Source organism: Nocardioides soli (genome assembly GCF_014191495.1).
In the GTDB taxonomy this organism is placed as follows: Bacteria; Actinomycetota; Actinomycetes; order Propionibacteriales; family Nocardioidaceae; genus Nocardioides; species Nocardioides soli.
Window position 1 is genome coordinate 632,254 of record NZ_JACHWR010000003.1, and the last position, 56,640, is coordinate 688,893.

Genomic DNA, 56,640 nt, shown 5'->3' on the forward strand with positions numbered 1-56,640 from the left:
CCCGGGCGGCTCTTCGTCAACGATGCCGGGGAGATCGTGCTCGCCACCATCCAGGCGGGCAACGTGGTGCTGCTGATCCAGCCGCCGCGCGGGTTCGGCGAGAACCCGGTCGCGATCTACCACGACCCGGATCTGGCACCCTCGCACCACTACCTCGCGGCGTACAAGTGGGTCGAGCACGGCTTCCGCGCGCACGCCGTCGTGCACCTCGGCAAGCACGGCTCCATGGAGTGGCTGCCGGGCAAGAACGCCGCCCTGTCGGCCTCCTGCGCGACCGACGCGGCGATCGGCAACCTGCCGCTCGTCTACCCGTTCCTCGTCAACGATCCGGGCGAGGGCGCACAGGCCAAGCGCCGAGCCCACGCGACGATCGTCGACCACCTGGTGCCGCCGATGGCTCGGGCGGAGACGTACGGCGACATCGCGCGCCTGGAGCAGCTGCTCGACGAGCACGCCAACATCGCCGCGATGGATCCGGCCAAGCTGCCGGCGGTGCGCGGCGAGATCTGGCAGCTCATGCACGCCGCCGAGATGCACCGCGACCTCGGGCTCGACGAACGTCCCGAGGACGACGACTTCGACGACTTCCTGCTCCACGTCGACGGCTGGCTGTGCGAGATCAAGGACGCCCAGATCCGCGACGGGCTGCACATCCTCGGGCAGGCGCCGTCCGGCGAGGCTCGCGTCAACCTCGTGCTCGCGATCCTGCGGGCCGCGCAGGTCTGGGGCGGTGAGGCCAACGCCGTACCCGGGCTGCGGATGGCGCTCGGCCTCAAGGAGGGCGAGTCGGTGACCGCGGTCGACGCCATCGAGCAGCAGGCGCGCGAGCTGGTGCAGCGGATGGAGGAGGCCGACTGGTCACCGGCCGCCGCGACCGGGCTGCACGACGACCCCGAAGTGCAGCGGGTGCTGCGCTTCGCGGCCGACCAGGTCGTGCCCCGGCTGCGGCGTACGACCGACGAGCTGGACGCCGTGCTGCACGCGCTCGACGGCGGCTTCGTGCCCGCCGGACCGTCGGGCTCGCCGCTGCGCGGCCTGGTCAACGTGCTGCCGACCGGCCGCAACTTCTACACGGTCGACCCGCGGGCGGTGCCGTCGCGACTGGCCTGGCAGACCGGGCAGGCGATGGCCGACTCGCTGCTCCAGCGCTACGTGGACGAGACCGGCGACTACCCGTCGTCGGTGGGCCTCTCGGTGTGGGGCACATCCGCGATGCGCACCTCGGGCGACGATGTGGCGGAGGTGCTCGCGCTGCTCGGCGTACGCCCGGAGTGGGATGAGATGTCGCGGCGGGTCAGCGACCTGCGCGTCGTGCCCCTCGACGAGCTCGGCCGGCCGCGCATCGACGTGACCGTGCGGATCTCGGGCTTCTTCCGCGACGCCTTCCCGCACGTGGTTGCGATGCTCGACGACGCCGTGCGGCTGGTGGCCGGGCTCGACGAGCCCGACGACCGCAACTTCGTGCGCGCCCACGCCCGCGCCGACCTCGCCGCCCACGGCGACGAGCGGCGGGCCACGACCCGCATCTTCGGCAGCAAGCCGGGGTCGTACGGCGCGGGCATCCTGCAGGTCATCGAGTCCGGGTCGTGGCGCTCCGACGAGGACCTCGCCGAGGTCTACACGGCGTGGGGCGGCTTCGCCTACGGGCGCGACCTCGACGGCGCACCGGCCGCCGACGACATGCGCACGGCGTACCGCCGGATCAAGGTGGCCGCCAAGAACGTCGACACCCGTGAGCACGACATCGCCGACAGCGACGACTACTTCCAGTACCACGGCGGCATGGTCGCGACGGTGCGCGCGCTCACGGGCGCGGATCCGAAGGCGTACGTCGGCGACTCGACCTCGCCCGATGCGGTCCGGACTCGCACGCTCCAGGAGGAGACCAACCGGGTCTTCCGGGCGCGGGTGGTCAACCCGCGCTGGATCTCGGCGATGCAGCGGCACGGCTACAAGGGCGCGTTCGAGCTCGCGGCGACCGTCGACTACCTCTTCGGCTTCGACGCGACGGCCGGGGTGGTCCACGACTGGATGTACGAGTCGCTGGCCCGGGAGTACGTGCTCGACGAGACCAATCGCGAGTTCATGGGCCGCTCCAACCCGTGGGCGCTGCGCGGGATCGTGGAGCGGTTGCACGAGGCGGCCGACCGTGGCTTGTGGGAGTCGCCCGACCCGGACACCCTTGCTGCCATGCAGCAGGTGTACCTCGAGCTCGAGGGCGATCTGGAGGACCGCGGGTGAGCGCGTCGGTGCGGAGCGGCGGTGAGCCAGCAACCTTCTCGTCGTCCAGATCGGTTGCCTGCTCACCGCCGCGCGGTGCGACGACCGGGCAGCGGTGCGTGAGCAACCTCTTCGTCGTCCAGAACGGTTGCCTGCTCACCGCCGGGCGCACGGCCGGACGGACGCCGTGAAGCGGGTCCGCGTGATCGGCGTCGGCCCGGGCGACCCCGACCTGGTCACGCTGGAGGCGGTGCGCGCGCTGCGCGAGGTCGACTACTTCGTGGTGACCGACAAGTCCGGTCGGGGCGGCATGCCCGACCCGCTGGTTCACGCCCGCGAGCGGCTGCTCGACCGGCACCTGGGCCGCGAGCCGGTCGTCGTGCGCGTCGATGACCCCGAGCGGGAGCGGCGGCCCGACCGGACCGCCACCCAGGAGCAGTACGACGCGGCCGTCGCGCAGTGGCACGAGGCGCGGCAGGAGGCGTTCGCGCAGGCGCTGGAGTCGCGAGCGGGGGAGGCCGGCTTCCTGGTGTGGGGCGACCCGGCGTTCTACGACTCGACGATCCGGATCCTCCAGTCGCTGCAGGAGCGGGGCCGCCTCGACCTGGTCCTCGACGTGATCCCGGGCATCTCCAGCATCCAGCTGCTGGCCGCGCGGCACCGCATCGTGCTGCACGAGGTCGGCCACGCACTGCACGTGACCAGCGGCCGACGGCTTCAGGAGGCGGTCGAGCAGGGGCAGGACAACGTCGTCGTCATGCTCAACCGGGTCATCGAGCTGCCCGGGCTGGACGACTGGTCGATCTGGTGGGGCGGCAACCTCGGCACCCCGGTCGAGGAGCTGGTCGTCGGCCGCGTCGGCGACGTGCTGCCCGAGATCGATGCCGCTCGTGAGCGGCTGCGGACGGCGGCCGGCTGGGTGATGGACATCTTCCTGCTGAGGCGGGACGCCTGATGGTCCGCCCGCCCGCGCACACCGTGCTCGTCGTACCGGTGCCGGAGCTGGAGCGCTTCGTGCGCGAGCGCACCGAGCACTACGACGCGTCGTTCCTCTCGGCCGACCCGGCGTTCGTGCACGCGCACATCACGGTGCTCGGCCCGTTCCTGCCCGCGCCGTCCGCCGCCGACCTCGACCTGGTCGCGGCGATCGCGGCCGGTGTGCCGGCGTTCGACTTCCGCCTGGAGCGGCTGGGCGAGTTCCCCGACGGGATCATCCACCTGTTGCCCGACCCCGACACGTCCTTCCGCGAGCTGACCCGGCGGCTCGTCGCGGCGTTCCCGCAGTGCCCGCCGTACGGCGGCGCCTTCCCGGAGCCGATCCCGCACCTGACGCTCGACCAGCGCGCCGCAGGCATCGACCCGGAGTCCGTGCGCGCCGCACTCGGCGCCGAGCTCCCCGCGCGCTGTCGGGCCGACCGGATCGCGCTGCACCGCTACGCCAACCACGACTGCCGCGTCCTGGCTGACTGGAAGCTCGCATGAAGGCCGTCGTCGACACGGCGCACCGTTCGCCTCACGTGTCACAGTGCTCAGGGACAGCCCTCGGTTCACCGGGTATTCCCGCGCGCCCTGACCCCGCCCGCCTCCGACCGGTCGAGCTCCCATGACCGGGCTCCTCGTCGCCGGCACCACCTCCGACGCCGGCAAGAGCATCGTCACCTCGGGGCTGTGCCGGGCGTTGGTCAGGCGCGGCGTCAAGGTCGCGCCGTTCAAGGCGCAGAACATGTCCAACAACTCGATGGTCGTCGTCGGCCCCGGCGGCAGCACCGGCGAGATCGGCCGTGCCCAGTGGGTGCAGGCGCTCGCGGCCGGCGTCGAGCCCGAGGTCGCGATGAACCCGGTGCTGCTCAAGCCCGGCAGCGACCGTCGCAGCCACGTGGTGGTGCTCGGGCGGCCGGCGGGCGAGGTGTCCGCGCACGACTTCGTCGCCGGGCGGGCGCATCTGGCGCGTGCGGCGTACGACGCCTTCGACGACCTCTCGTCGCGCTTCGAGATCGTCGTCGCGGAGGGTGCGGGGAGCCCGACGGAGATCAACCTGCGGTCGAGCGACTACGTGAACCTCGGCCTGGCCCAGCACGGCGGGCTCGCCACGGTGCTGGTCGGCGACATCGACCGCGGCGGGGTCTTCGCGTCGCTCTTCGGCAGCGTCGCGCTGCTCGCACCGGAGGACCAGCGGCTGGTGGCGGGCTTCGTCGTCAACCGGTTCCGGGGCGACGAGACCCTGCTCGCACCCGGCCTGCGCGAGCTGGAGTCGCTGACCGGGCGGCGGGTGTACGGCGTACTCCCGTTCAACAGCGACGTGTGGCTCGACAGCGAGGACACCCTCGACGTCGGCGACCGGCGCGTCCTCGACGGTCCCGCGCCGTTGCGTGTCGTCGTGGTGCGGTCGCCGCGGATCAGCAACTTCACCGACATCGACGCGCTCGGGCTCGAGCCCGGAGTCGACGTCGTCTACGCCTCCGACGGCCGCTCGGTCGCCGACGCCGACCTCGTCGTACTGCCCGGCTCGCGGGCGACGCTGGCCGACCTCGCCTGGCTGCGTGGTCGTGGCATCGATCGGGCCGTGGCCGCGCACACCGCCGCGGGCCGGCCGGTCCTCGGTATCTGCGGCGGCTTCCAGATGCTCGGCCGGACGATCTCCGACCCCGACGGTGTCGAGGGCCCTCCCGGCGCGGCGACCGACGGCCTCGGGCTGCTCGACGTCTCGACGACGTTCGCCGCGGAGAAGGCGCTGCGGCTCCCGCGGGGCAGCGCGCTCGGGACCCAGGTCGGGGGCTACGAGATCCACCACGGGCGGGTGACGGCGGGATCGGGCGAGGAGTTCCTGGGCGGCGTCCGCGACGGCCACGTCTTCGGCACGATGTGGCACGGCTGCCTGGAGCACGACGACTTCCGTGCGGCCTTCCTCGGCGAGGTCGCCCGGCTCACCGGGCACGTGTGGACGCCGTCGGGGGTCAGCTTCCTGGCCGCGCGGGAGCGCCGCCTCGACCTGCTCGGCGACCTCGTCGAGCACCACCTCGACGTCGACGCGCTGCTCGACCTGGCCAGGTCCGGCCTGCCCGCCGGCCTGCCGGTGCTGCCGCCGGGGGACCGGCGATGAAGGTGCTGGTGCTCGGCGGTACGGCGGAGGCGCGGTCGCTCGCCGCCGCACTGGTCGACGACGGCGTCGACGTGACGACCTCGCTGGCCGGCCGGGTCGCCGAGCCGCGACTGCCGGTCGGAGCCGTGCGTGTCGGCGGGTTCGGCGGCGTGGCCGGGCTCGCGGCGTACGCGCGGGACTTCGACGCGGTCGTCGACGCCACCCACCCCTTCGCCGCGCAGATCTCGGCCCACGCCGCGGCGGCCTGCGACGACGTACCTCTGCTGCGGCTGCAGCGGCCCGGCTGGGCCGACCGGTCGGCGCCGGCATGGGTGTGGGTCGACGACCACGACGCGGCGGCGGCTGCGGCCGCTGAGCTGGGGGAGCGGCCGTTCCTGACAGTCGGGCGACAGGCGCTCGGTCGCTTCACGGGACCGCTGGCGGGCGCGTCGGTGCTGGTGCGGGTGGTCGACGAGCCGGAGGTCGCCCTGCCGGACACGTGGGAGGTGCTGCGCGATCGGGGCCCGTACGCGCTCGAGGACGAGACGGCGCTGATGCAGGGGCACGACGCCGACGTGCTGGTGACCAAGGACTCCGGCGGCGACCACACCTGGCCGAAGATGCAGGCCGCGGCCGGCCTCCGGATCCCGGTGGTGGTGGTGCGGCGGCCGCCGGCGCCGGACGGCGTGACGACCGTCAGCGGCGTCGACGACGCAGTGCGATGGGTGCGATCGCGGCCAACGCCCCGACCCCGACCCGCCGCGCCAACCGGCGGGCCCGGGTGATGTCGTGACGGTCGGGAGCGCGTCCGTCGCCGAGCACCTGCCGGTCCTCGGTCCGGCCGCCGTACGCGTTGACGCCCCCGAGCCGCAGGCCGAGCGCTCCGGCGAACGCCGCCTCGACCGGCCCGGCGTTCGGGCTGGGGTGGCCGCCGGCGTCGCGTCGCCACGTCCGCCAGGCGGCGCGCCGGTCGTCGCCGAGCACGACCGTCAGCGCGGCGGTGAGCCGCGCGCCCGGCAGGTTGAGCAGGTCGTCGAGCCGGGCCGCCGCCCAGCCGTAGCGCTCGTAGCGCTCGTTGCGGTGGCCGATCATCGCGTCGAGGGTGTTGGTGGCCCGGTGGGCCAGCAGCCCGGGCACGCCCGCGACGGCGCCCCAGACCAGGGGCGCGACCACGGCGTCGGAGGTGTTCTCGGCGAGCGACTCGATGACGGCGCGCGCCACACCGGCCTCGTCGAGCTCGCTCGTGTCGCGGCCGACCAGGTGGGTGAGTCGCTGCCGCGCTGCGGGCAGGTCTCCCGCGGCGAGATGGGCCTGCACGGCCGCGGCCTCGCGGTCGAGGGAGCGGCCGCCGAGGACCACCCAGGTCGCGATGGCCGTCGCGACCGGACCGGCGCGGTGTACGCCCACCGCGGTCGTCGCGCCGACGAGGATGGCCACGTGCACCGCGCCGGCGCCGCGGCGGTCGGCGTAGGTCAGTCGCTCCAGGGCCGCCGCCGCGCGCCCGAACCCGGCCACCGCGTGCCAGCGTGCCGGGTCGCCGAGCACGCGGTCGGCGGCGAAGCCCGCCGTGAGTCCGAGCAGCCGTCCCGAGAGTGGAGTCATCGATGAGGGTCCTGGTCACCGGCGGCGTCCGATCCGGCAAGTCGCGGCACGCAGAGGGCCTGCTCGCCTCGGCCACGGCGGTGCGGTACGTCGCGCCCGGGCCGGTGCGCGACGACGCCGACTGGCAGGAGCGGATCGCGGCCCATCGCGCGCGCCGCCCGACGCACTGGTCGACGCTCGAGACCGGCGACCTGGCGACCGCGCTGACCACCTCGGACGCCGTCCTCGTCGACTGCCTCGGCACCTGGCTGACCCGGCTCGTCGACGACGCCGGCCTGTGGGACGCCTCGATGCCCGACCTGTCGGCCTACGTCGACGAGCAGGTCGATCGGGCCCTGGAGGCACTGTCGGCGGCCGGTGGCACCGTGGTCCTGGTCAGCAACGAGGTCGGATGGGGGGTGGTGCCGGAGCACCGGTCGGGCCGGGTCTTCCGTGACCTGCTCGGGTCGGTCAACCAGGGGTTCGGGGCGGTCTGCGACGAGGTGCACCTGGTGGTGGCGGGGAAGGTGCTGCGCCTCTGACCTCACAGCCATGCCCAGGTGAGCAGCATGGTGGCGAGGGCGAGTTCGATCGCGGCACCGAAGACGTCGCCGGTGACGCCCCCGAAGCGAGTGGTCGCCCGGCGTACGAGCACGAGCACGGCCAGGCCGCCGGTGACCGACAGCAGCACGCCGCCGAGCACCGCGACGGGCAGTGGCACAGTGCGGGTGTAGGTGACGCCCAGGCCGTCGGCGCGCGCCGCCGGTACCCGCGTGCAGCAGACGACCCAGAGCGCACAGCGCGACAGGCAGACGAGCGCGCCCGCGAGCGCGGCGAGCGCGATCGAGTGGCTGTAGGCCGTCAGCGCGGCCGCCTGCGTGCCGGCCACCACGACGGTCGCGGTGACGCCGGCCGGGCCGCTGGTCCCGGTCTTCATGACGGCGAGCGAGCGCTCGCGGTCGTACGACGCCGTCAGCCCGTCGGCCACGTCGGACAGGCCGTCCCAGTGCAGGGCCCGCGAGCCGACGGCCAGCGCGCCGACGGCGACGAAGGCGACCGCCAGCGGAGGAAGGGAGGTGAGGCCGCCGAGCCACAACAGCATCGCCACGAGCACGCCGAGGGGGAGCACGGCCAGCGGCGCCAGCAGCATCGCGGTGCGCGCGGTGCGGCGATCGACGCGCGTCGGTGGACGGACCGGCAGCGCCGTCAGGGTGCCGGTCGCCAGGCGCCAGGCGTCACGCATGGTCGTCACGCATGGTCGTCACGCATGGGCGTCGGGCGGCAGCAGCTCGGAGAGCAGCGCGACGTCGCGCAGGAGGGCGACCGCACTGCGCAGCACCGGCACGGCGGCCACCGCGCCGCTGCCCTCGCCGAGCCGCATGCCGAGGTCCAGCACCGGTTCGAGCCCTAGCTTGGCCAGCGCCAGCGACTGGGCGGGCTCGGTCGAGCGGTGGCCGGCCGCGAACCACGCGGCCGCCCCCGGCTCGATCCGGTCCGCGGTGAGGCCGCAGGCCACGGCCATCAGGCCGTCCAGCAGCACCGGGACGCCCTGCCGGGCCGCCTCGAGCAGGTAGCCCGTGCTGGCGGCGAGGTCGGCGCTGGCCAACGCGGTGAGGCAGTCGACCGGGTCGCCGAGGCGTCCGCCGGCCCGGTCGAGCGCCCGCTGGACCACGGCCTGCTTGTGCGCGAGCGCGTCGTCGGCCACGCCGGTGCCCCGGCCGGTCACCTCCGGTGCCGGCAGGCCGAGCCCGGCGGCGACCAGGGCCGCGGCGGGCGTGGTGTTGCCGATGCCCATGTCGCCGCTGAGCAGCAGCTGGGCGCCGCCGGCGATCTCCTCGCGGGCCACGGCGGCTCCGACCGCGAGGGCCCGGTCGGTCTCGTCGGGCGTCAGGGCGTCCTCGAGGTGGATGGCGCCCGATCCGCGGCGCACCTTGTGTCGGCGGACGTCGTCGGGCACGCCGTCGAGGTCGTCGTCGACGCCCAGGTCGAGGACCCGCACGGAGACGTCGTGCGCCGCCGCGAGCGCCGAGACGCCCGCGCGGCCGGAGACGAAGGTGCGCACCATGGCGGCCGTGATCTCGGGCGGATACGCCGACACGCCGTGCCTCGCGACGCCGTGGTCGCCGGCGAAGATCACCAGCCGGACGTTGTCGAGGGCGGGTGGCGGCACCGTGCCCTGGGTCGCGGCGAGCCAGACCGCGAGGTCGCCGAGCCGCCCCAGCGCCCCGGGAGGGGTAGCCAGGGCGGCCAGGCGCTCGGCCGCCGCGGCGGCGACCGAGGACGACGGCGGCGCGATCACAGGCTGGCTGCCAGCTCGCGTCGGTCGGCGAGGCCACGCTCGTGGCGATGGAGCCGACCGATCAGGCCGGTGAGTCCGATGCCGATCACCGCCCACAGCGTGGCCAGGGTCAGCAGCGAGGCGCGCCGGAAGTACCAGAGCACGTCGGCGGGGAAGTCGCCGATCTCGTTGACGGTCGGCATCATCCGGCCCGCGACGACGACGGCCACGACGTACACACCGGCGCTGGCGAGGACGGCGCCGTACGTGCCGATCTCGTCGAGCAGCCGGATGGCGAGCAGCGACGAGAACGCCGCGAACGCGACCGAGATCAACACGAAGCCGAAGTAGTAGCTCGTGCGGTCGCCGATCGTGTCACCGGACCCGACGGCGGGCGGGGTGGCGGGGTACTTCAGGAACGGCACCAGCGCCACCGAGACGAAGCCGATCAGGCTCACCAACGCGGTCGACTGGCCCGGGGAGAGCCGGCCGATGCGGCCGACGACCGAGGCGGCGACCAGGGCGACGAGGCCGCCGACGGCCACGCCCACCGCGAGGCTGCCGGTCAGCAGGCCCCAGGTCCGCTGGTGCTGGCGGGACACGGTGGTGCCCTCGTCATCGTGGGAGTGTGCGGTCTCCGTCGCGGTGGGATCGTCGGCGGAGGCCGCCTCCTCCAGCGCGATCGCGGTCTCGACGTGCGGCTCGCCGACCTGGTGGGCGACGAGGAACGTCGCGAAGCCGGAGAGGAGGCCGATCAGCAGCCCCCGAACCAGGAATGCTCGTGCGGTCATCGTCCCGGCCCTCTCAGTGGCAGGGGTAGCCGAGCAGGTGCCGGCCGTCGTGGACCCATTCGTGGATCGCGTTGCCCGACGGGATCGAGATCGCGCCCTGGTCGGCGCTGATGAAGAACAGGATGAGCAGCCCGAGCAGGCCGAAGAAGAGCGCCCAGGGGGCGATCTCGCGGAGCGGGATCGAGGGAACCTCGGCGGTGGGTGCAACGGGGGCAGCAGACGTCTGCGACATGTGTCCTCCTCAGGGATACGTGCGTCCCTGGTCGTTGGGGATTGGACGGACACTCGGGTCTGACTCCAGCTCCCACCTCGCCTCTCGGCGCGGCGGAGGGCTGTCACAGTAGCGCGACTGTGCCGGATTCCCACCGGCTTCCTCGTGCCCGCGAGCGTCAGCCTAGGGCATCGGAGCGCAGTGCGGACAGGGCATCGAGGAGTGATCTGCTTCGCGCCGGCGGGCGGACCGCGATGCGTACCCAGGCCGGTCCGAGTCCGGGGAACGTGTCGGCGCGCCGTACGGCGATGCCGGCGTCGCGCAGCGCTGCGTGGCCGCCCGCTCCCACCTCGGCGAGCACGAAGCTCGCGCGCGATGGGACGTGCCGAACACCCATGGTTGACAGGGATTCCTCCAGGTCGCGACGCCATGCGTCGATCTCCAGGGCCCGCCGCTCGGCCTCGGTCAGCGCCTCGGCGGTCGAGCACGCGACCATCGCGGCCGCGGCGGCGCTGGACACCGACCACGGCACCTGCCCGTCGCGCAGGTCGCGCACCACGTCGGGCTCGGCGACGACGTAGCCGGCGCGGACGCCCGGGATGCCCCAGTGCTTGGTCAGGCTGCGGATCACCAGCAGTCCGGGGAGCCGCTCGCCCGCGAGCGTCTCGGGCTCGCCGGGCACGGCGTCCATGAAGGCCTCGTCGACCACGACGAGCCGGTCCTCGCGCAGCAGCTCGCGGATCGTCGTGCGCGGGTGCAGCACGCCGGTCGGGTTCGTCGGGTTGCCGATCATGACCAGGTCCGCGTCGTCGGGAACCACGGCCGGGTCGAGTCGGAACGGCTCGGCCAGCACGAGCTCGGTGACGACGTGACCGGCCTGGCGGAGCGCGGCGTGGGGCTCGGTGAACTGCGGGTGCACCACTGCCGGACGCCGCCACGGCCGCAGCCGCGCCACCAGCGAGAACGCCTCGGCGGCGCCGGCGGTCGCCAGTGCCTCGGCCGGGTCCCGGCCGTGGCGGGCGGCGACGGCGCGCTCGGCCTCGGTCGCGGACGGGTAGCGCGCGGCGTCGTCGAGGCTGGCGTGCAGGGCCAGGTCGAGCCAAGCCGGGCGCGGCCCGTCGTAGACGTTGACGGCGAAGTCGAGCAGTCCGCCGCGGGCCTCGAGGTCGCCGTGATGGCGCAGTGGGTCAGGCACGCGTGGCCGCCCGGGCATGGACCGCCGCCGCGAACCGCCCGGCCAGCTGTGGGTGGCCGGCCCAGTGGGTGTGCAGGTACGACGCGTGCAGGCTGTCGGACGCGAAGCCGACGTCGACCCCGTCGACAGTCCAGGCTGCCCGGCCGGCGGTCATGGGGAGCACCTGGGTGCGGTGGAACTCGTGCCCGGTCAGGGTCTCGCCGGCCCGGGTGAGCAGGCTGTCGGTGGTCGCCGTCATCGTGGGATACCGCAACGTCAGGCGTTCGGTCATCACCGCCTCGGCCGGGATCGCGCCGACCATCGGAGAGGAGTCCAGTGACCGGCAGAGATAGAGCAACCCCGCGCACTCGGCCACGGTCGGGACGCCGTCCGCGAGCGCCGCCGCGAGCTCGCGCCGGAGCACCACGTTGTCGGCGAGCTCGCGGGCGTGCACCTCGGGGAACCCGCCCCCGAGGTAGATGCCCGCGGTGCCGTCGGGCAAGCGCGGATCGACCAGCGGGTCGAAGCTCACCACCGCGCACCCGGCCGCCCGGAGCAGCTCCTCCGTCTCGGCGTACCGGAACGTGAACGCCCGCCCACTCGCCACCGCCACCACGGGCCCGCCGGCGGTCGAGGTACCAACGGTGGTTGAGGAAGGCGCGCTGGCGCCTGTCTCGAAACCACCCCGCGCCGGGGGTCCTCCCGCGGTTGAGGCGCGAGACGCGCCAGCGCCGCCAACGGTGGTTGAGGAAGGCGCGCTGGCGCCTGTCTCGAAACCACCCCGCGCCGGGGCTCCTCCCGCGGTTGAGGCGCGAGACGCGCCAGCGCCGCCAACGGTGGTTGAGGAAGGCGCGCTGGCGCCTGTCTCGAAACCACCCCACGCCGGGCGTCCTCCCGCGGTTGAGGCGCGAGACGCGCCAGCGCCGCCAACGGTGGTTGAGGAAGGCGCGCTGGCGCCTGTCTCGAAACCACCCCACGCCGGGCGTCCTCCCGCAGTTGAGGCGCGAGACGCGCCAGCGCCGCCAGCGGTGGTTGAGGAAGGCGCGCTGGCGCCTGTCTCGAAACCACCCCACGCCGGGCGTCCTCCCGCGGCTGAGGCGCGAGACGCGCCAGCGCTGGTACTGAGGTGCGAGCTCGCGAGCCTCGAAAACCCGGAGTCCCGCAGCGCCACCGCCGGATCCCACGGCTCCGCATCGAGCTCGGGAGCGGATCGCGCGAGGTCGAGGACGGCGTCGAGGTCGACCAGCTCCGCGATCCGGTCGGCGATCCGGTCGATCGCGTGGCCGGCCTCGTCCCGCTCGGCCGCGGGGACCAGCCCGAGATGCCGCGACGGCACGCCGAGCTCGGGGTCACGCCCGATGGTGCCGAGCACGGGCAGGTCGACGGCGTCCGCGACCTCGCGTGCGTGCCGGGGCGAGCCAGCCCGGTTGAGGATGACGCCGGCCACCCGCACCCGGGGGTCCCAGGTCGCCATGCCGTGCACGACCGCGCCGACCGATCGCGACGAGCGCGAGATGTCGACGACCAGGACGACGGGCGAGCGGGTCAGCGTCGCGACGTGTGCGGTCGAGGCGAATCCGGTTCCGCCGACGCGGCCGTCGAAGAGGCCCATCACGCCCTCGATGACCGCGACGTGGGCACCGCGGGCACCGTGCAGCAGCAGCGGCACGATCCGCTCCTCGCCGACGAGGTGTGGGTCGAGGTTGCGGCCGGGTCGCCCGCAGGCCAGGGCGTGGTAGCCCGGGTCGATGTAGTCGGGACCGACCTTGTGGCCGGACACGACGTGGCCGGCGCGGGACAGGGCGGCCATCAGCCCGATCGAGACGGTCGTCTTGCCCTGCCCGGTGGCCGGCGCGGCGACGACGACCCGCGGGAGGCTCACCACTCGATGCCTCGCTGGCCCTTCTGGCCGGCGTCCATCGGGTGCTTGAGCTTGGTCATCTCGGTGACCAGGTCTGCGGCCTCGATCAGCCGAGGGTCGGCGCGGCGCCCGGTGACGACGACGTGCTGGCGGCCGGGGCGGGTGGCGAGCGTCTCGACGACGTCGTCGACGTCGACCCAGCCCCACTGCATGGGGTAGGTGAACTCGTCGAGGACGTACAGGTCGTGCGCCTCCGCGGCGAGCCGGCGCTTGACCTCGGCCCAGCCCTCGGCGGCGTCGGCGGCGTGGTCCTCCTCGGTCCCGCCACGGCGCGACCACGACCAACCCGAGCCCATCTTGTGCCACTCGACCGGGCCGCCCTCGCCGGTCTGCTGGTGCAGCTCGCCGAGACGTTCGAGCACGGTCTGCTCGCCGATGCGCCACTTGGCGGACTTCACGAACTGGAACACCCCGATCCGCCAGCCCTGGTTCCAGCCGCGGAGTGCGAGTCCGAAGGCGGCGGTCGACTTGCCCTTGCCGTCGCCGGTGTGCACCGCGAGCAGCGGGCGGTTGCGGCGCTGGCGGGTGGTCAGCCCGTCGTCGGGGACGACCGACGGCCGGCCCTGCGGGGCCATCAGGCGGCCCGCCCGTCGCGCACCGCGCCGGTGAGGGCGTCGGCGCTCACCTCGGCGACCGGCAGGTGCTCGGCCCGCAGGTGTTCGGCCAGCACGGCGGCGAGCCCCAGGCGGAGCGGGCCACTTTCGCAGTCGACCACGACGGCGCTGGCCCCGGTGGCGGCGACGGTCTCGGCGGCCCGGCGGGAGCGCGGCACGGCGTCTCGTCCGGAGGTCGCGCGGCCGTCGGTCACCACGACCAGCAGCGGACGGCGCCGCGGGTCGCGGATCCGCTCGACCTCGATCACCCGGGCCGCTTCCAGGAGGCCCTCGGCGAGCGGGGTGCGGCCGCCGGCCGGCAGCGCGTCGAGGCGGGTGGCGGCGATGTCGACCGAGTGGGTGGGCGGCAGCGCCAGCTCGGCCGCGCCGTCGCGGAACGTCACCAGCCCGACCTTGTCGCGGCGCTGGTAGGCGTCGAGCAGCAGCGAGAGGATCGCGGTCTTCACCTGCTCCATCCGCCGGCGCGCGGCCATCGAGCCGGAGGCGTCGACGCAGAACAGCACGAGGTTCGACTCCCGTCCCTCGCGGGCGGCACGGCGCAGGTCGCCCGGCAGCAGGCGCAGGGCACCGCCGGCGCGTCCCCGCGCGACCTGGTGGGGTGCGGCGGCGCGGATCGTCTCGGGCAGGTGCAGCGGGCCGCGGCCGTCGGTCGACGTACCGATCCGGCGGCCGTTGTCGGTCCGGGCCCGGCTGCGGCGGCCGGCCTCGCCGGCGCCGGTGCCACGGGCGGTGAGCAGCCGGGCGCGGTACGGCGTGCCGCCGCTCACGGTGGTCGCCGAGGAGGCTGCGCCAGCGGCGGTCGGGGTGCGATCGGGGCGAGGCTCGTCAGCGCCGTTCCCCGGGACGTCATGCGCCTCGTGGGAGGGGTTGCTCTCTTCGTATGACGTCCCGCCGTCCGGCCGGGGGTCAGTCGGGCCGTCCGGCGTGGGATCGGGGTCGGGATCGGGGTCCGGCTCCGGCCCGAGCACCTCGTCGAGCAGGTCCTCGTCGAGACCGGGGGCGTCGAAGGGGTTGCGTCGGCGTCGGTGCGGGAGGGCGAGGCGAGCGGCGGCCCGGACGTCCTCGGTGGTGACCTCGGCGCGGCCGTGCCAGGCGGCGTGCGCCACTGCGGTGCGGGCGGTCACGATGTCGGCGCGCATCCCGTCGACCTCGAACGCCGCGCACAGCTCGGCGATCTGCAGCAGCGCCGCGTCGGACAGCGCGACGTCGGCCACCCGGGCCTGGGCGGCGCCGATGCGCTCGGTGAGGTCGCGCTCGGCGTCGGCGTACGCCGCGGCGAACCCGTCCGGGTCGGCGTCGTAGGCCATCCGGCGCCGCACGACCTCCATCCGCGCCCCGGGGTCGCGTGGCGCGCGCACCTCGACGGTCAGGCCGAACCGGTCGAGGAGCTGCGGTCGGAGCTCGCCCTCCTCGGGGTTCATGGTGCCCACCAGCACGAAGCGGGCCGCGTGCGAGACGGAGACGCCGTCGCGCTCCACGGTCGAGCGACCCATCGCGGCGGCGTCGAGCAGCAGGTCGACGAGGTGGTCGTGGAGGAGGTTGACCTCGTCGACGTAGAGGATGCCGCGGTGCGCCCGGGCGAGCAGGCCGGGCTCGTACTCGGTGCGGCCCTCGGAGAGCGCGCGTTCGAGGTGCAGCGAGCCGAGCACGCGGTCCTCGGTCGCGCCCACCGGCAGCTCGACCAGGCGCACCGGGCGGGTCTCGACGGGCGCGTCGTGGGCGAAGGGGCCGTCGGGGGAGAGCGGCGCCGGATCGCGCGGGTCGCTGGAGAAGCGGTCGCCCGCGACGACGTCGATCCGGGGCAGCACCGCCGCGAGCGCGCGGACGATGGTCGACTTCGCGGTGCCCTTCTCGCCGCGCACGAGGACGCCGCCGATCTCGGGTGACACCGTGGTGAGGATCAGCGCGAGCGCCATGTCGGTGCGGCTGCCGGGCTCGTCGGAGTCGACGACGGCACTGAAGGGGTAGTGCTGTGGCATGAGAGGCTCCCGCTCGCTAGCCAACGGACATCGGAGTGATGCGTGGCGCGAGGCCGGTCTTCGGACTTTCCAGGTCTGTGCCTGGATCACCGCAGCGGGCCTGTGCCGGACTCTCACCGGCTTCCCAGATTCTCCCCACAGAGGGGCACCTCGTGCCGAGGTCAGGCTAGCGCCTCGGCCTCGGCGTACAGCCGGCGGCCCGTCTCGGTGCCGCTCAGGCGGGCGCGGAGCGGCGGCTGCCGTGCCTTAGGGTCGGGCGCGTGCCCGAGCCGGACCAGCCCCGTGTCGCCGTCCTCGGCATCGGCGCCGACGGCTGGAGCGGACTGACCGACGAGGCGCGCTCGCGGGTGCGGGACGCCGAGGTGCTGCTGGGCGGCGACCGCCACCTGCGGCTGGTCCCGGACCTGCCGGGTCAGGTACGGCGGCCCTGGCCGCGTCCGCTCGCCGACGGACTGGGCCCGCTGCTGGCCGAGCACGAGGGGCGGCGGGTCGTGGCGCTGGCGTCGGGCGATCCCTTCGTCTCGGGCATCGGTACGACGCTGGTCCGACTGCTCGGCGCCGACCGGCTCGACGTGCTGCCGACGGTCTCGTCGGTCGCGCTGGCGCGCGCCCGGATGGGCTGGTCGGCCGAGTCGTGCGCGGTCGTCACCACCGTCGGTCGCGATCCGCACGCGGTGCTGCGTGAGCTCGCGCCGGACCGGCGGGTGCTGGTGCTGTCCTCCGACGCGGACACCCCGGCGACGCTGGCGGCGCTGCTCGTCGACCGGGGGTACGGCGCGACCGGGATGACCGTGCTCGGCGACCTCGGCGCCGACGACGAGTCGAGGGTGGCGGCGACCGCCGAGAGCTGGAGCGGCACCGTGCCGGCCCTGAACGTCGTGGCCCTGGAGCTGTGCGGGCCGCTCGTCGGCTCGTGGGTCGCCGGACTGCCCGACGACGCGTTCGAGCACGACGGCCAGCTCACCAAGCGGGACCTGCGGGCGAGCGCCCTGGCCCGGCTCGCGCCCCAGCCCGGCCAGCTCCTGTGGGACGTCGGCGCCGGCGCCGGGTCCGTCGGCATCGAGTGGCTGCGCGCGCACCCGACGTGTGCGGCGGTCGCGGTCGAGGCTGACCCCGACCGGCTGGCGCGGGCCGCCCGCAACGCCGCGCGGCTCGGCGTTCCTCGGCTGCAGACGGCGGGCGGGCGGGCGCCCCGGGCGCTGGCCGACCTGCCGGCCCCGCACGCGGTGTTCGTCGGCGGCGGCGCCACCGCCCCCGGCCTGCTCGACCTGTGCCGCGCCCGGCTGCGCCCCGGAGGGCGGCTGGTCGTGCACGGGGTCACCCTCGAGACCGAGGCGCTGCTCGCCGCGGCGTACGCCGAGCACGGCGGCGAGCTGACCCGGCTGGCGGTCGAGCACGCGGCACCGATCGGGTCGTTCACCGGCTGGACCCCGGCCCGGACCGTCACCCAATGGAGCTGGAGCAAGCCATGACCGTGCACTTCGTCGGCGCCGGACCCGGTGCGGCGGACCTGATCACCCTGCGTGCTGCCGCGCGGCTGGCCTCCGCCGACGTGGTGCTCTACCCGGGCACCTACCTCGACGACGCGGTGCTCGCGCACTGCCGTGAGGGCGCGCGGCTCGTCGACACCCAGGACCTCGACCTCGACGGGATCGTCGCCGAGCTGGTCGGCGCCCACGGGGCCGGACTCGATGTCGTGCGTCTGACCTCCGGTGACCCGTCGGTCTACTCCGCCGTCGCGGAGCAGACCCGCCGCCTCGATGACGCCGGCGTGCCCTGGGACGTCACCCCCGGGGTGCCGGCGTACGCCGCGGCCGCCGCACTGGTCGGCCGCGAGCTGACGGTGCCGCTGGTCTCGCAGTCGGTCGTGCTGACCCGCACCCAGGCCCGCTCGACGGCGATGCCCGAGACCGAGTCGCTGGCGGCGTTCGCGGCCACGCGGGCCACCCTGGTGCTGCATCTCGCGATCACCCGGACCCGGGAGCTGATGGCCGAGCTCGAGGGCGAGTACGGCGCGGACTGTCCCGTCGTGGTCGTGCACCGGGCCTCGCAGCCCGGCGAGCAGGTGCTCGTCGGCACGGTCGCCGACATCGCAGACCAGGTCGAGGCGGCCGGGCTGCGGCAGGCCGCCGTGATCCTCGTCGGCCGAGCGCTCGCCCGCGACGGCGGGGAGTCCTGGCTGTACGCCGGCTCGCGCCGGCGTGAGATTCGCCCTGTCTAGACAGGGATTACGGACGGGCAGGGCTGGAAAGGACTGGGGGCAGCCGCCGCGAGACGGAGCGGACGGCACCCGAATCCCGGAAAGGGACCCCATGACCAAGCGCCTTCTCCCGGCGGCGGCTGCTGCCGCCCTCGTCCTCGCCCTCGCCACCGGCTGCGGCGGTGACGGTGACGGCGGCGGCCGCCCGTCGGTGGACGAGCTCTCGCAGGGCATCCAGGACAACCTGGGTGACCAGCTCGGCGACGCGATGACCGACGACGTCGCCGACTGCATGGCCGAGGCGTTCCACGACTCCGACCTCTCCGACGAGGCGCTGCAGGCGATCGCGGACGGCGACGAGGACTACGACCCGAGCGACGAGGACAAGGACGCTCTGGGCTCGCTCACCAGCGAATCGGTGGCCACGTGCGCGGCGGAGCTCGCCGGCCAGTGAGCCGCCCGGCCTGACGTCAGCCGACCGAGCGCGGTGTCCACACCGCGCCGGTCGGGCTGACGATCGTCCGTGACGCCCCGACGATCAGCAGGCACTTCATGTCGATCGTCGCGGCGTCCAGTTCGGCGAGCGTGGTCACGGTCAGCGACTCCCCGGCCCGGCCGACATCGCGGCCGACGACGACCACGGTGTCGGGGGAGCGGTGCTCGAGCAGCACCTTCCGGGCCTCCGCGACCTGATGGGTGCGCGATCGCGACGCCGGGTTGTAGATCGCCAGCACCAGGTCGGCCGCCGCGACGGCGACCAGCCGACGCTCGATCACCGGCCACGGCTTGAGCCGGTCCGACAGGCTGAGCACCGCGAAGTCGCCGCCGATCGGCGCGCCGGCCCGGGCGGCCACGGCCTGCACCGCGCTCACCCCCGGCAGCACCCGCACGGGCACGTCGGCGTACGCCGGGTCGGTCGCGGCCTCGTAGACGGCCGCGGCCATCCCGAACACGCCCGCGTCCCCGCCCGACACCACCGCCACCCGCTCGCCGGCCCGCGCGAGATCGAGCGCCAAGCGGGCCCGGTCGATCTCGACCGTGTTGCCCGAGGCGTGCCGGGTCAGGCCCGCGCGCTGCGGCACCCGGTCGACGTACGGCGCGTAGCCGACGACGTGGTCGACCTGCGCCAGCGCGGTCGTCGCCTCGGGGGTGAGCCACCGGTCGGGGCCCGGCCCCAGCCCCACGACGAGCAGCTCGGCGGCGCGGGACGCCTCGACGTGCTCGGTGCCGGCTGTGCGGCGACCGGTGCCGTGGCGCGAGTCGCCCGCGACGATGATCAGCGAGAAGTACGGCACCGAGTCGGGGTCGACCTCGGCGACCGGCAGCCAGCGTTCGGCGGGCATCGAGGCCCGTTCGACGTACACCGCCTGGTCGAGCCGGCCCGCCGCCTCCAGGGCGCGGCGCACGGCGGGAAACGTGCGGCCGAGCTTCATGATGATCGCGCCGTCGGTGTCGGCCAGGCGTCGGGCGAGCTCGGGCTCGGGGAGGGTGCCGGGCAGCACGGTGAGCACGTCGGTCTGCCGCACCAGCGGGGCGGCGGCGGTGGCCGCCGCGGCGGCGAACGCGGGCACGCCCGGCACGATCTCGGTCTCGTACGTCGGGGCGAGCCGGTCGTGCATGTACATGAACGACCCGTAGAAGAGCGGGTCCCCCTCGGCCAGCAGCACGACGTCGCGGCCGGCGTCGAGGTGCGCCGCCAGCCGGGCCGACGACTGCTCGTAGAACGCCGCCATCGCGCCGGCGTACCCGCCCGGGTGCGCGGTGGCGCCGGTCGTCACCGGGTAGCGGAGCTCCTCCTCGATCACGCCGTCGGGGATCAGCGCCGCGGCGATCCGGCGCGCGTTCGAGCTCTTGCCGACGCCGGCGTGGTAGGCGACGACGTCGGCGGTGCCGATCAGGCGAGCGGCCCGGAGCGTGATCAGCTCGGGGTCGCCGGGCCCGACGCCCACGCCCCGGAAGCGACCCGGGGTCGTCACTCCTCCTCCTGCGCCAGCGCGTTGACCGCGGACGACGCCATCGCCGAGCCGCCGCGCCGGCCGCGCACGGTCACGAACGGGACGTCGACGCCGTGCTCCGTCGCGAAGGACGCCAGCGCCTCCTTCGACTCCGCGGCCCCGATGAAGCCGACCGGGCAGCCGACGATCGCGGCCGGGCGGGGCGCGCCGTCGAGCAGCATCTCGAGCAGGTGGAAGAGCGCCGTCGGGGCGTTGCCGATCGCGACGACGGCGCCGTCGAGCAGCGGCTCCCACAGCGACACCGCGGCGGCGGTGCGGGTCGTGCCCCAGGCGCCGGCCAGGGTCGGCACCCGCTCGTCGGTCAGGAAACAGTGCACCTCGTTGCCCGCGGGCAACCGCCCGGCCGTGATCCCCATCGCGACCATTCGGGCGTCGGTGAGGATCGGCGCGCCCAGCATCAGCGCGGTGCGCGCGGCGGCGACCAGCCGCGGGTGGACCACGAGGTCGGCGACGAGGTCGGTCTGGCCGCTGCCGTGGATCATCCGGACGGCCAGCTTCTCGGCGTCCGCCGGTAGGCCGCCCAGGTCCGCCTCGCGCCGGATCGTCGCGAAGGAGTCGACGTAGATCGCCGGCCCGTCGTCGACGTACTCGTACCGCTGGGGCGGCCGGCGCAGCGCGCTCGTGTCGGTGCTCATGCCACCGCCTCCGGCACGAGTACGCCGCGCCACGGCGTCACCACCAGGTCTCGATCGCCGGCGCCGAGTGCCGGGTCGAGGAGACCGCCCACCGCCGGCACGTGCCGACCGCCGGGCACCGCGCCGTACGCCAGTGGTGGCGCGGGTGCGGGCAGCCGGGGATCGGGCGGCCTCGGGCCCGCCAGGGGCGAGCCGAGCTCGGAGATGTGCCACTCGCTCGTGCGGACGCTCACGAACGCCGCGGCCAGCGCGACGAGCCGCGGCGGGGCCTCCTCGAGCGGGACGACCTCACCCCAGGCCCCGGCCACCCGCAGCTGCGCCACCCGGGCGTCGAGGGCGACCAGCCCGAGGTCGGTGGGGCGGTCGAGCAGGTCGCCGCGGCCGTCGTCGAGCACGAAGAGGAACCGGCCGGACAGGTGGGCGAGCGCCGGCTCGGCGCACAGCAGCCGGTCGAGGTCGGCCACCACCGGGCGCAGATCGGCGCGGCCGCCGGCGAGTCCGGTCTGCGGCGAGCTCATGATGTTGCGGGCGAGCTCGTGGCTGCGCGAGGGCAGCAGCCCGGTCGCCTCGAACGCCGCGACCACCTCCGCGGTGACCCGGGGGATCCCACGCACCTGCAGGTTCGCGCGGCGAGTGACGTGCACGTCGCCGTCGCCGTACGCCGCGGCCACCTCGGTCAGGGACCGGAGGCCGGCCACCGGTAGCCGCCCGCCGGCCAGGCGGAGCCGCACCAGGTCTCCGTCGGCGGCGGGCCAGGGGCGGAGCACGCCGGGGCAGCGGTCGGGTCGGGTACGGGTAGCGGTCACGGTTCCTCCGCGGTCAGGGGCTCGTGCGCGGAGCCCGCGGGGTTCCTCGCGGCTGGTGCCGGGAGGGCCAGCAGGTCTTCGGACTCGGGATCGACCGGCACGGGACGCCTTCCCAGGACGCCTGTCTCGACAGGGAGGTCCCAGTGGCTTGCATGTCCCGCCCGTCACCCTCACCGCTGCGCGTCAGTCCCGGAGTTGCACCGGGTTCCCTGACCACCGAGGTGGCACGACTGGCAGGGGCGACGTTAGCAACTGCCGATCCGGGGTGGGCGCTCGCGGCCGTGTTCGGGGCCCAGGCTCCTGGCCGAGGTGGGATATCTCGCACCGCGTCGAGGCGCCGGGTGGGTGGCCAGAACTGCTACGTTGCGGGTGCCGTGGTGCACGGGAAGCCGGTCTGATGCCGGCGCGGCCCTCGCCACTGTAGCCGTCGAGCGAGACGGCCCTTGCGGAGCAGTTCGGGCTGCTTCGGACCACTGGGCGCGAGCCCGGGAAGGTCGGCCGTCGAGCGTTGACACGGAAGCCAGGAGACCGGCCACGGCGCATTGATTCCACGAGGGTTTGGAGAAAACAGATGCGCAGTCGACCCCTGCCTACCGTCCTGTCCACCATCGCGGCCGCAGCGGCGGCGCTCGTCCTGGCCGGCTGCGCCGGTGCGCCGGATCGGGAGGCGGCCGCGGAGCCGGCCGACGACCCGGACTTCCCGGTCGACGTGGCCTCCTGTGGCCACACCGCCACGCTCGAAGCCGCGCCCGAGCGCGCCGTCACCCTGAACCAGGGCGCCACGGAGGTGATGCTGGCGCTCGGCCTCGAGGAGCGGATGGCGGGTACGGCGTACCTCGACGACCCCGAGCCGTCGGCCCGCTGGGCGCGGGCCTACGCGTCGGTGCCGGTGATCGCGACGGAGTACCCGACCCGCGAGGAGTTGCTGGCGGCCGAGCCCGACTTCGTGTACGCCTCCTATGTGAGCGCCTTCGACCCGAAGGTCGCGGGCAGCCCCGAGGAACTCGACGAGCTCGGCATCGGCTCCTACCTCTCGCCCTTCGGGTGCGGCGACGGCGCCGAGCGTCCGGAGCCGTCGTTCGAGGCGGTCTGGACGGAGCTCGGGGCGATCGGCACGGCCTTCGGCGTCGCCGACGCGGCCGAGGCCGTCGTCGAGGAGCAGCAGGAGAGGCTCGCCCAGCTCGGCGAGCGCGCGGCCGGCGACGGCACCACCGTGTTCTGGTACGACTCCGGGGAGAAGACCGCGCTCGCCGGGGTCGGCGGAGGTGGTCCGCACGTGCTGATCGATGCGGTCGGTGCCACGAACATCTTCGCGGACGTCGACGGCGGCTGGAAGGAGGTCAGCTGGGAGAGGGTGATCGCCGCCGATCCGGACGTGATCGCGCTCGCCGACGCCAGCTGGTCCACGGCCGAGGACAAGATCGCCTACCTCGAGGGCGACCCGGTCCTCTCCCGGCTGCGGGCGGTTCAGGAGGAGTCCTACGCCGTGGTGCCCTACTCGCAGTCCACGCCCGGCGTGACGCTCATCGACGGGGCGACCTCGCTCGGCGAGCAGCTGGTCGAGCTGTCCGCGCAGGGGTGAGCTCTCGCGCCCTGGTGGCGCCCGGCGCTGCCGCCGTCACGGCCCTCGTGCTCCTCGTGAGCGTGGCCGTGGCACTCGGCCTGGGTGCCGTCTCGATCCCGGTGAGCGACGTCGTCGCGGTCGTCGCCCGGCGGCTCAACCTCGGGACCTACGACGTGTCGCCGCTCGACGACCAGATCGTGTGGCAGCTGCGGCTGCCGCGCGTGCTCGGCGCGGCCGCGGTCGGTGCGGGTCTGTCGGTCTGCGGCGCGGTGCTCCAGTCGCTGACGCGCAACGACCTGGCCGACCCCTACCTGCTCGGCATCTCCAGCGGCGCGGCGGTCGGCGCGGTGACGGTGATCGTCCTGGGCACCTCGGCGGTCGGCGTCCTGGGCGTCGCCTCGGTCACCGGCGCGGGTCTGCTCGGCGCGCTCGGTGCGCTCGCCGTCGTACTGTTGCTGGCGGCGGGCCCGCGGGGAGAGCTCTCACCCGCGCGCACGGTGCTCGCCGGTGTGCTGGTCGCCCAGGCGTGCGGAGCCTACGTGGCCGCGCTCATCCTGATGAGCGGCGACAGCGACGCCGCCCGCCGCGTGCTGACCTGGACGCTCGGGTCGGTCGCCGGACTGCGCTGGGACTCCGCGCTCCTGCTCGTCGTCGTCGCGGTCCTCGGCACGGTCGCCTTCACGGCGCTGGCCGGCCAGCTCGACGCGTTCGCCTTCGGCGACGTGTCCGCACGGTCGCTCGGCGTCCACGTCGATCGGCTGCGGTGGCTGCTGATGGTGGGCACGGCCCTGGTCACGGCCAGCCTGGTCGCCTACGCCGGGACGATCGGCTTCGTCGGCCTCGTCGTACCCCACCTGGTGCGTGCCGTCACCGGCGCGCTGCATCGGGCGTTGCTGCCGCTCTCGGCGCTGGTCGGCGCGGTGCTGCTCGTGTGGGCCGACACCCTCGCGCGCACGGTCGTCGACGGGCAGGAGATCCCCGTCGGCGTGGTGACGGCGATGGTCGGGACGCCGTTCTTCGCCTGGCTCCTGCGACGCCGGAGGGAGGCCCGATGAGGCTGTCGGTGGACGGGCTGGGCTGGTCGGCCGGCGGGCGACCGGTCCTGGAGGACGTGTCGCTCACGTGCCGGTCGGGCCGGGTCACCGGGCTGCTCGGTCCGAACGGCTCCGGCAAGACGTCCCTGCTCCGGCTGGTCGCCGGGCTCGTGCGCCCCGAGTCCGGAATCGTCCGGCTGGGTGACCGCGACGTGCACCGGATGCGCGTGCGCGAGCGTGGCCGGGTGCTCGCGCTGGTCGAGCAGGAGGCGACCACCGCGCTCGACCTGAGCGTGCGCCAGGTGGTCGAGCTGGGGCGGACGCCGTACCGCTCGCGTCTGGTGGTCGGGGACCCTGAGGGCGCCGAGGCCGTGACCGTCGCGCTGCGGACGGCGCAGGTCGAGGAGCTGGCCGGGCGGGCCTGGCGCACGCTCTCAGGTGGAGAGCGGCAGCGCACGCACCTGGCCCGGGCGCTCGCCCAACAGCCCGAGGTCCTGCTCCTCGACGAGCCGACCAACCACCTCGACCTGCGTCATCAGCTGGACTTCCTGGGGCGGGTCCGGGGACTCGGGCTGACCGTCGTGGCAGCCCTGCACGACCTCGAGCTGGCCGCGGCGTACTGCGACGACCTCGCCGTGCTCGACGACGGCCGACTGGTCGCGCAGGGCCCGGTCGGGGACGTGCTGACCCCCGGACTCGTCGAGCGGGTGTACGGCGTCGACGTGGCCGTCGAGCGGCACCCGGTGCACGATCGGCTGCACGTGCGGTGGAACGGCGTGGCCTCATGACCGGCGCCGACCCGCTGGTCGTGGTCTGGATGGGCGTCGCCGATCCGGGGCCGGGACTCTCCGTGCTCGCGACGCGGTGCGGCGCGTCCGTCGCGCACCTCCAGCTCGGCGAGCCGTCGTTGCGTCGGGAGCTGGATCGGCTCGCGGATGCGGGGGAGCGGCGAGTCGTGCTGGTGGGTGTGTCCTTCGGGGCCGCGCCCGGGAACTCCTGGCTGCGCCGGGTCGCCGCGCACTGGTGGCGAGAGCGGACCGACCCACCCGAGGTGGTGGTCGCGACCGGCCTCCTCGACCACGAGCACGACGAGGTCGCGCCGTTGCTGGCGCGGGCCCGCCCGATCGTCGGCACCGAGGCGGGTCTGGCGTCGTCCGCCTGGGAGGACGTGCCGAGGCATCGCCAGCAGGTCTTCGTGTGTCGCGGCCCGCGCTGCACGGCGCGCGGCGCTGACGAGAGCGCCGCGGTGCTCGGGCGGGCGCTCGCCGCGGCGGGTCTGGGTGACGACGACGTGCTGGTCACCCAGACCGGCTGCCAGTTCCCGTGCAACCACGCGCCGGTGGCCACCGTGCAGCCCGACGACGTCTGGTACGGCGGGGTCGACGCGGCCGCCGCCCGGGCCATCGTGCACGAGCACGTCGTCGGCGGCTCGCCGGTCGCCGGCCATCGGCTCGTCCGCGACCCGGGAGGTGCGGGGCGATGACCGGGCGGCTGCGCCAGGACGTCGGGGCCCTGCGTGGGTTCCTCGAGGCCCGCCTGATGGAGGACCTGGCTCGCATCTGGGCCCGCGACGCGGTCGCCGTCGACCCGGAGCGCCGGCCGGGGATGGCCGCGCAGGTCGAGGTGGTCGACGACCTCCTCCGGGTCGTCCGGTCCGGCGGGCTCCCGGAGCGTCGCGAGCTGCGGATCCTGCTCCACGGCTACGGCGGGCACCCCGACTTCGACCCGGCCTGGCAGGCCCTGCTCCGGGACTGGCTCTAGGAGCCTCCTGAACAATCCGCGCGGCTACGCGACGGCCGGTGGAGCGTTGGCTGCGTTCGCCTCGGTCGAAGTGACCCGCCACGCCTTCCCGCGGCCGCCTTGCCACCGCACGCACCGGCCGCCGCTCGCGCTCGCCCGTCTTGTTCAGCAGACTCCTAGGGGCGCCGGCCGGTGACGACGTACTGGAGCTGCACGTCGTGGCCCGGTGCGACGCCGTGGGCGCGGTCGAGCTCCAGCACCTCCTGCAGCGGGGAGACGGTGACGTCAAGGAGGCCGCCGCGGCGCATCGCCTCGGCCGTCTCCTCGATGCTCGTGGCGTCGGCCAGCGGCAGCGCGGCGTCCGGCCGGTCGCCGTACAGGCTGCCCAGGCCGTCGGTGAACCAGGTGCTGTCGACCATCGCCACCACGCCGCCGGGGCGGAGCAGGCGGACCCAGTTCGCGACCGCCGCGTCCGGGTCGCGCAGCGTCCACATCACGTAGCGGCCGACCACGGCGTCGAAGCTGCCGGCCGGGAAGTCCGGTGCGACGGCGTCGCCGGCGAGGATCCGCGGTGGGTTGTCGAGCCCGGCCGCGTGGGTGCGCGCCAGGTCGAGCATGCCGCCGGCCAGGTCGATGCCGGTGACCCGGTGTCCGAGCCCGGCGAGCAGGCACGCGACGTGGCCGCTGCCGGTGCCGACGTCGAGGACCTCCGCCGGCGCCGCCGGGAGGGCCGAGGCCCAGACCCGGCCCCAGGCCTCGCGGTCGAGGTCGCGCCGCTCGGGGCGCTGCTGGTAGGCGTCGTACGACGGCGCCCGGTCGGTCCAGTAGTCGTTGATGGTGTCCTGGAGTCGCTGATCGGTGGGCTGGCTCATGCGGTGGCGTCCTCCTCGACGCGGGTGAACGGGTGGAAGAGCAGGTGGAGCTGGTCGTCGGCCTCGACGCGCTCGATGCCGATGCCGTAGACGGGCTCGAGCATCTCGGGCACGAGCACGTCGTTCGCCGGGCCGGCGGCGGCGATCCCGCCCCGGCCGAGCAGCACGAGGTCGTCGCAGTAGCGGGCGGCGAGGTTGAGGTCGTGCAGCACGACGACGACCGTGCGGTGCAGGTCGTGGGCGAGGCCGGCGACCAGGCCCAGCACCTCGTGCTGGTAGCGGATGTCGAGATGGTTGGTCGGCTCGTCGAGCAGGAGGTGGGTGGCCTGCTGGGTGAGCGCCCGCGCGATCAGCACCCGCTGGCGCTCCCCGCCGGAGAGCCCGCTGAAGGGCCGCGCGGCGAGGTGGGAGGCACCGACCCGGGCCAGCGCCTGCGTGGCGGCGGCGTGGTCGTCCGGCCCGCTGCGCTGGAACGCCGAGAGGTGCGGGCCCCGGCCGAGCAGCACGGTCTCGGCGACGGTCATGGAGCTCTCGCCGCCGGCCTCCTGGACCACCACGGCGAGCCGCCGCGCGGCCTCGCGCGGCGGCAGTGCGTGCAGCTCGTCACCGTCGACGCTCACCGAGCCGGTCGGGCTGCGCAGCGCGCCGTACAGGATGCGGAGCAGCGTGGTCTTGCCGCTGCCGTTGGGCCCGATCAACCCCAGCACCCGGCCGTGCGGCGCGGCCAGCGACACCGCGCGCAGCACCTCGGACCGGCCGTAGGACCACGACAGCCGCTCGGCGCCGATCACGTGCCCGACCCGAACCGCTCCACGATCCGCTCGAGCCCCTCGACCGAGAGCGGGGTGGGCGGCTCGGTGAAGTTGAAGAGCTGGGCCATCACGTCGCCGTTGCGGACCGCGGTCAGCTGCCCGGCGCCGGGCAGACCCGCGATCGAGTCCTCCACCTTGGCCGGGTCACCCTCGCTGTGCAGCAGGATCAGCACGTCGGGGTCGCGGCCGAGCAGCTCCTCGAGCGTGACCTCGAAGACGCGCTGGTCGACGTCGCCGAAGGCGTTCTCGAAGCCCGCGGCCTCGAGCTGCGGGTGCGCCATGCTCTTCGTGCCGTAGGCGTAGGTCGTGCCGCCGCCGACGGTCGGGTAGAGCACCGCCGCCGTCCGCCCGTCGGCGGCGCCGACCTCGGCCTCGACCTCGGCGAGGTCCTCCTCCAGGTCGGCGATGGCCGCGCGCGCCTCGGTCTCGCGGCCGAACACCTTCCCGTAGACCTCGAGCTGGGCGTAGACGTCGTCGAAGCCAGGCTCGTCGACGCCCTGCTCGCAGAGCGCCGGCTCCTCGATCAGGGGAATGCCGACCGCGTCGAGCGTCGCCCGGGAGAGGTTGTCGACCTCGCCCAGCACCAGGTCGGGCTCCTCGCTGATCACGATCTCCTTGGAGATCTGCAGGTGGCCGCTGCTGTCCAGCTCGTCGGTCAGCAGGGGGATCCGGTCGAGCTCGGCGAGGGTCTCCTCGTCGTAGTACGCCGAGGGGTACTGGCCCGCCCGGGCGGTCACGCGGTCGAGCACGCCGAGCTCGTGGAGGAACGGCACCGACGAGCTCTTCAGGAGCACGACGCGCTCGGGCGCCTTGTCGAAGGTCACCTCGGCGCCGCAGTTCTCGATCGTCACCGGGTAGGAGCCGGTGGCTGCGAAGGTGGGCTCCCGGTCGTCGTCCTCGGAGCCGCAGGCGGTCAGCCCGCCGGCGAGCACCAGGCTCGCGGCGACCAGGCGACGGGTCGGGCGAGAGGGACGGGACGGCGACGTGGTGGGCACGGGGCTCCTTCGGGTGGTGGACGGGGCTGGTCGCTACGCGTTGGCGGCGTGGAGACGGCGGATGAGCACGAGCAGGAAGGGGGCGCCGACGAGGGAGGTGATGATCCCGATCGGGATCTCCTGCGGGGCGAAGAGCGTGCGCGCGAGGACGTCGGCCCAGATCAGCAGGATCGCTCCCATCAGGGCCGCGACGGCGACGGCGCGCACGTGCGTCCCGCCGACGGCCCGGCGGGCGAGGTGCGGGACCACGAGGCCGACGAAGCCGATGCTGCCCGAGGCCGACACGACCACGCCCACGCACAGCGCCACGACGACCAGCAGCTGGAGCCGGAGGCGATCGGGCCGGACGCCGAGGGTGTGGGCGGTCTCGTCGCCGATCGCCAGGGCGTCGAGGCGGCGCCCCCAGAGCGTCAGCAGGGCGACGGAGAGGAGCACGACGACGGTCACGATGGCGAACGGGACGTTCCACTGGGCCAGCGCCAGCGAGCCGAGCAGCCAGAACATCACCGAGCGTGCTCCCTCGGCGGAGCCGGAGGCGAAGATCAGGAAGCTGGTCAGGGCGTACAGGGCGTAGCCCACGGCCACGCCGGCGAGCAGCAGCCGGATCGAGGTGACCCGGCCGGCGCTCCGCGCCACGAGGAACACCAGGATCGAGGCGGCGAGGGCGCCGAGGAACGCGGTCGCCTGGAGGGCGTACTCCGCGAAGCCGGCGCCGAAGCCGAAGAGGATCGCGGCCGCCGCGCCGCTGGAGGCGCCCGAGTTGACCCCGAGCAGGTAGGGGTCGGCGAGCACGTTGCGCACCATCGCCTGCAGCGCGACGCCGCAGATCGCCAGGCCGGCGCCGACCAGCGCGCCGAGCAGCACCCGGGGGAGCCGGACCTGCCAGACGATCGCGTCGGCCGGCGCGCTCCAGGTCTGCTCGGCCGGCCAGCCGACGAGATGGTGGGTGATCACCTGGGCGACGGTGCCCGCCGGCACGGAGTAGGCGCCGACGCCCACCCCGGCCACGATCGTCGCCAGCAGCCCGAGGCTCAGCCCGACCAGCCAGGCCGTCGTACGCCGCCGCATCGCCCGCAGCCCCAGGACGTCGGCCGCGGCCTCCCGCGCCCGCGTCTCCGGCGCGACGGCGGTGTCGACACCCACCACGACCTCCTCCGCTTCGACGTTATTGCGAGTAATGCGCAACAACCCGACCTTAGCGAGAGGTGTCAGGGGCCGGCCGACCGGGGGTCGCCCCCGAGGGGTGGCTGAGGTGCGAGGGCTGCGTGGGGGTGGTGGTTTCGAGGCTCCTCGCTGGCGCTCGTCGCACCTCAACCACCGCGGGGGATGCCGGTGGTTGAGGTGTGAAGGCGCGCTAGCGCCTGAGCCTCGAAACCACCTCCTGGGACCCGCCGGGGCTAGTCGATGTAGTCCTCGCGGCGCAGCCAGCGCAGCGCCCAGCCGCCGTAGACGGGCGGCAGGTACGACGTGGCGAGCCGCTGGGTGACGGCGATCGCGAACGCCGGGCCGCTGTCGACGCCGACCGCGACCAGGCCGGCGGCGATCGCGGCCTCGCCGACGCCGACGTTGCCGGGCACCGGGACGATGCTGGCGAAGAGCGCGGCCGCGGCGGTGACGAAGAGGACGGTGCCGTAGGGCAGGGACGGCTGCAGCCCCTCGACCATGCAGGACATCGCGACCGCGGTGATCATCAGCGAGGCCAGGTTGGTGCCGAAGAGGCCGAGCGCCCGGGCCGGGCTGTCGGTGACGACCCGGAGCGACGTCCAGGCGCTGCGCACGGCGGTCACCAGGTGCCGGCGCAGCTTCGGGATGACCGACACCGCGATCGCCGAGAGCACGACCGCCACGACGATGAAGACGATGATCCGGTCGAGGTTGTCGGGGCCGGCGAGGTCGACGTCGGGGATGTGCTTGGCCAGCAGCAGGGCGACCAGCACGACCACGACGTTCACGACGGCCCCGGCGAAGGAGTCGAGCGCGCTGGCGGTCACGGCGGTCGCCGGGCCCTCGCCGAAGCGGCGGAGGAACGAGGTGTAGAGCGCGACCCGGCCGAGGGTGGCGGAGATCGCGAGGCCGACGGTCTTCACGGCGTACTGCAGCTGCACGAGCGGCACCAGCGGCAGTCGGGTGCGCACGGTCGTCATCGCGGTCGCGGCGTCGGCGAAGGCCGTGCCCTGCGCGACGACGAACCCGATGGCGACCCAGCTCCAGGTCGCGTTGCGCCAGGTGTCCCAGACGGTGGCCCAGTCGAGCTCGGCGAGCGTGGAGAGCAGGGCGTACGCCGCGAACAGGATCAGCCCGGTCTGCAGCAGGTCACGCCACCGGATCCGGACGATCTCGGCCGGCTCCGGTGGCTCGGTGCCGGTGCGCTCGGCGATCGCCGAGCCGATGGCCGGGAGCGTCGCCTTCAGGCGCTGGCCGCCGAGCGAGCGCGGCATCGCGGCGCGCTGCAGGTAGGGCTGCGCGGCCGCGACCGCCTCGCCGCCGATCCCCGCGACGGCGGCGTCGACCGCACGGGTCGCGCCCACGGCGAGCGCCTGGCTGGTGAGCAGCACGGCGACGTCCCGGGCCCGCTCGGCGTCGTCGGCGGCGACGACGCCGGAGGCGAAGTCGGACAGCACCGGCCGGCCGTCGGTCATCGCGACGTGGCCGAGCGTGAGCTCGCCGTGTGTGAGGCCCGCGTCGTGCAGGCGGGCGACCGCGGCCCAGACCGCGCGCAGCGTCTCGTCGGCGACCTCGACCTCGAGACCGTCGCCGGAGCCCTCGCCGGAGCCGTCGGCGTCCGGACCGCGGGTGCTCGCGAGCGACGGTGCGGGCCGGCCGAGCACGAGCAGGGCGTCGCCGGACGTCTCGGCCGCGGCGACCAGCTCGTCGACGTCGACGCCGGCCCGGTCGGCCAGCACGGTCAGCAGCGCCTCGTGCTCGACCATCTGGAGCCGGGTCGCGCCCGGCGCCGCCTGGTCGCGGTAGAGCAGCGTGCGCCACCAGCGAGCCGCGAGCCGGGCGTCGGTGGCGTCGCGCCCGTAGACCTTGATCAGCAGCGGCCGGCCGTCGGTGGCCTCGGCGTACAGGATGCGCGCTCCCCAGGGCTGGCGCTCGGCGAAGCGCAGCCCGGTCACCTCGATGCCGAGGTGCGCGAGGCTCGAGGAGACCTGTCGCAGGTCGGGGTGTCCGGCGGGGGAGCCGACCAGCACCAGCGTGAGACCGGCGGCCGCGATCCCGATCGCCAGCGCCCCCAGCACGTCGGTGGGCCCGGCGATCCCGATCGCCCACGCGGCCAGGCACTGCACGGCCACGACGCCGACGTGGAAGCGGCGCAGCGGGATCACCACGAACGGGCGCAGCACCAGCAGCACCGACGTCACCATCGCCACCCGCAGCGTCGGGAAGCCGTGCGGCGAGCCGCTGCGGACCGGTCCGGGGTCGAACTCGGGCAGGCCGGCGCCGGCGAGGTACGACGCGACCACCGCGCCGCCGATCGCGGCGGCGGCGGCGAGCAGCATCGCGAACGGGAGCAGGCCGCGCCGGGGGACGGTGAGCACGACGATCACCACGACGACCAGCGCGTACACCGAGCCGAGCGCGTAGGCGGCGTCGAACAGCGCGGTCGCCCAGCGCGGCAGGTCCTCGGCGACGCCCCGCACGGCGCTGTCGAGCACCCCGCGATGCGCGGCCGCCCGGGCGGAGCCGAGGGCGATCAGCAGGCCGACGACGGCGAGCGCGACGTCGATGGGCCGGCGCGACCGCGAGCCGGTGCCCGCGACGAAGAAGCCGGCGGAGATCCGGTGGCGGGCCGGTGGCGGGGTCGGTGGCGGGGTCGGTGGCGTGGCCGGTGCCGCGCCGGCCGGGGCCGCGGTCACGAGGCCGACTCCTCACGCAGCGCCGTCCGGTGGCCGACCTGCTCGAGCCAGCCGCGCAGCACCCGGTGCAGCGCATCGGCGCCGACGACCATCTCGTCGGGCATCGCGAAGTCGACCGGGTGCACCATCATGCCGCGGTCCTGCCAGCCGCCGAGCCCGCCGTGGCAGGCCACCAGCCCCTCGAACGCCGCCACCTCGTCGAGGTCGTCGATCAGGCTGTTGACGTAGATGTCCGGGGCCTCGGCCATCGTCGCGGCCCGGAGCACGAACTCCGGAGCATGCGACCCGTACGCCGCGAGCGGGTCGTCGCCCACGACCACGCCGTCGCGTACGCGGTGCTCGCCGGACGCCCCGATCGCGACCGGCCCGTGCTCGACGGTGTCGACGACCACGAACCCGACGCCGGGATGGGCGACCAGCCCGGGCACCAGCGACGGGTACCGCTCGGCGAGCTCGTCGGCGGTGAGCCGGTGGTCCTCCCCGGAGACGTACACGAGCCCGAGGTTCCCGGAGCCGAACACGAGGAACTCCTGCTCCTTCTCGGGCTGGCGGGTCTCGAACGTGTCGGCCGTGATCCGGTCGGAGGCGCGGGCGGAGGCCCGCTGCAGGGTCCGGGCGAGCACGGTGTCGTCGCCGGCGCCACCGGCCATCATCGAGTTCAGCGACCCGGCCGCCTCGGCGTTCTCCAGTGAGGCGACCGCGGCCGAGTCGGTGAGGCGGGTGACCAGGCCGGCCAGGTCCTCGCCGTACCGGTCGGCGAAGATCGCGCCCTGCGACTGGCCGTGATCGGAGAGCACCACGATGTGGTATTTGCGCGGCGCGACGGCCGCGATCGCCTCGATCTGGGCGAGCACGGCGTCGATGCCGGCGAGCGCGTCGAGCGACTCGGGCTGCAGGATGCCGGCGTGGTGGGCGACCGCGTCGTAGTCGACGTAGTCCACGTAGATGCTGCGGCGCCCGCGGAGCATCGACTCGGCGACCAGGGTCGTGTTGAGGTCGCGGATCACGCCGGTCAGCGCCGCCCGCTCCATCGCGAAGGACCAGCCGCGGTGCACCCGGGGCCGGATGTCGCGGCGCTTCGCGCGGGCGGCCTGGAACCGCTCGCGCGCGATCTCGCTGATCGCCCGCGACATGCTGCGCGCGAAGCCGGCGGGCCGGCTCAGGTACTCCGAGACGATCCGGCGCGACTCGCGGGTCTGCTGACCGCGCCCGATCGCGCTCATGGTGGCGTACGCCGTGGTCGCGTCGCCGGTGAAGAGGTTGCTCACCGAGACGCCGTCGTCGGCCAGCAGGCCGCGCCCGTCGGAGTGCACGGCCTCGATGGCGGCGGCGTCGGCCGGCCGGTTGGCGACGTACACCTTGCCGCTGGGCCGGTCGACCCAGCGGAAGGCCGGGATGCCGTCGATCGTGCCGTGCAGGATGCCCATCTGGCTGGCGGGCGTGGTCGCGGGCAGCTTCGGGCGCCACTCGACGGCCCGGTGCGAGCCGCTGCGGAGCCAGCGGGAGAGCGTCGGCAGCGTGCCGGCTCGCACGCACCACTCGAGCACCGGGTAGGGGACGCCGTCGGCCTGGACGAAGACCACGCCGGGCAGGTCGGGGTCCTCGATCGGGTGCCGTCGGCGCCGGGCGCGGCGCAGCAGGGAGGCCGTCACCGCGTCGTCGGTGCCGGCGGTCGCGACCCAGCCGAAGAGGGTGGAGACCGCGGCGACGATCCACGAGGCCACGAGCGCCCAGCCGAGGTCGGCGGCGTCGCCACCGCGCGGGGCGTAGACGACGAGCCAGATCACCAGCGCCTGTCCGAAGAGCCCGACGAGCACCGCGCCGACCCACCCCAGCAGCACCGCGCCCCGCACCAGCAGGAAGCGCAGCACCATGCCGCAGATCGCGATCAGCAGCGCGGTCCAGAGCGCGCCCTCCCAGGAGCCGATGTCGAAGCCGGGCACCAGCCACGACGCGATCCACAGGCCGAGCGCGGCGCCGACCAGCGCGACCACGGCCCGGCCCAGGTCACCCCAGCGCAGCACGGTCATGACGCGACGCTAGCGGAGCATCGCACCCCTGTGGGGTCCCCCGATTCGTGTGGTCGTGGGCGTGCCTGGGTCTCATGGCAGGCTGCAGCCGTGCAGCACGACGTGGAGATCCTGCCGGCCGACCGGCCCGGCTGCTTCGTGCTCCGGATGTCGGGCATGGACCAGTCGTACGTCGACCTCACCGACCCGACCCGGCTGGTCTTCGAGTACGTGCGCCGGCTCGGCGACGTCGTCGACGTGGTCGCCCCGCCCCGATCGCCGCTGCGCGTGGCGCACGTCGGTGGTGCCGGGCTCACGCTGCCGAGGTACGTCGCCACGACCCGCCCGCACTCGTCCCAGGTGGTGCTCGAGCCCGCGGCCGCGGTGACCGAGCTGGTGCGTCGGGAGCTGCCGCTACCGCGCCGGAGCGGCATCAAGGTGCGTCCGGTCGACGGGCGGGCCGGGGTCGCGACGCTGCGCGACGGCGGCGCCGACATGGTGGTCGTCGACGCGTTCGCCGACGCCCGGGTGCCCGCGTCGCTGGTCACCGACGCGTTCTTCGCCGACCTGGCGCGGGTGGTCGGACCGACCGGCGTGGTGGCGCTCAACCTCACCGACCGCGCGCCCTTCGGCTGGACCCGCCGAGCCGTCGCCGCGCTCCGCGGCGCCCTCCCGCACGTGCTGCTCACCGCCGAGCCGGCCACCCTGCGGGCCAAGCGGCTCGGCAACCTGGTCGTGGTGGCCTCCCGCGGGGAGGTCCCGCTCGACGCGCTCCGGCAGCGGGCGACCACCGCCGCCGCGCCGTACCGGGTGCTCGACGCCGCCGCGGTGTCGGACTCCTTCGGGGGCGGCACGCCGTTCACCGACGACGACACCGAGCCGTCGCCGGCGCCGTGACGGGCCCGCCTCACGAGTACGCCGTGCCGCGGGCCTCCCGCGTCCACAGCGCCCCGTCACCGGCGGCCGCGCCGTCGGCCGCCAGGGCGCGCTTGAGCACCTTGTTGGTGGCAGTCCGGTGCAGGGTGGGCGCGATCCGCACGTAGCGCGGCCAGGCCCGAGGGGAGAGGTCGGGCTGAGCGGCCAGGAACTCCTCGAAGGACGCCGGCGTCAGCGGGCCGGTCAGCACGAGCGCCGCCATCACCTGGTCGCCGACCGACTCGTCGGGTACGGCGTACACGGCCGCCTCGGAGACCGCCGGGTGCCGCAGCAGGATGCGCTCGACGGGCGCGGTGGCGAGGTTCTCGCCGTCGACGCGGAGCCAGTCGGCCGTGCGACCGGCGAAGTAGACGAAGCCGTCGGCGTCGCGGTAGGCGAGATCGCCGGACCAGTACATGCCCCCGCGCATCCGCTCGGCCTCGGCGTCCGCGTCGCGGTAGTAGCCCGCGAACGCCCCCGACCCGAGCGTGTTCACCAGCTCTCCGGTCGCCGCCTCGGCGTTGAGCAGCGCCCCCGACGCGTCGAAGGCGGCATCCGGTGTCTCGGCGTGCGTCACCGGGTCGAGCACCCGCACGCCCGGCACCGGCCGGCCTAGTGAGCCCGGCGGCATGCCGGCCACCCGCTGCACGATCACGGCGTTCTCGGTGGAGGAGTAGGAGTCGACGACCACGCAGCCGAAGCGCCGCCCGAAGCCCTCGATGTCCCGCTCGTTGGCCTCGTTGCCGAAGACCAGCCGGAGCGGATTGTCCGCGTCGTCGGCGCGCTCCGGGGTCGCCATCACGTAGGCGAGCGGCTTGCCGACGTAGTTGGCGTACGTCGCGGCGTACCGCCGCACGTCGGGCAGGAAGCCGGACGCCGAGAACCTCCGGGCCAGTGCGACCGTCGCCCCGGAGGCCAGCGCCGGGCCCCAGCCGGCCATGATCGCGTTGGAGTGGAACATCGGCATCGACACGTAGGCGACGTCCGCGGGCGACAGCCCGAACCGCTCGGAGAGGAGCTGCCCGGGGTGCGCCACCTTTGCCTGGGTGACGTTGACCGCCTTCGGGTCGCCGGAGGTGCCCGAGGTGAAGATCAGCATCATCAGGTCGTCGGGGCCGACCGCGACGTCGGGCACCGGCGCGCCGGTGTGCTCGGCGAGCAGGGCCGCCCAGTCGGGCGCGTCCACGGGCAGCACCGGCACCTCGGCGTCGACCAGCAGCTCGGCGTGCGCGGCGTCGGTGACCACGACCTGCACGTCGGCCCGGCGGACGTCGGCGGCGAGCGCCGCGCCGCGCCGGGTGGGGTTGAGCCCGACCACCACGGCGCCGCCGAGGCCCGCGCCGCCGAGCAGGAACGCGAACTCCGGCACGTTCTCGAGCAGCACCCCGACGTGCGGGGGCCGACCCGGAGGGAGCAGGACGTCGAGGGCGGCCGCCCGCACGCAGGACTCGCGGACCACCTCGGCCCAGGTCCACGACTCGTCCTCGAACAGCAGCCCCGGGGAGTCGTCACCCGCCCGCGCGAGCAACTGCTCGCGCACCGTGGGCATCGCGGATGGGGTGGTTTCGAGGCTCGGCGCTGGCGCGCCTCGCACCTCAACCACCGTGCCCGCTCGGGCCTAGCGGCCCTCGCACCTCAACCACCGGCTCGCCACGGTGGTTGAGGTGCGAAGGCGCGCCAGCGCCTGAGCCTCGAAACCACCCCCCGTCGCTCACACCGGCTCGGCGGCCAGCGTGCGCCCGATGGCCAGGGCCTGCTCGGTGGCGCCGCCGTGCAGGAACTCGAAGCGCTTCGCGCCCGTGAAGTAGCGGTGCGTCTCGCCGTCGAGGTCGATGCCGACGCCGCCGTGCACGTGCACCGCGGTGTGCGCGAGCCGATGGCCGGCGTCGGCGGCCCAGAGCTTGGCGATGGCGACCTCGGTGTCGGCCGGCAGGCCCTCGTCGAGCCGCCACGCGGCCTGCCACAGCGTGAGCCGCTGGCCGAGCACGTCGATGTAGCCGTCGGCCAGCCGCTGGGAGACCGCCTGGAAGGTGCCGATCGGCCGCCCGAACTGCTCCCGGGTCTTCGCGTACGCCGCGGTCAGCCGCAGCGCGCCCTCGGTGATGCCGAGCTGCTCCGCGGCGGCACCGAGCACCATCAGCCGGCGCAGCCGGTGCGCCACGGAGCCGTCGGCGGCGCCGAGCAGCCGGTCCGCACCGACCACGACGCCGTCGAGGTCGAGACGAGCCACCGCGTCGCGGTCGGAGGACGTCTGGGCCACCACCGTCACGCCGGCGTCGCCCGGCTCGACGAGGAACACCCCGACGCCCGCCGGCGTCTCGGCCGGCACCAGCACGAGGTCGGCGTACGGCCCGGCGGGCACGACCGCCTTGCTGCCGGTCAGCCGGAAGCCGCCGTCCGCGGTGTCCTGGGGCGTCGCGACCGTGGTCGGTCGCTCGGGCGCCCAGGACCGCTCCTCGGCGAGCGCCGCCGTGACGACGATCGCGCCGGAGGCGGCGCGGGACAGCCAGGCGGCCCGCTGCGCGTCGGAGCCGTGCTCGGCGATCAGCCGCGAGGCGGGGCCGTGCGCGGCCAGCGGCACCGGCGCGACCGTGCGGCCCACCTCGACCAGGACCCGGCACAGCTCGACGAGGCCGAGCCCGGCGCCGTCGTCCTCGTCGGGCAGCGCGAGCCCGAGCAGCCCGGCCTCCCCGAGCGCGGCCCAGAGCTCGCGGTCGAAGCGGTCGCCGCCGGCCTCGACGGCCTTGAGCCGCTCGTTCGTGGCGCGGTCGGACAGGATGTTCGCGGCGAGCTCCGCGGCGTCGTCCTGCTCCGGGGTGAACTGGAAGTCCATGTCAGTCTCTCCTCGTCGAATCCGCTACGAACGCTTCGCCGCGGGCAGGCCCAGGCCGACGTAGCCGATGATGTCGCGCTGGATCTCGTTGGTGCCGCCGCCGAAGGTCATCACCAGCGCGGAGCGGTAGAACCGCTCGAGCCGCCCCTGCAGCACGGCGCCCTCGGAGTCGCCGGTGACGCCGGCGTCGGGGCCGACGATCTCCATCAGCGTGCGGTAGACCTCGGTCGCGAGCTCCGAGCCGTAGATCTTGGTCGCCGACGCCTCGGCGGGGGACAGGTCGACGCCGGCGTCCGCGTCGGCGGCGAGCTTCCAGTTGATCAGCCGCAGCGCCTCCGCGCGGGCGTGCGCCCGGCCGAGCGCGATCTGCACCCACTCGACGTCGATGACGCGCCTCTTCCCGGTCCCTGAGGAGCCGAGGGACGAGGCGTCTCGAAGGGTGGTGTCCTGCGCCCAGGTGCGCACCATCTCGATCGAGTGGGTCAGCGGCGCCGCCGAGGTCAGCGCCACCCGCTCATGGTTGAGCTGGTTGGTCATCAGCGACCAGCCGCCGTTGAGGTCGCCGACCAGGTTGCTCGCCGGCACCCGCACGTCCTCGTAGTACGTCGCACTCGTGCTCACGCCCGCGACGGTGTGGACCGGGGTGTAGGAGAAGCCGGGGGAGTCGGCCGGCACCAGGATCATCGACAGGCCCTTGTGGCGGGGCAGGTCGGGATCGGTGCGGCAGGCGAGCCAGATCCAGTCGGCGTACTGGATCAGCGAGGTCCACATCTTCTGGCCGTTGATCACCCACTCGTCGCCCTCGCGGACCGCCCGCGTCTTCAGCGACGCCAGATCGGTGCCGGAGCCGGGCTCGGAGTAGCCGATCGAGAAGTGCAGGTCGCCGGCGAGGATCTTCGGGAGGAAGTGCTCCTTCTGCTCGTCGGTGCCGTAGCGCATGATCGTCGGGCCGACGGTGTTGAGGGTCAGGTAGGGGATCGGCACGCCGGCGACGGCGGCCGCGTCGGTGAAGATCAGCTGGTCGACCATCGAGCGGGCCTGGCCGCCGTACTCCTGCGGCCAGCCGATCCCGAGCCACCCGTCGGACCCGAGCCGGCGGATCACGTCCTTGTAGACGCCCGCGTCGCCGAACTCGCCGGTGGCGGACGCGAGCCCCGCGCGCACCTCCGGGGTGACGAGGCCCGCGAAGTACTCCCGCAGCTCCTCGCGGAGCCGCTCCTGCTCGGATGTGAGGGCGATGTGCATGCTGCTCCAACTCTCCTCGAGGTGCCCTGCGGGCGCGGGTGCGACGGCAGGATCTGGGGGGGCCCCTGGAAACGACGACTCGAAAACTATAACCTGTTCTCGTTTTGGTCCACAGGTCTGGAGGCACGCCATGAGCGACACCCGTTACCTCGATCGCGGTACGCCGCCCGAGCGCTTCGCGCGAGGCTGGCACTGCCTGGGTCTGGCCACGGCGTTCGGCGACGGCCGGCCGCACGCCGTCGAGGCGTTCGGCGGCAAGCTCGTCGTCTGGCAGGACAGCAAGGGCGAGATCAACGTGCTCGACGGCTACTGCCGGCACATGGGCGGCGACCTCACCCAGGGCACGGTGAAGGGCGACGAGATCGCCTGCCCGTTCCACGACTGGCGCTGGGGCGGCGACGGGAAGTGCAAGGCGATCCCCTACGCGCGGCGGGTGCCGCTGCGGGCCCGCACCCAGAAGTACCCGGTCGTCGTCCGCAACGGCCAGGTGCTGATCTGGCACGACGTCGAGGGCTCCGCGCCCGACCTCGACATCCTGCCGCCGGTGCTGCCCGGCATCGGCACCGACGAGTACACCGACTGGACCTGGGAGGTCCTCGACGTCCCGACCGCGCACTGCCGCGAGATCATCGACAACGTCGTGGACATGGCGCACTTCTTCTACATCCACTTCGCGTTCCCCACGAACTTCCGCAACGTCTTCGAGGGGCACATGGCGACCCAGTTCATGGAGTCGACCGGCCGCCCCGACGTGGACGGCGCCGGGTACGGCGACGAGGGGCTGATGCTGAAGTCCGAGGCGTCCTACTTCGGGCCGTCGTACATGGTCAACTGGATCCACGTCGACTACAAGGGATTCGAGACCGAGGTCGTGCTGATCAACTGCCACGTGCCCACCTCGGACAACTCCTTCAAGCTGCAGTACGGCGTCTGCGTCAAGAAGCCCGAGGGCGTGGACGACGCGACCGCGGAGTACATCGGCAAGCGCTACTCCGAGACCTTCAAGGAGGGCTTCGAGCAGGACGTCGCCATCTGGTTGAACAAGGCCCCGGTCCAGAACCCCCTCCTGTGCGAGGAGGACGGCCCCGTCTACCAGCTGCGCCGCTGGTACGAGCAGTTCTACGTCGACCGGGCCGACGTGACGGCCGAGATGACCGACCGGTTCGAGTTCGAGGTCGACACCACCAAGGCGAACGAGTTCTGGCAGGAGGAGGTCGCGGAGAACCTCCGCAAGAAGGCCGAGGAGGAGAGCCGGCCCGCCGACGAGGCGGCCGCGGCGTCCTCCAGCGCGATGACGAACGGCTGAGGCCATGGCGTCCTTCGTCCCCACCAGCGCCGACACGCTGGAGGACCAGCGGCTCTACACCCGGGCCCGGCTGACCGAGGTCGCCTGCCTCGACTGCCTGGCCACGGTCGGCGTGAAGAAGAACAGCGAGCACCACACGTCGATCCAGTGGACCGCCGAGGCCCGCGCGCACTGCCCCGAGCTGTCTCGCAGGGCGAACGGCCGCGACTCGCACTACGCGTGCCCCCGGATGATCGCCAGCATCGAGGCGGCGGTGCGCGAGGATCGGATCCCCATCGGGGCCGAGGACGGCTACTGAGGACGGCTACTGACCAGATGAGGACACATGTCTGACGAGTCCTTCGAGGTGAAGGTCGTGAGCGTGGTCGAGGAGACCGCGGACGCCCACTCCATCTCGTTCGCGGTCCCGGCCGGCGCCGAGGAGCGGTTCGCCTACAAGCCGGGCCAGTTCCTCACCCTCGCCGTACCTTCGGAGCAGACGGGGGTCGCGGCGCGCTGCTACTCGCTGTCCAGCAGCCCGATCGGCGGCGGCCCGCTTACGATCACGGTGAAGCGGACCGCCGGCGGCTACGCCTCCAACTGGGTCTGCGACCACCTGCACGAGGGCGACAGCATCCGGGTGCTGCCGCCGAGCGGCATCTTCACGCCGGCGTCGCTGTCGGCCGACCTGCTGCTCTTCGCCGCGGGCAGCGGCATCACCCCGGTCGTCTCGATCACCCGCACGGCCCTGCAGCAGGGGACCGGCCGGATCGTGCTCTTCTACGCCAACCGCGACGAGCGGTCGGTGATCTTCGCCGACGAGCTCAGCCGGCTCGCCGCGGAGCACCCGGACCGGCTGCAGGTCGTGCACTGGCTGGAGACCCTGCAGGGCCTGCCCGTCCAGGAGCAGCTGAAGGCGTTCGCGCGCGACTACGCGACGTACGACGCGTTCGTCTGCGGCCCGGCGCCGTTCATGAAGATGGTGGTGGCCGCGCTCAAGGAGCTGGAGTTCCCGCGCGAGCGACGGCACCAGGAGAAGTTCATCTCGCTCGGCGGCAATCCGTTCGGGGACCTGCACGACCGCGAGGTCGCCGAGCACGAGATCGAGGACGCCGAGCGCGACGAGGACGACGCGGCGGCCGACGCCGGCGAGCCCGGCCCGGAGGGGCCGGTGCGGCTGGAGGTCGAGCTCGACGGCGAGCAGTACGCCTTCGACGACTGGGCGCCCGGCACCAAGATGCTCGACCACCTCGAGGCGAAGGGCGTCAAGGCGCCGTACTCCTGCCGCGAGGGGGAGTGCTCGGCGTGCGCGGTGCGGCTGCTCGAGGGCGAGGTCACGATGCTGCACAACGACGTGCTCGACGACGAGGACATCGCCGACGGGATCCGGTTGGGCTGTCAGTCGGTGCCGGTCACCGACGTGGTCAAGGTGACCTACCACTGAGGACCGGCCCCGGCCGGTGCGCTCGTAGCACCGATCCCGGGGGCCGGCATCCTCAAGATTGGTGCAAGAAATTCTGGTCTAGTCCTCACCGCTGTTCGGTCGGTCCAGGTATCAGGCTGGCCTCTTCAGGGAAGTTCCTGCTTCAGACGAACTCACTGACATGAGGACCCAGCCATGTATCTCGGACTGTGCTTGTTCGGCGTGGTCGCCGCCGTATGGGCGATCGCCTACGTCACGACGCGACCGGACGCCGCCAGCCGCGGCGCGCGTGACCGCGACCGGCGCGCTGCCCAGCTGCGCACCTGCCCCGACCGCGCCACCATCCTCGACGTCGAGGAGATTCTCCGTGCCCATCCGCTGCCGGACCCGACGGTCGCGCGGGTGCTCGGCACCGCCGCGGAGCGGCGGATCGGCTCGCGGACCCTGTGGTGCTGGGCGGACCGCTTCGGTGCCGACCGGCTGGTGCTCGCGATCGACGCCGACGTCGCCGAACGGCGGCTGCGGCGCCATCTCGACGCCGGGACCGCGCCTGACTGGAACGCCCTGGAGGTCTTCGCGCGGCTCAACCGGGAGGCGCTGCCCGGCGGCCTGCCGCTCCAGGAGATCGTCGACCTCGACGCGGTCCCGCCCGTGGACGAGCTGAGGTTCGACGTCGCCGGCTGGGAGACCCAGCCCCCGGACGCCGCCGTACCCGTGGCGACCGACGCCGACCTGAGCCAGTTCGACAACCTGCCCCCGATCTTCGAGCCCGGCCTGCCGGTCGCCCGGTCGATGCCGCCGCCCGACGGACGGCGATCCACCCCGCCCCGGGCCGGCGGCGACGACCCCTGGCCGATGGTGGCCTGACCCGCGACCCGGCGCTGAGTGACGCGCCGAATCGGCTACCAGCCGCGCTTGCGCCACTCCGGCAGCGCGGGGCGCTCGGCGCCGAGCGTCGAGTCGTCGCCGTGGCCGGGGTAGAACCAGGTCTCGTCGGGGAGCCGGCCGAAGATCTTGGACTCGACGTCGTCGAGGAGGGTCGCGAAGGCCGCGTCGTCGCCGAAGGTGTTGCCCACCCCGCCCGGGAAGAGCGAGTCGCCCGTGAAGAGGTGCGGGTGACCCGCGGGGTCGTCGTAGAGCAGCGCGATGGAGCCCGGCGTGTGCCCGGTGATGCGGATGACCTCGAGCGTGCACGACCCGACCGCGACGGTGTCGCCGTCCTCCACGGGCCAGGTCACCGGGACGCCCGTCTGCGCGGTGATCTCGTCGGCGTCCGGGGCGCCGGCGACGACGGCCGCGCCGGTCGCGGACACGACGTCCGCGAGCGCCCGGTGATGATCCCAGTGCTGGTGGGTGGTGACGACGGCCGCCAGCCCGTCGGCACCGATCAGCGGCAGCAGCGTCTCGGCCGAGTCGGCCGCGTCGATCAGCACCTGCTCGCCGGTGTCGCGGCAGGTCAGCAGGTAGCAGTTGTTCGACATCCGCTCGTCCACCGCCACCTTGGTGATGGTCAGGTGCTCGAGCTCGCGGACGTCGGGGCCGCCCCCGACCCGCACGGTTCCGGTGTACATGCTCACCATGCTCCGATCCGCGGCAGCGCGCCGCCCTCGCTCGTGACTCCGTCGCCCGACCCGCGTCCGAGCAGCCACCACGCGAGGTCCACCGCGCGACCGGTCACCACCCTCCCGCTCGCGCCCCAGGCCCACTCCCGGTCCAGGTCGGTCGCCCGGGCCACCAGCGGCTCGGCCGGACCGCCGCGGGTCAGCGTCGTCTCCAGCACGTGCGCGGCGAACTCGGGCGTCCACGCGGCCCGGTCGTAGCCCGCGCCGAGGTCGGCGTGGTGGATCTCGACCTCGCGCAGCCGCATCCAGGGCACGTCCCCGGGGGTGAACACCCGGCCGCCGGGCACCCGCTCGATCGTGGTGTCCGAGGCGTCCGCCGGTACGGCGGCGATCGCGTCGTGCAGGTCGGTGCACGCCCCGAGCAGCCGCGAGCGCAGCACCGACGGCCCCGTGGCCGCCAGGTTCTCGATGTCGCCGTCCCGGGCCTCGGTGGAGACGTACATCGACACCGGCCTGCCCTCGACGACGCCGGTGAGCGCGGTGGCCAGGCCCTCCGCGTTGAGGGCGAGGTGGGCGAGCACGTGGGCGCGGGTCCAGCCCGGGAGTCCACTGGGCTCGGCGTACGCCGGGTCGGGGAGCGCGTCGGCGGTGCGCACCATCCGGCGCGTCGCCTCGGGCAGGAGTCGGTCGACGACCGTCTCCGTCGTGAGATCGGGCATGCGGGTGCTCATGGGCCCATCCTGCCGGACGGCGCGCGCTGCCGGCCGGAGCGCTGTCGGTGGTGCGTGAGATCGTGGGGAACACCGGCGTGCCGGGAGTCGTTCTGCCTTGCTGATGCCGGTTAGGATGGCGAACACCTGTTCGAAGCGAGGGGAATCAGTCAGTGGCGGACCAGCTCATCGTCCGGGGTGCGCGCGAGCACAACCTGAAGGACGTCTCGATCGACCTGCCCCGCGACTCGCTGATCGTGTTCACGGGGCTGTCCGGGTCGGGCAAGTCCTCGCTCGCGTTCGACACGATCTTCGCCGAGGGGCAGCGACGGTACGTCGAGTCGCTGTCGGCGTACGCCCGCCAGTTCCTCGGTCAGATGGACAAGCCCGACGTCGACTTCATCGAGGGCCTCTCGCCGGCGGTCTCGATCGACCAGAAGTCCACGTCCAAGAACCCCCGCTCGACCGTCGGCACCATCACCGAGGTCTACGACTACCTGCGCCTGCTCTTCGCGCGCGCGGGCCGGCCCCACTGCCCGACCTGCGGCGCGCCGATCGAGCGGCAGACCCCGCAGCAGATCGTCGACCGGGTGCTCGCGCTCGAGGAGGGCCGCCGGTTCCAGGTGCTCGCGCCGGTGATCCGCGGCCGCAAGGGGGAGTACGTCGAGCTGTTCAAGCAGCTCCAGACCCAGGGCTTCTCCCGCGCCCGGGTGAACGGCGAGACCTACCCGCTCGACGAGCCACCGAAGCTCGACAAGCAGAAGAAGCACACGATCGAGGTGGTCGTCGACCGGCTCGCGGTCAAGGAGTCGTCGAAGCGGCGGCTCACCGACTCGGTGGAGACCGCGCTCCAGCTGGCCGGCGGCCTGGTGCTCTTCGACTTCGTCGATCTCGACGCCGGGGACCCCGGTCGCGAGCTGCGGTTCAGCGAGAAGATGGCATGCCCCAACGAGCACCCGATCGACACCGACGAGCTCGAGCCCCGCTCGTTCTCGTTCAACTCGCCCTTCGGCGCCTGCCCGGCCTGCCACGGCCTCGGCACCCGGCTCGAGGTCGACCCGGAGCTGGTCGTGCCCGACCCGCAGGCGACCCTCGGTGAGGGCGCGATCCAGCCGTGGAGCCAGGCGCATGTCGCCGACTACTTCCTGCGGCTGATGGGTGCGCTCGGCGAGGAGCTGGGCTTCGACCTCAACACCCCGTGGGCCGACCTGCCGGCCACCGCGCAGAAGGCGATCATCAAGGGCCATCCCACGAAGGTGCACGTGGTCACCCGCAACCGCTACGGGCGGCAGCGGGCCTACTACGCCGAGTTCGAGGGCGTGAGCTCCTACATCGAGCGCCGCCACCACGAGGCCGAGTCCGACGTGAGCCGGGAGCGCTACGAAGGCTTCATGCGCGAGGTGCCGTGCCCGGCCTGCGGCGGCAGCCGGCTCAAGCCGGTGTCGGTGTCGGTGACCCTCGGGGCCTCGCTGCAGGACGGCGGCAAGAACATCGCCGAGGTCTGCGCGATGCCGATCAACGAGACCGCCGACTACCTGCGCGACCTCGACCTGACCGCCCGTGAGCGCCAGATCGGCGAGCGGGTGCTCAAGGAGATCCAGGAGCGCCTCAACTTCCTGCTCGACGTCGGCCTCGACTACCTCTCGCTCGACCGGCCGTCGGGCTCGCTGTCCGGTGGCGAGGCGCAGCGGATCCGGCTGGCGACCCAGATCGGCGCCGGCCTGGTCGGCGTCCTCTACGTCCTCGACGAGCCGTCGATCGGCCTCCACCAGCGCGACAACCACCGGCTGATCGAGACCCTGGTCCGGCTCAAGGACCTCGGCAACACGCTGATCGTCGTCGAGCACGACGAGGACACCATCCGGGTCGCCGACTGGGTCGTCGACATCGGCCCGGGCGCGGGGGAGCACGGCGGTCAGGTCGTGCACAGCGGCGACGTCGCCGGCCTGCTCGCCCACCCCGACTCGATGACCGGGCAGTACCTCTCCGGTCGCCGCGAGATCCCGGTGCCCGCCGTCCGGCGGCCGCGCACCACAGGTCGCGAGCTCAAGGTCCACGGCGCCCGGGAGCACAACCTCAAGAACGTCGATGTGGCGTTCCCGCTGGGGCTGTTCGTGGCCGTCACCGGCGTCTCGGGGTCGGGGAAGTCGACGCTGGTCAACGACATCCTCTACACCTCGCTGGCCAAGCAGATCTACAACGCCCGCGCCGTCCCCGGCCGGCACCAGAAGATCACCGGGCTCGAGCACGTCGACAAGGTGATCCACGTCGACCAGTCGCCGATCGGGCGTACGCCGCGGTCCAACCCGGCGACGTACACCGGCGTCTTCGACCACATCCGCAAGCTCTTCGCCTCCACCCCGGAGGCGAAGATGCGCGGCTACCTCCAGGGCCGGTTCTCGTTCAACGTCAAGGGCGGGCGCTGCGAGGCGTGCTCCGGCGACGGCACGATCAAGATCGAGATGAACTTCCTGCCCGACGTCTACGTCCCGTGCGAGGTCTGCCACGGCGCGCGCTACAACCGCGAGACGCTCGAGGTGCACTACAAGGGCAAGACCATCGCCGAGGTCCTCGACATGCCGATCGAGGAGGCGGCCGAGTTCTTCGCGGCCGTGCCCGCGATCGCCCGGCACATGAAGACGCTGGTCGAGGTGGGCCTCGGCTACGTCCGGCTCGGGCAGCCGGCGACCACGCTCTCCGGCGGAGAGGCGCAGCGGGTCAAGCTGTCCTCCGAGCTGCAGAAGCGGTCCACCGGTCGCACCGTCTACGTGCTGGACGAGCCCACCACCGGCCTGCACTTCGAGGACATCCGCAAGCTGCTGCTGGTGCTGGGCCGGCTGGTCGACCAGGGCAACACGGTGCTGGTGATCGAGCACAACCTCGACGTCATCAAGACCGCCGACTGGCTGGTCGACATGGGGCCCGAGGGCGGTTCGCGCGGCGGCACCGTGGTCGCGGAGGGCACGCCGGAGGCGGTCGCGGCCAACCCGGGCAGCTACACGGGCGAGTTCCTCCGGCCGCTGCTCGACGGCCGGGCGGCCGCGCAGCCCGCGGCGCGGACGGCGAAGAAGGCGGCCACGAAGAAGGCCACGAAGGTGGCCGCCAAGAACTCCTCGGTCACGAGCGCGCCGGCCAAGAAGGTGGCCGCCAAGAAGGCCCCGGCGAAGAAGGTCCCGGCGAAGAAGGCCGCGGCCAGGAAGGCGACCACGCGCAAGGCGGGATGATCGGCCACGGTGGTCGAGGTGCGAGCGGAGCGAGCCTCGAGACCACCGGTGTCAGTCGGCCGCCGCGTAGATCGCCAGCTCCGGGGCGAAGAGCTCCTCCAGCCGGCGGCGCAGCGCCGGGTCGAGCTCGGCCGGTCGCTCCGGCGACTGGTTGAGGCGCGGCAGCTCGAGCCTGGTCCCGACCCGCTCGCCCGCCCAGGCGAGCAGGGCGTCGATGTGGTCGTAGCGCCACAGCCGCTCCACCAGCACGGCGCCGTCGGTGCCGGCGAGCCAGGTCGACGGCCGGGTGAAGCCGCCCTCGCCGGCCAGCACGCGCTCGGCGTACTCGTCGATGGTCGTGCCGGCGGTCGACCGGGGCTGGCCCTCGAGCTCGGGACGTGAGCGGTAGCGCCACCACGAGACGACCAGGTCGACCGGGTGTCGGATCATCGCGACCGTGACGTAGGAGTCGCGCGCGAAGCCGTCCGCGGTCAGCAGGGGCGCGACCTCGTCCTCGAAGCGGAGCGGGCCCAGGTGCTTCTGGTACGGCGGGGTCCGGTACTCGAGGTGCGCGTACGGGCGCAGCGCGCGCTGCACCGAGGTGGAGCCGGTCTTCGACGCCGCGAGGTAGACGAAGCCGTGCTGGGGCGCCGCGAGCATGGCGGCAGTGTAGGTGCGCGACGGGCCGACGCCGACGCGGGGATTCTCATCGGACTCTCATCGGCCGGCCAGCCGGTGCCCATCGACCGGCGGCTAGGGTGAAGATTCAACGATCATCTGCCGAGAGGACGCCCGTGACCGACGGCATCACCCGCCGCCAGACGCTGACCGGAGCCGCCGCGCTCGGGCTCGCGGCGCCACTGCTCGCCGCGTGCGGAGGCGGTGACAGCGGGTCGGCCACCGAGCCTCCGCCCGCCGGCGAGGAGCTCGGTCCGGCGAGCGACGTCCCGGTCGGCGGCGGGAAGGTCTTCGCCGAGCAGCGGGTCGTGGTGACCCAGCCGACCGCGGGCGACTTCAAGGCGTTCTCGGCCGTCTGCACCCACCAGTCGTGCCTGGTCTCCCGGATCAGCGCCGACACGATCGACTGCATGTGTCACGGCAGCAAGTTCTCGGCCGAGGACGGCTCGGTCGTCAACGGCCCGGCCCGGACGCCGCTGAGCCCGGTGCGGATCAGCGTCAAGGACGACACCATCACCACCGCCTGACCCGGGTCGTCGGTCGCGGTGGTGGAGGTGTGCGGGCCGCCAGGCCCGAGCCGTCACGGTGGTGGAGGTGTGCGGGCCGCCAGGCCCGAGCCGTCACGGTGGTTGAGGTGTGAGGGCCGCCAGGCCCGAGCCTCGAAACCACCCCACCCAGCACACCCGACCGTGGTCCCGGCCGCCTTCACACTCACCGGGTTTCGAGGCTCAGGCGCAGAGCGCCTTCGCACCTCAACCACCGCGGGGGTCGGGGAACGGTGGTTGAGGTGTGCGGGCCGCCAGGCCCGAGCCGTCACGGTGGTTGAGGTGTGAGGGCCGCCAGGCCCGAGCCTCGAAACCACCACCCTCAGGCGGACGAGCCGAGCGGCCCGACCGAGCACGAGTCGCGCCAGCGCCGGTCGCGGGGCGACGCACGCCGGTCCAGCCGGGCGTCGAGCACGTCGCGGGCCTCGTCCAGTCGGCCGGCGCGCACCAGCGCGGCGATCCGGGCCTCCTGGACGATCTCCCGCTGCGCGTCGGAGCCACCGAGTCGCCACACCTGCGCCTGGAGCGCCCCGAGACGGTCGGCCGCGGCCGAGCAGCGCCCGTCGGCCATCGACCGGAAGGCTCGGGCCAGGGGAGCGACCACCTCGCGCTGGGTGGGGTGCTCATGGGCCGCCGCCCACCGTTCCAGGCCGAGCAGTGCCGGCCGGTCGTCGAGGGCGAGGTGCACGACGGCGGCGTGCAGGGCGAGGAACGGCGTCGTCGGTCGGTGCAGCGTGGCCTCGGACGTCACCGCGACGACCCGCCGCAGGTCGGGTACGTCGTGGGCGCCCGGAGTGAGCGCCCAGCGGAAGAGCAGGGAGCCCGAGTCCACCAGTGCGCGACACCCGGTCGCGTCCTCGGGCCGCAGCTGGGCGTCGTAGCGGCGCCGTACGGCGTCGAGGTCCCCGAGTGAGAGTTCGTGCAGTGCGGCGTGCCAGGAGAAGTGGCTGAGGCTGTCGGTGCCGGCCCCGGCGCCGGTGACCCAGCCGTCCATCCAGGCCAGTCCGGCGCGGTGGTCGCCGGTCTCGTAGTGCGCGTGCGCCCGCGCGTGGGCCGAGTGCCCGGCGCTCGGCTCGACGAGCAGCGACCGGCACGCGAGCTCCATCGCCTCGTCGAAGCGACCCTGCTCCTGGCGCACGAAGGCGAGCAGCCCGGCATACCACCAGTCGTCGCCGTACGCCGGGGCCGCCTGCTCCACGATCGCCCAAGCCTCGGCGGGCACCTCGGTCACCCCGGCGAACGCGATCGTCGGCACGGCGGTCGCGAGCAGGACGGCGTCGCCGGGATACGCCGCCAGGTGCCGGACGATCGGCCGGCCGTCGCCGCGCAGATGGGCGGCGACGGCGTGCACGTGGCTGCGCTCGCGCTCGGTCGCGCGGGGCGCGAGGGTGAGCGCGTCGGCGATCCGCGCCCCGACGTCGACGGCGGCGCACATCTCGTGGCCGAGCAGGGCGAGGGTCGCGTGCCCGAGCGCGAACGTCGGGTCGAGCGCGATGGCGGCGGCGACCGACCGCTCGGCACCCCCGCGGAGCCGGAGCAGGTCCTCGGTCCCGCGGCGGTAGACGGCGGCCGCCTCGGGGGAGCAGGTGAGCAGCTGGTCGTTCCGGTCCCGACATCGCATGAAAGTAGAGTAAAGCACTCTAATTAAAGTCAGCGGCTGTCGGGCCGTGCGTCGCGGCGCCTGGGTGATGGTTCCGGGGTTTTCGAGGCTCACAGCCTCGAGACCCGGTGAGTCCGGAGACGGTGCCGGGCTGTCGGGGCCGGGCTGTCGGTGCCGGACCGTAGGGTTGGGACGTGCCTCCAGCTCCGTCTCCGCGTTCGGTCCGAGGCCCGCTGTCGTATCGCCCGGAGCCCGGCTCGATCCCGACCCAACCGGGCGTCTACCGGTTCCGCGACCCCCGCGGCCGGGTCGTCTACGTCGGCAAGGCGAAGAACCTCCGCGCGCGGCTCTCGTCGTACTTCCAGGACGTCGGCAACCTGCATCCGCGCACCGCCACGATGGTGACGACCGCCGCGAGCGTCGAGTGGACGGTGGTGAAGACCGAGGTCGAGGCGCTCCAGTTGGAGTACTCCTGGATCAAGGAGTTCGACCCGCGGTTCAACGTGAAGTACCGCGACGACAAGTCCTACCCCTGGCTCGCCGTCACCATCGGGGAGGAGTTCCCCCGGGTGATGGTCGGCCGTGGGGCCAAGCGCAAGGGCACCCGCTACTTCGGGCCCTACAGCCACGCCTGGGCGATCCGCGAGACCGTCGACCTGCTGCTGCGGGTGTTCCCGATGCGCTCGTGCAGCAACGGCGTCTTCAAGCGCTCCAGCCAGATCGGCCGGCCCTGCCTGCTCGGCTACATCGACAAGTGCTCGGCGCCCTGCGTCGGCAACGTGACGGCCGAGCAGCACCGCGAGATCGTCGACGACTTCTGCGACTTCATGGCCGGGCAGACCACGGCGTTCGTCCGCCGCATCGAGAAGGAGATGTACGCCGCGAGCGACGCGCTCGACTTCGAGAAGGCCGCGCGCCTGCGTGACGACCTGGGCGCGCTGAACAAGGCGCTCGAGAAGCAGGCGGTCGTCCTCGGCGACGGCACCGACGCCGACGTGATCGCCCTCGCCGAGGACCCCCTCGAGGTGGCCGTGCAGATCTTCTACGTGCGCGGCGGGCGGATCCGCGGCCAGCGCGGCTGGGTCGCCGATCGGGTCGACGAGGGCGACACCGCGAAGCTCGTCGACGACTTCGTGCTGCAGCTGTACGCCGGCGCCGGGCCCGACGAGATCCCACGCGAGATCCTGGTACCGGCGCTGCCGCCCGACGTCGCGACGTACGAGGCGCTGCTGGGCGACCTGCGCGGCTCGAAGGTCGCGATCCGGGTGCCGCAGCGCGGCGACAAGCGGGCCCTCCAGGAGACCGTGGCGCAGAACGCCGCCCAGGCGCTCGCGCTCCACAAGACCAAGCGCGCCAGCGACCTGACCACCCGCAACCGGGCGCTGGAAGAGATCCAGGAGGCACTCGCGCTCGACGAGGTGCCGCTGCGCATCGAGTGCTACGACGTCTCCCACCTCCAGGGCTCCGAGATCGTCGCCTCCATGGTCGTCTTCGAGGACGGACTGCCGCGCAAGAGCGAGTACCGCCGCTTCCTGATCAAGGGCCAGGACGGCTCCGACGACGTCCGGGCCATGCACGAGGTCGTCACGCGTCGTTTCCGGCGGCTGCTCGACGAGGGTTTCGAGACGCCTTCGCTCGTCCCTCACGAAGGCTCCTCAACCACCGCCTCTGGGGCCACGGACGACCCGGCCACACCGATGCTGGTCGACCCCGAGACGGGCCGGCCCCGCAAGTTCGCCTACGCCCCGGGTCTGGTGGTGGTCGACGGCGGCGCGCCGCAGGTCGCGGCCGCCCAGCGGGCGCTCTCCGAGCTGGGGATCGTCGACATCCCCGTCTGCGGGCTGGCCAAGCGGCTGGAGGAGGTCTGGCTGCCCGGCCAGGAGGACCCGGTGATCCTGGCCCGCTCCAGCGAGGGGCTCTACCTGCTGCAGCGGATCCGCGACGAGGCGCACCGGTTCGCGATCACCCACCACCGGTCCCGTCGCTCGAAGTCGATGGTGGAGAGCCTGCTCGACGGCGTGCCGGGGCTGGGGGAGGTGCGGCGCAAGACGCTGCTCAAGCACTTCGGGTCGCTGAAGAAGCTGCGCGCCGCCACCGTCGAGGAGATCGCGATGGTGCCCGGCGTCGGCCCGCGCACCGCAACCGCGATCAAGGAGGCGGTGGCGCAGGAGACCCGCCAGACTGGCCCCACCATCGTCAGCGTCAACACGGCGACCGGCGAGATCGAGGAGGGCTGAGGCATGACGGAGGTCAGGTCCGAGGGCGGGTCCGAGGGCAGCTCCGACGGCGTCGCGGCGGAGCATGCCGACCGGCACGGCGAGCTCGTGGTGGTGACCGGGATGACCGGCGCCGGCCGGAGCACGGCGGCCAAGGAGCTCGAGGACCTCGGCTACTACGTGGTCGACAACATGCCGCCGAGCCTGCTGCGCGACGTCGTACGCCTCGTCGACGAGAGCCGTGGCGTCGCCCAGCCGGTCGCGGTCGTCGTCGACGTCCGCTCCGGCTCGTTCTTCCAGTCCCTGCAGACCAACCTCGCCCAGGGGGCGACCAGCCGGCACGCGACGCTGGTGTTCCTGGAGGCCTCCGACGACGTGCTGGTACGCCGCCAGGAGGCCGCCCGGCGCCCGCACCCGCTGCAGGGCACGGGCCGGCTCCTCGACGGCCTGCGGCGCGAACGCGAGGTGCTCGCCGAGCTGCGCAGCGACGCCGACCTGGTCATCGACACCACGGCGCTCAACGTGCACCAGCTGACCGACCGGATCGCGGAGGCGTTCGGCACCCCCGACACGATGCGATTGAAGGTCACGGTCACCAGCTTCGGCTTCAAGTACGGCATCCCGGTGGACGCCGACTTCGTGGCCGACATGCGCTTCCTGCCCAACCCGCACTGGATCCCCGAGCTGCGACCCGGCACCGGCAAGGATGCCGAGGTCGCCGAGTTCGTGATGTCGCAGCCGGGGGCCGCGGAGTTCCTCGACGGCTACCTCGCCGTGCTCGAGCGGGTCGCCGAGGGCTACCTGCGCGAGGGCAAGCGGTTCATGACGATCGCCATCGGGTGCACCGGCGGCAAGCACCGCAGCGTTGCCGTGGCCGAGGAGATCGCCCGGCGGATGTCCGAGGCCGGCTACAAGACCCGTGCCACCCACCGCGACCTGGGACGGGAGTGAGGTCCGGGGTGCCGGCATCGGCCGACCGGGCCCAGGCGGTGGTGGCCTTCGGAGGCGGGCACGGCCTGTCGGCCTCGCTCCAGGCGCTGCGGCTGCTGGTCGCCGATCTGGTGGTCGACGACCTGACGGCGGTCGTCACGGTCGCCGACAACGGCGGCTCCTCCGGGCGGCTGCGCGGTGAGTTCGGCGTCCTGCCGCCGGGCGACCTGCGGATGGCGCTGGCCGCGCTCTGCGGCGAGCACCAGTGGGGCGACACCTGGGCGCGGGTGCTCCAGCACCGGTTCGCCGGTCACGGCGAGATGAACGGGCACGTCATCGGCAACCTGCTGATCGTCGGACTCTGGGAGCAGCTCGGCGATCCGGTCGCCGCGCTCGACTGGGTGGGCAGGCTGCTCGGCACCACCGGCCGGGTGCTGCCGATGGCGCTCACGCCGCTCGACATCGCGGCCGACGTGCGCGGGCTCGACCCGGACGAGCCCGGTCGGCTGACCACCGTCCGCGGCCAGGTGCAGGTCGCCACCACCGACGGCGTGATCTCCGCGATCTCCCTCGACCCGCCGAACCCGCTGCCCTGCCCGGAGGCGATCGCCGCCGTGCATGCCGCCGACTGGCTGGTGCTCGGCCCGGGGTCGTGGTTCACCTCGGTGATCCCGCACCTGATGGTGCCCCGGCTGCGCGACGCGATCGTCGGCAGTGACGCTCGGGTGATCGTCACGCTCAACCTCGCCGAGCAGGCGGGGGAGACCCACGGCTTCGAGGCGGCCGACCACCTGGCCGTGCTCGTCGAGCACGCTCCGCAGCTCCGGGTGCACACGGTCCTGGCGGACGCCCGACAGGTCGGGTCGGGGCTGGCCGACCTCGAGCACGTGGTCCGCGCGACCGGTGCGCGACTGGTGCTCGACGACGTCGCGCTCGACGACGGCTCGCCCCGGCACGACCCGGTGAAGCTGGCGGCGGCGTACACCCGGATCCTGGGCGGAGCCTGACTCCGAGGCACGTTGACGCGCGTGGCAGGATCGGCGTTATGGCGATGACGGCACAGGTCAAGGCGGAGCTGTCGAGCACCCAGGTGACGAAGACCTGCTGCCGCAAGGCCGAGGTGGCCTCGATGCTCCGCTTCGCCGGCGGGCTGCACATCGTCAGCGGCAAGATCGTCGTCGAGGCGGAGTTCGACACGGGCGCCGCCGCGCGTCGGCTGCGCACGAACATCGCCGAGGTCTACGGCCACCAGTCCGACGTCGTGATGGTGCAGGGCAACGGCATCCGGAAGGGCAGCCGCTACATCGTGCGGGTCGTCAAGGACGGCGAGGCGCTGGCCCGCCAGACCGGTCTGCTCGACCAGCGCGGCCGGCCCGTGCGCGGGCTGCCGCCCGCGGTGGTGTCGGGTGGCGGCTGCGACGCCGTCGCGGCCTGGCGCGGCGCCTTCCTCGCGCACGGCTCGCTCACCGAGCCGGGCCGGTCGTCGTCACTGGAGGTGACCTGCCCCGGGCCCGAGGCGGCGCTCGCGCTGGTGGGGGTCTCGCGTCGGCTCGGGATCCACGCGAAGGCTCGCGAGGTGCGCGGCGTCGACCGCGTGGTGATCCGCGACGGCGACGCGATCGGGCAGTTGCTCACCCGGCTGGGCGCCCACGAGTCGCTGATGGCCTGGGAGGAGCGCCGGATGCGCCGCGAGGTGCGTGCGACGGCCAACCGGCTCGCGAACTTCGACGACGCCAACCTGCGCCGCTCGGCGCGCGCGGCGGTGGCCGCCGGCGCCCGCGTGGGCCGGGCCATGGAGATCCTCGGCGACGACGTGCCCGACCACCTGCGGATGGCCGGCGAGCTGCGCCTCGAGCACAAGCAGGCCTCGCTGGAGGAGCTCGGCCAGCTCCACGACCCGGTGCTGACCAAGGACGCGATCGCGGGCCGGATCCGCCGTCTTCTCGCGATGGCCGACAAGCGGGCCGAGGAGCTCGGCGTCCCCGACACGGAGGCCTCGCTGACGCCGGAGATGCTCGTCGAGGATGGCTGAGCAGCCGCGTGCTAGCACGCGGCGTGGGCGAAGGCAGATTGAGCGAGCCCCGCGACCGAGGAACGAGGTCGCGACGGGCGCGTCGAAATCGAGCCCTCGTCGCAGGGTGATGCTCGCCGGAGGACTCGAGGCTCGCTCCGCTCGCACCTCAACCACCGCCGGGCGGTTCGTTACCACGGCGTACGCCGGACGCGACCTGGGTCGCGCGCGCCTCAGCCGATAGGGTCGGAGCGTCCCATCGCACCAGACGACCGACAAGCAGGAGCACGCAGTGACTGTTCGAGTAGGTATCAACGGGTTCGGCCGGATCGGCCGCAACTTCTTCCGCGCCGTCCGTGCCTCCGGCCTGGACATCGAGATCGTCGCCGTCAACGACCTGACGGACAACAAGTCCCTGGCGCCCCTGCTCAAGTTCGACTCGATCCTGGGCCGCCTCGACGCCGACGTGTCGGCCACCGAGGACGAGATCAGGGTCGGCGACCAGGTCGTGAAGACCTTCGCGGAGCGCGACCCCGCCAACCTCAAGTGGGCCGACCTCGGCGTCGACGTCGTCGTCGAGTCGACCGGCTTCTTCACCGACGCCACGAAGGCCCGCGCCCACGTCGACAACGGCGGCGCCAAGAAGGTCATCATCTCCGCGCCGGCCTCCAACGAGGACGTCACCGTGGTCATGGGCGTCAACCACACGTCGTACGACCCCGCCGCCCACACCGTCATCTCCAACGCGTCGTGCACGACCAACTGCCTCGCGCCGATGGCGAAGGCGCTGCACGAGGGTCTGGGCATCAACAAGGGCCTGATGACGACGATCCACGCCTACACCGCGGACCAGAACCTCCAGGACAACATCCACAAGGACCCCCGCCGGGCCCGTGCCGCCGCGCTCAACATGGTGCCCACCTCGACCGGTGCCGCGAAGGCGATCGGTCTGGTGCTGCCCGAGCTCAAGGGCAAGCTCGACGGCTACGCCATGCGCGTGCCGGTCCCGACCGGCTCCGCGACCGACCTGTCCTTCGAGGCCGCGCGCGAGACCTCCGTCGAGGAGGTCAACGAGATCGTCAAGGCGGCGGCCG

At 73.7% G+C, this 56,640-nt stretch carries 51 protein-coding genes and 3 riboswitches (2 of these 54 cut by a window edge); of the genes, 26 read left to right on the forward strand and 25 right to left on the reverse strand.

Annotated elements, in window-relative coordinates; genetic code table 11:
* The 5 genes from FHU40_RS21760 to FHU40_RS21780 form a co-directional block, all read left to right on the forward strand.
* Positions 1-2,241, forward strand: partial view of a cobaltochelatase subunit CobN gene (locus tag FHU40_RS21760; RefSeq protein WP_183594456.1) — the 3' portion only. The gene continues 1,398 nt to the left of window position 1, outside the view; 2,241 of the gene's 3,639 nt are visible here — the last part of the coding sequence; the start codon falls outside the window, past its left edge; its stop codon occupies positions 2,239-2,241.
* 166 nt (positions 2,242-2,407) lie between these two features.
* Entirely contained in the window at positions 2,408-3,175 is a 768-nt protein-coding gene (gene cobF, locus FHU40_RS21765) for a precorrin-6A synthase (deacetylating) (RefSeq protein ID WP_183594457.1), read from the forward strand.
* On the forward strand, positions 3,175-3,702 hold the full coding sequence (locus FHU40_RS21770) for a 2'-5' RNA ligase family protein (protein WP_183594458.1): 528 nt from the start codon (positions 3,175-3,177) through the stop codon (positions 3,700-3,702). Before cobF ends, FHU40_RS21770 begins: the two co-directional genes overlap by 1 nt.
* Before the next feature lie 121 nt (positions 3,703-3,823).
* The gene (locus FHU40_RS21775) at positions 3,824-5,320 is read left to right on the forward strand and encodes a cobyric acid synthase (RefSeq protein ID WP_183594460.1); all 1,497 of its coding nucleotides are present in this window, start codon (positions 3,824-3,826) and stop codon (positions 5,318-5,320) included.
* On the forward strand, positions 5,317-6,084 hold the full coding sequence (locus tag FHU40_RS21780) for a cobalt-precorrin-6A reductase (protein WP_183594462.1): 768 nt from the start codon (positions 5,317-5,319) through the stop codon (positions 6,082-6,084). Before FHU40_RS21775 ends, FHU40_RS21780 begins: the two co-directional genes overlap by 4 nt.
* Here FHU40_RS21780 and FHU40_RS21785 read toward each other — a convergent pair.
* Positions 5,996-6,901: a cobalamin biosynthesis protein gene (locus FHU40_RS21785; RefSeq protein WP_183594464.1), complete on the reverse strand. Its 906-nt coding sequence runs from the start codon at positions 6,899-6,901 to the stop codon at positions 5,996-5,998. The genes FHU40_RS21780 and FHU40_RS21785 overlap by 89 nt on opposite strands.
* A 2-nt stretch (positions 6,902-6,903) precedes the next feature.
* Between FHU40_RS21785 and cobU the strand changes: the two genes are divergently transcribed.
* Positions 6,904-7,422 (forward strand): bifunctional adenosylcobinamide kinase/adenosylcobinamide-phosphate guanylyltransferase, encoded by a 519-nt coding sequence (gene cobU / locus FHU40_RS21790; RefSeq protein WP_183594466.1) that lies wholly within the window; start codon positions 6,904-6,906, stop codon positions 7,420-7,422.
* Between the two features lie 2 nt (positions 7,423-7,424).
* On the opposite strand, the gene FHU40_RS21795 is transcribed toward cobU, so the two are convergent.
* From FHU40_RS21795 to FHU40_RS21830, 8 genes are all read right to left on the reverse strand, one after another.
* Positions 7,425-8,123: an adenosylcobinamide-GDP ribazoletransferase gene (locus tag FHU40_RS21795; RefSeq protein WP_183594802.1), complete on the reverse strand. Its 699-nt coding sequence runs from the start codon at positions 8,121-8,123 to the stop codon at positions 7,425-7,427.
* A gap of 18 nt (positions 8,124-8,141) precedes the next feature.
* Complete coding sequence (gene cobT, locus FHU40_RS21800) at positions 8,142-9,179, reverse strand: nicotinate-nucleotide--dimethylbenzimidazole phosphoribosyltransferase (protein ID WP_343057975.1); 1,038 nt, start codon at positions 9,177-9,179, stop codon at positions 8,142-8,144.
* Positions 9,176-9,949, reverse strand: coding sequence for a CbtA family protein (locus FHU40_RS28560; RefSeq protein WP_183594468.1), 774 nt, complete (start codon positions 9,947-9,949; stop codon positions 9,176-9,178). The genes cobT and FHU40_RS28560 overlap by 4 nt, the downstream gene beginning before the upstream one ends.
* A 13-nt stretch (positions 9,950-9,962) precedes the next feature.
* Positions 9,963-10,181, reverse strand: a complete 219-nt coding sequence (locus tag FHU40_RS21810; RefSeq protein ID WP_183594470.1) for a CbtB domain-containing protein — start codon at positions 10,179-10,181, stop codon at positions 9,963-9,965.
* A gap of 157 nt (positions 10,182-10,338) precedes the next feature.
* The gene (gene cobC / locus FHU40_RS21815; protein WP_183594472.1) at positions 10,339-11,355 is read right to left on the reverse strand and encodes an Rv2231c family histidinol phosphate aminotransferase CobC; all 1,017 of its coding nucleotides are present in this window, start codon (positions 11,353-11,355) and stop codon (positions 10,339-10,341) included.
* A complete protein-coding gene (locus tag FHU40_RS29720; protein ID WP_343057977.1) occupies positions 11,348-13,216 on the reverse strand; it encodes a cobyrinic acid a,c-diamide synthase CobB in 1,869 nt (622 codons plus the stop codon). Before FHU40_RS29720 ends, cobC begins: the two co-directional genes overlap by 8 nt.
* Positions 13,213-13,830, reverse strand: a complete 618-nt coding sequence (gene cobO / locus FHU40_RS21825; protein ID WP_183594473.1) for a cob(I)yrinic acid a,c-diamide adenosyltransferase — start codon at positions 13,828-13,830, stop codon at positions 13,213-13,215. The genes FHU40_RS29720 and cobO overlap by 4 nt, the downstream gene beginning before the upstream one ends.
* On the reverse strand, positions 13,830-15,848 hold the full coding sequence (locus FHU40_RS21830) for a VWA domain-containing protein (protein WP_183594474.1): 2,019 nt from the start codon (positions 15,846-15,848) through the stop codon (positions 13,830-13,832). The genes cobO and FHU40_RS21830 overlap by 1 nt, the downstream gene beginning before the upstream one ends.
* A 34-nt stretch (positions 15,849-15,882) precedes the next feature.
* A riboswitch (cobalamin riboswitch) is annotated at positions 15,883-16,016 on the reverse strand.
* A 92-nt stretch (positions 16,017-16,108) separates the two neighbouring features.
* Here FHU40_RS21830 and cbiE point away from each other — a divergent pair.
* The 3 genes from cbiE to FHU40_RS21845 all read left to right on the forward strand — a co-directional run bounded on the left by cbiE (position 16,109) and on the right by FHU40_RS21845 (position 18,502).
* On the forward strand, positions 16,109-17,320 hold the full coding sequence (cbiE, locus tag FHU40_RS21835) for a precorrin-6y C5,15-methyltransferase (decarboxylating) subunit CbiE (protein ID WP_183594475.1): 1,212 nt from the start codon (positions 16,109-16,111) through the stop codon (positions 17,318-17,320).
* A complete protein-coding gene (locus FHU40_RS21840; protein ID WP_221200098.1) occupies positions 17,317-18,069 on the forward strand; it encodes a cobalt-precorrin-4/precorrin-4 C(11)-methyltransferase in 753 nt (250 codons plus the stop codon). Before cbiE ends, FHU40_RS21840 begins: the two co-directional genes overlap by 4 nt.
* 91 nt (positions 18,070-18,160) lie before the next feature.
* Complete coding sequence (locus tag FHU40_RS21845) at positions 18,161-18,502, forward strand: hypothetical protein (protein ID WP_183594479.1); 342 nt, start codon at positions 18,161-18,163, stop codon at positions 18,500-18,502.
* 16 nt (positions 18,503-18,518) lie between these two features.
* On the opposite strand, the gene FHU40_RS21850 is transcribed toward FHU40_RS21845, so the two are convergent.
* From FHU40_RS21850 to FHU40_RS21860, 3 genes are read right to left on the reverse strand one after another with little or no spacing between them, the layout of a single operon-like run.
* Positions 18,519-20,024, reverse strand: coding sequence for a precorrin-2 C(20)-methyltransferase (locus tag FHU40_RS21850; protein ID WP_183594481.1), 1,506 nt, complete (start codon positions 20,022-20,024; stop codon positions 18,519-18,521).
* Positions 20,021-20,698: a precorrin-8X methylmutase gene (locus FHU40_RS21855; protein WP_183594483.1), complete on the reverse strand. Its 678-nt coding sequence runs from the start codon at positions 20,696-20,698 to the stop codon at positions 20,021-20,023. The genes FHU40_RS21850 and FHU40_RS21855 overlap by 4 nt, the downstream gene beginning before the upstream one ends.
* Positions 20,695-21,504, reverse strand: coding sequence for a nitrite reductase (locus tag FHU40_RS21860; RefSeq protein WP_183594484.1), 810 nt, complete (start codon positions 21,502-21,504; stop codon positions 20,695-20,697). Before FHU40_RS21860 ends, FHU40_RS21855 begins: the two co-directional genes overlap by 4 nt.
* 52 nt (positions 21,505-21,556) lie before the next feature.
* Positions 21,557-21,754, reverse strand: a riboswitch (cobalamin riboswitch).
* Positions 21,755-21,862: 108 nt separating this feature from the next.
* Positions 21,863-22,055: riboswitch (cobalamin riboswitch) on the forward strand.
* A gap of 20 nt (positions 22,056-22,075) precedes the next feature.
* On the opposite strand from FHU40_RS21860, the gene FHU40_RS21865 reads away from it, so the two are divergent.
* Genes FHU40_RS21865 through FHU40_RS21885 form a run of 5 tightly spaced genes read left to right on the forward strand, consistent with a single transcriptional unit; the run spans position 22,076 to position 25,863 of the window.
* Positions 22,076-23,086, forward strand: coding sequence for an ABC transporter substrate-binding protein (locus FHU40_RS21865; protein WP_183594486.1), 1,011 nt, complete (start codon positions 22,076-22,078; stop codon positions 23,084-23,086).
* Positions 23,083-24,123, forward strand: a complete 1,041-nt coding sequence (locus FHU40_RS21870) for a FecCD family ABC transporter permease (RefSeq protein WP_425490202.1) — start codon at positions 23,083-23,085, stop codon at positions 24,121-24,123. The genes FHU40_RS21865 and FHU40_RS21870 overlap by 4 nt, the downstream gene beginning before the upstream one ends.
* Positions 24,120-24,890 carry an ABC transporter ATP-binding protein gene (locus tag FHU40_RS21875; RefSeq protein ID WP_183594488.1) on the forward strand — a complete coding sequence of 257 codons (771 nt, stop codon included), beginning with the start codon at positions 24,120-24,122 and terminating at the stop codon, positions 24,888-24,890. Before FHU40_RS21870 ends, FHU40_RS21875 begins: the two co-directional genes overlap by 4 nt.
* Positions 24,887-25,585, forward strand: a complete 699-nt coding sequence (locus tag FHU40_RS21880; protein WP_183594490.1) for a (2Fe-2S) ferredoxin domain-containing protein — start codon at positions 24,887-24,889, stop codon at positions 25,583-25,585. Before FHU40_RS21875 ends, FHU40_RS21880 begins: the two co-directional genes overlap by 4 nt.
* Positions 25,582-25,863, forward strand: a complete 282-nt coding sequence (locus FHU40_RS21885) for a hypothetical protein (protein WP_183594492.1) — start codon at positions 25,582-25,584, stop codon at positions 25,861-25,863. Before FHU40_RS21880 ends, FHU40_RS21885 begins: the two co-directional genes overlap by 4 nt.
* A gap of 155 nt (positions 25,864-26,018) precedes the next feature.
* Here the strand turns inward: FHU40_RS21885 and FHU40_RS21890 are convergent, their stop codons facing one another.
* From FHU40_RS21890 to FHU40_RS21915, 6 genes are all read right to left on the reverse strand, one after another.
* Positions 26,019-26,714: a class I SAM-dependent methyltransferase gene (locus FHU40_RS21890; RefSeq protein ID WP_183594494.1), complete on the reverse strand. Its 696-nt coding sequence runs from the start codon at positions 26,712-26,714 to the stop codon at positions 26,019-26,021.
* The gene (locus FHU40_RS21895) at positions 26,711-27,505 is read right to left on the reverse strand and encodes an ABC transporter ATP-binding protein (RefSeq protein ID WP_183594496.1); all 795 of its coding nucleotides are present in this window, start codon (positions 27,503-27,505) and stop codon (positions 26,711-26,713) included. Before FHU40_RS21895 ends, FHU40_RS21890 begins: the two co-directional genes overlap by 4 nt.
* A complete protein-coding gene (locus tag FHU40_RS21900) occupies positions 27,502-28,521 on the reverse strand; it encodes an ABC transporter substrate-binding protein (protein ID WP_183594498.1) in 1,020 nt (339 codons plus the stop codon). The genes FHU40_RS21895 and FHU40_RS21900 overlap by 4 nt, the downstream gene beginning before the upstream one ends.
* 33 nt (positions 28,522-28,554) lie before the next feature.
* Positions 28,555-29,664, reverse strand: a complete 1,110-nt coding sequence (locus tag FHU40_RS21905; protein ID WP_215524257.1) for a FecCD family ABC transporter permease — start codon at positions 29,662-29,664, stop codon at positions 28,555-28,557.
* A 254-nt stretch (positions 29,665-29,918) separates the two neighbouring features.
* Positions 29,919-32,381 (reverse strand): lysylphosphatidylglycerol synthase domain-containing protein, encoded by a 2,463-nt coding sequence (locus tag FHU40_RS29725; RefSeq protein WP_183594499.1) that lies wholly within the window; start codon positions 32,379-32,381, stop codon positions 29,919-29,921.
* Positions 32,378-34,411, reverse strand: coding sequence for a phage holin family protein (locus FHU40_RS21915; RefSeq protein ID WP_183594500.1), 2,034 nt, complete (start codon positions 34,409-34,411; stop codon positions 32,378-32,380). The genes FHU40_RS29725 and FHU40_RS21915 overlap by 4 nt, the downstream gene beginning before the upstream one ends.
* A 90-nt stretch (positions 34,412-34,501) precedes the next feature.
* Here FHU40_RS21915 and FHU40_RS21920 point away from each other — a divergent pair, with 90 nt between their 5' ends.
* Entirely contained in the window at positions 34,502-35,287 is a 786-nt protein-coding gene (locus FHU40_RS21920; RefSeq protein WP_343057979.1) for a spermidine synthase, read from the forward strand.
* A 10-nt stretch (positions 35,288-35,297) separates the two neighbouring features.
* Here FHU40_RS21920 and FHU40_RS21925 read toward each other — a convergent pair whose 3' ends face one another.
* From FHU40_RS21925 to FHU40_RS21935, 3 genes are all read right to left on the reverse strand, one after another.
* A complete protein-coding gene (locus FHU40_RS21925) occupies positions 35,298-36,854 on the reverse strand; it encodes an AMP-binding protein (RefSeq protein WP_183594502.1) in 1,557 nt (518 codons plus the stop codon).
* 162 nt (positions 36,855-37,016) lie between these two features.
* Entirely contained in the window at positions 37,017-38,138 is a 1,122-nt protein-coding gene (locus FHU40_RS21930) for an acyl-CoA dehydrogenase family protein (protein WP_183594504.1), read from the reverse strand.
* A 24-nt stretch (positions 38,139-38,162) separates the two neighbouring features.
* Positions 38,163-39,383, reverse strand: coding sequence for an acyl-CoA dehydrogenase family protein (locus FHU40_RS21935; RefSeq protein WP_183594506.1), 1,221 nt, complete (start codon positions 39,381-39,383; stop codon positions 38,163-38,165).
* 130 nt (positions 39,384-39,513) lie between these two features.
* Here FHU40_RS21935 and FHU40_RS21940 point away from each other — a divergent pair, with 130 nt between their 5' ends.
* The 4 genes from FHU40_RS21940 (at position 39,514) to FHU40_RS21955 (ending at position 42,958) form a co-directional block, all read left to right on the forward strand.
* Positions 39,514-40,689, forward strand: a complete 1,176-nt coding sequence (locus tag FHU40_RS21940; RefSeq protein ID WP_183594508.1) for a 3-ketosteroid-9-alpha-monooxygenase, oxygenase component — start codon at positions 39,514-39,516, stop codon at positions 40,687-40,689.
* 4 nt (positions 40,690-40,693) lie between these two features.
* Entirely contained in the window at positions 40,694-40,987 is a 294-nt protein-coding gene (locus FHU40_RS21945; protein WP_183594510.1) for a hypothetical protein, read from the forward strand.
* A gap of 27 nt (positions 40,988-41,014) precedes the next feature.
* Positions 41,015-42,112: a 2Fe-2S iron-sulfur cluster-binding protein gene (locus FHU40_RS21950; protein WP_183594511.1), complete on the forward strand. Its 1,098-nt coding sequence runs from the start codon at positions 41,015-41,017 to the stop codon at positions 42,110-42,112.
* A 174-nt stretch (positions 42,113-42,286) separates the two neighbouring features.
* A complete protein-coding gene (locus FHU40_RS21955) occupies positions 42,287-42,958 on the forward strand; it encodes a hypothetical protein (RefSeq protein WP_183594513.1) in 672 nt (223 codons plus the stop codon).
* A gap of 35 nt (positions 42,959-42,993) precedes the next feature.
* Here FHU40_RS21955 and FHU40_RS21960 read toward each other — a convergent pair whose 3' ends face one another.
* Both FHU40_RS21960 and FHU40_RS21965 read right to left on the reverse strand, forming a co-directional pair.
* The gene (locus FHU40_RS21960; RefSeq protein WP_246391252.1) at positions 42,994-43,662 is read right to left on the reverse strand and encodes an MBL fold metallo-hydrolase; all 669 of its coding nucleotides are present in this window, start codon (positions 43,660-43,662) and stop codon (positions 42,994-42,996) included.
* Positions 43,663-43,664: 2 nt separating this feature from the next.
* Positions 43,665-44,384, reverse strand: a complete 720-nt coding sequence (locus FHU40_RS21965) for a maleylpyruvate isomerase N-terminal domain-containing protein (RefSeq protein ID WP_183594516.1) — start codon at positions 44,382-44,384, stop codon at positions 43,665-43,667.
* 152 nt (positions 44,385-44,536) lie between these two features.
* Between FHU40_RS21965 and uvrA the strand changes: the two genes are divergently transcribed.
* Entirely contained in the window at positions 44,537-47,587 is a 3,051-nt protein-coding gene (gene uvrA, locus FHU40_RS21970; RefSeq protein ID WP_183594518.1) for an excinuclease ABC subunit UvrA, read from the forward strand.
* A gap of 51 nt (positions 47,588-47,638) precedes the next feature.
* Here the strand turns inward: uvrA and FHU40_RS21975 are convergent, their stop codons facing one another.
* A complete protein-coding gene (locus tag FHU40_RS21975) occupies positions 47,639-48,226 on the reverse strand; it encodes a sulfotransferase family protein (protein WP_183594520.1) in 588 nt (195 codons plus the stop codon).
* Positions 48,227-48,360: 134 nt separating this feature from the next.
* Between FHU40_RS21975 and FHU40_RS21980 the strand changes: the two genes are divergently transcribed.
* Positions 48,361-48,771, forward strand: a complete 411-nt coding sequence (locus tag FHU40_RS21980) for a Rieske 2Fe-2S domain-containing protein (RefSeq protein ID WP_183594522.1) — start codon at positions 48,361-48,363, stop codon at positions 48,769-48,771.
* Positions 48,772-49,111: 340 nt separating this feature from the next.
* Here the strand turns inward: FHU40_RS21980 and FHU40_RS21985 are convergent, their stop codons facing one another.
* Positions 49,112-50,410, reverse strand: a complete 1,299-nt coding sequence (locus FHU40_RS21985) for a tetratricopeptide repeat protein (protein ID WP_183594524.1) — start codon at positions 50,408-50,410, stop codon at positions 49,112-49,114.
* Positions 50,411-50,583: 173 nt separating this feature from the next.
* On the opposite strand from FHU40_RS21985, the gene uvrC reads away from it, so the two are divergent.
* From uvrC to gap, 5 genes are all read left to right on the forward strand, one after another.
* Positions 50,584-52,626: an excinuclease ABC subunit UvrC gene (gene uvrC / locus FHU40_RS21990; protein ID WP_183594526.1), complete on the forward strand. Its 2,043-nt coding sequence runs from the start codon at positions 50,584-50,586 to the stop codon at positions 52,624-52,626.
* A 3-nt stretch (positions 52,627-52,629) separates the two neighbouring features.
* Positions 52,630-53,556 (forward strand): RNase adapter RapZ, encoded by a 927-nt coding sequence (rapZ, locus tag FHU40_RS21995; RefSeq protein WP_183594528.1) that lies wholly within the window; start codon positions 52,630-52,632, stop codon positions 53,554-53,556.
* Between the two features lie 8 nt (positions 53,557-53,564).
* On the forward strand, positions 53,565-54,542 hold the full coding sequence (locus FHU40_RS22000; protein WP_343057982.1) for a gluconeogenesis factor YvcK family protein: 978 nt from the start codon (positions 53,565-53,567) through the stop codon (positions 54,540-54,542).
* Positions 54,543-54,580: 38 nt separating this feature from the next.
* The gene (gene whiA, locus FHU40_RS22005) at positions 54,581-55,567 is read left to right on the forward strand and encodes a DNA-binding protein WhiA (RefSeq protein WP_183594530.1); all 987 of its coding nucleotides are present in this window, start codon (positions 54,581-54,583) and stop codon (positions 55,565-55,567) included.
* Between the two features lie 271 nt (positions 55,568-55,838).
* Positions 55,839-56,640, forward strand: the 5' portion of a protein-coding gene (gene gap / locus FHU40_RS22010; RefSeq protein ID WP_183594532.1) for a type I glyceraldehyde-3-phosphate dehydrogenase. 197 nt of this gene lie beyond the right edge of the window; 802 of the gene's 999 nt are visible here — the first part of the coding sequence; its start codon is at positions 55,839-55,841; its stop codon lies beyond the right edge, outside the window.

Bases quoted from the DNA above. Each gene is read 5' to 3' on its own strand.
- cobU (WP_183594466.1), top strand. From the start codon at position 6,904: ATGAGGGTCCTGGTCACCGGCGGCGTCCGATCCGGCAAGTCGCGGCAC.
- FHU40_RS21960 (WP_246391252.1), bottom strand. From the start codon at position 43,662: ATGTACACCGGAACCGTGCGGGTCGGGGGCGGCCCCGACGTCCGCGAG.
- whiA (WP_183594530.1), top strand. From the start codon at position 54,581: ATGGCGATGACGGCACAGGTCAAGGCGGAGCTGTCGAGCACCCAGGTG.
- FHU40_RS21945 (WP_183594510.1), top strand. From the start codon at position 40,694: ATGGCGTCCTTCGTCCCCACCAGCGCCGACACGCTGGAGGACCAGCGG.
- FHU40_RS21780 (WP_183594462.1), top strand. From the start codon at position 5,317: ATGAAGGTGCTGGTGCTCGGCGGTACGGCGGAGGCGCGGTCGCTCGCC.
- FHU40_RS21940 (WP_183594508.1), top strand. From the start codon at position 39,514: ATGAGCGACACCCGTTACCTCGATCGCGGTACGCCGCCCGAGCGCTTC.
- FHU40_RS28560 (WP_183594468.1), bottom strand. From the start codon at position 9,949: ATGACCGCACGAGCATTCCTGGTTCGGGGGCTGCTGATCGGCCTCCTC.
- FHU40_RS21875 (WP_183594488.1), top strand. From the start codon at position 24,120: ATGAGGCTGTCGGTGGACGGGCTGGGCTGGTCGGCCGGCGGGCGACCG.
- FHU40_RS21985 (WP_183594524.1), bottom strand. From the start codon at position 50,410: ATGCGATGTCGGGACCGGAACGACCAGCTGCTCACCTGCTCCCCCGAG.
- FHU40_RS21925 (WP_183594502.1), bottom strand. From the start codon at position 36,854: ATGCCCACGGTGCGCGAGCAGTTGCTCGCGCGGGCGGGTGACGACTCC.
- FHU40_RS21935 (WP_183594506.1), bottom strand. From the start codon at position 39,383: ATGCACATCGCCCTCACATCCGAGCAGGAGCGGCTCCGCGAGGAGCTG.
- FHU40_RS21880 (WP_183594490.1), top strand. From the start codon at position 24,887: ATGACCGGCGCCGACCCGCTGGTCGTGGTCTGGATGGGCGTCGCCGAT.
- FHU40_RS21930 (WP_183594504.1), bottom strand. From the start codon at position 38,138: ATGGACTTCCAGTTCACCCCGGAGCAGGACGACGCCGCGGAGCTCGCC.
- FHU40_RS21955 (WP_183594513.1), top strand. From the start codon at position 42,287: ATGTATCTCGGACTGTGCTTGTTCGGCGTGGTCGCCGCCGTATGGGCG.
- FHU40_RS21830 (WP_183594474.1), bottom strand. From the start codon at position 15,848: ATGCCACAGCACTACCCCTTCAGTGCCGTCGTCGACTCCGACGAGCCC.
- FHU40_RS21890 (WP_183594494.1), bottom strand. From the start codon at position 26,714: ATGAGCCAGCCCACCGATCAGCGACTCCAGGACACCATCAACGACTAC.
- FHU40_RS21810 (WP_183594470.1), bottom strand. From the start codon at position 10,181: ATGTCGCAGACGTCTGCTGCCCCCGTTGCACCCACCGCCGAGGTTCCC.
- rapZ (WP_183594528.1), top strand. From the start codon at position 52,630: ATGACGGAGGTCAGGTCCGAGGGCGGGTCCGAGGGCAGCTCCGACGGC.
- FHU40_RS21975 (WP_183594520.1), bottom strand. From the start codon at position 48,226: ATGCTCGCGGCGCCCCAGCACGGCTTCGTCTACCTCGCGGCGTCGAAG.
- FHU40_RS21855 (WP_183594483.1), bottom strand. From the start codon at position 20,698: ATGAGCACCGACACGAGCGCGCTGCGCCGGCCGCCCCAGCGGTACGAG.
- FHU40_RS21840 (WP_221200098.1), top strand. From the start codon at position 17,317: ATGACCGTGCACTTCGTCGGCGCCGGACCCGGTGCGGCGGACCTGATC.
- FHU40_RS21950 (WP_183594511.1), top strand. From the start codon at position 41,015: ATGTCTGACGAGTCCTTCGAGGTGAAGGTCGTGAGCGTGGTCGAGGAG.
- FHU40_RS21965 (WP_183594516.1), bottom strand. From the start codon at position 44,384: ATGAGCACCCGCATGCCCGATCTCACGACGGAGACGGTCGTCGACCGA.
- FHU40_RS21885 (WP_183594492.1), top strand. From the start codon at position 25,582: ATGACCGGGCGGCTGCGCCAGGACGTCGGGGCCCTGCGTGGGTTCCTC.
- FHU40_RS21915 (WP_183594500.1), bottom strand. From the start codon at position 34,411: ATGACCGTGCTGCGCTGGGGTGACCTGGGCCGGGCCGTGGTCGCGCTG.
- FHU40_RS21795 (WP_183594802.1), bottom strand. From the start codon at position 8,123: ATGCGTGACGCCTGGCGCCTGGCGACCGGCACCCTGACGGCGCTGCCG.
- FHU40_RS21775 (WP_183594460.1), top strand. From the start codon at position 3,824: ATGACCGGGCTCCTCGTCGCCGGCACCACCTCCGACGCCGGCAAGAGC.
- FHU40_RS21770 (WP_183594458.1), top strand. From the start codon at position 3,175: ATGGTCCGCCCGCCCGCGCACACCGTGCTCGTCGTACCGGTGCCGGAG.
- FHU40_RS21865 (WP_183594486.1), top strand. From the start codon at position 22,076: ATGCGCAGTCGACCCCTGCCTACCGTCCTGTCCACCATCGCGGCCGCA.
- cobO (WP_183594473.1), bottom strand. From the start codon at position 13,830: ATGGCCCCGCAGGGCCGGCCGTCGGTCGTCCCCGACGACGGGCTGACC.
- FHU40_RS21785 (WP_183594464.1), bottom strand. From the start codon at position 6,901: ATGACTCCACTCTCGGGACGGCTGCTCGGACTCACGGCGGGCTTCGCC.
- FHU40_RS21845 (WP_183594479.1), top strand. From the start codon at position 18,161: ATGACCAAGCGCCTTCTCCCGGCGGCGGCTGCTGCCGCCCTCGTCCTC.